We start from the raw sequence: 57526 nt of genomic DNA, 5'->3' as shown, positions 1-57526 counted from the left end.
CGCCCGCGCCGCCCGCCCGGCCCAAGCCGCGGGTGACGCCGAGCGCCGCGCCGACGGTCTCCGCACCGCCGCGCCGGGCCGGAGACGCCTGCCCGCCGGCGGACCTCGTGCTCGGCCTGCAAGGGCAGCAGGAGGTCTACGCGGGCGGCCTGCGGCCGAGGTTCACGCTCACCCTGGTGAACACCGGGCGGCTCATGTGCACGGCGGACGTCGGGCCGCGGGCGCTGGAGATCCGCATCACCTCCGGCCAGGATCGCATCTGGTCCTCGGCCGACTGCATCAGCGGCGACGGCGTCGAGATCCGCCGCCTCCAGCGCGGCATCCCCTACGTGGCGCCGTTCGAGTGGGACCGGCACCGGTCGGCCAGCTCCTGTGGCGCGACGCGCGCGGACGCCCGGCCGGGCACCTATGTCGCGACGGTCCGCACCGGCCACCTGCGCAGCCCGAAAGCGGTCTTCCACCTGCGCTGACCCCGTCAGACGAAGCACTCCGGGCCGCGTTGAACCCGTCAGACGCAGTCACTCCGGGCCGCGTTGAACCCGTCAGACGTAGCGCTCCAGGATGGAGGACTCGGCCAGCCGGGACAGGCCCTCGCGGACGCTGCGGGCGCGAGCCTCGCCGACCCCGCCCACCTCCTGGAGGTCGTCGGTGCTGGCCGCCAGCAGCTTCTGCAGGCCGCCGAAATGGCCCACCAGCCGATCGACGACCGTGCCGGGCAACCTGGGCACCTTGGCCAGCAGCCGGTAGCCACGGGGGCTCACCGGGGCGTCCAGGGCGTCGGCGCCGGAGAAGCCCAGCACGTGGGCCACCACGGACAGGTCGAGCAGGTCGCCGGGTGACATCTCGTCCAGGTCGTGCAACGCCTCGGCCGGCTTGCGGCCCCGCCGTACGGCTCCCGCCGGCAGGTAGTCGCGGACGATCAGCTCGCGGTCCGGCTCCACCCCGGCCACCAGCTCGTCGAGCTGCAACGTGAGCAGCCGGCCGTCGGTGCCCAGCTCCACCACGTAACCCTCGATCTCGCCGGCGATCCTGCGCACCATCTCCAGCCGCTGGGCCACCACCGCGACGTCGCGCACCGTGACGAGGTCCTCGATCTCCAGCGCGGACAGGGTGCCGGACACCTCGTCCAGCCGGAGCTTGTAACGCTCCAGCGTGGCGAGGGCCTGGTTGGCCTTGGACAGGATCGCCGCCGACTCCTCCAGCACGTAACGCACGCCGTCGAGGTAGATGGCGATGATCCGCATCGACTTGCTGATCGAGATGACCGGGAAACCGGTCTGCCTGGCCACCCGCTGCGCGGTGCGGTGCCGGGTGCCGGACTCGTCGGTTTTGACGGACGGGTCGGGCACCAGGTGCACGGCGGCGCGCACGATGCGGTGGTCGTCGCGGCGCAGCACGATCGCGCCGTCCATCTTGGCCAGCTCGCGCAGCCGCGTCGCGGAGAACTCGATGTCCAGCTCGAAGCCGCCGCTGCACAGCTCCTCGACCGTGCCGTCGTAGCCGAGGACGATCAGGCCGCCGGTGTGGCCACGGAGAATGCGCTCCAGGCCGTCGCGGAGATCGGTCCCCGGCGCGACCTCGGCAAGGGTGGCTCGCCGGCCCTCATCGAGCCCCCTGTCGTTCGTTGCCACATGACCCCCGGTGGTCGCCTATCACATTCACCTTACCGGCGCATCCTGTCGCCGGTGGCGGGTCGGACCGGATGGGACGGCTCATGTCACATGAGTCAGCGCGTCCCAGACGTTTTCCGCCTCGGTGACGTCGAAACCGGGCGCGAGGCTCGTGGTGCGGGACTCGACCGGGACCAGGGAGCGCTGCGCGCCGCGCGGCGCGGTGTCCACGTCGAGCGAGCCCGCGGGGACCAGCGCCCGGGTGAACCCCAGGCGCGACGCCTCGGCCAGCCGCCGGCGCACGTCGCGCACCGGCCGCAGCTCACCGGCCAGCCCCACCTCGCCGAGCACGACCAGCCCGGACGGCAGCGCCTTGTCCCCGGCGGCGCTGGCCACGGCCAGCATCAGCGCGAGGTCCACCGAGGGGTCGGCGAGCCTGATCCCGCCGACGGTGGCGGTGAACACGTCGCACCCGCTCAGCCGGGCGTTGAGGCGGCGCTCCAGCACGGCGAGCACCATCGTCACCCGGAACGGGTCGAGGCCGGAGGAGGTGCGCCGCGGCTGCTGCGCCTCGGTCCTGGCGACCAGCGCCTGCACCTCGGCGGGCAGCGGGCGGGTGCCCTCGACGGTGACGGTGACGCAGGTGCCGGGGACGGGGTCGCCGCGGCGGGACAGGAACAGCCCGCTCGGGTCGGTCAGCCCCTCGATGCCGCGCTCGTGCAGGTCGAAGCAGCCGACCTCGTCGGTGGGGCCGAAGCGGTTCTTCACCGCGCGGACCATGCGCAGCCGGGAGTGGCGGTCGCCCTCGAACTGGAGCACGACGTCGACGAGGTGCTCAAGGACCCGGGGACCGGCGATCGAGCCGTCCTTGGTGACGTGGCCGACGAGGACGGTGGACATGCCGCGGTCCTTGGCCAGCCGCACGAGGTTGCCGGCGACCTCGCGGACCTGGGTGACGCCGCCGGGGACCCCGGTGCCCTGCGCGGAGCCGATGGTCTGCACCGAGTCGACGATCAGGACGCCCGGCTGGACCTTCTCCACATGGGTCACCAGGGCGGACAGGTCGGTCTCGGCCGCGAGGTAGAGCCGGTCCTGGACGGCGCCGATGCGGTCGGCGCGCATCCGCACCTGGGCGGCGGACTCCTCGCCCGTGACGTAGAGCACGGTCTCCTGGGCGGCGATGCGCGCGGCGGCCTCCAGCAGCAGCGTGGACTTGCCGATGCCGGGCTCGCCGGCCAGCAGCACGACCGCGCCCGGCACCAGGCCGCCGCCGAGCACCCGGTCGAGCTCGCTCACCCCCGTGCCCCTGGCGTGCGCGATCTCGGCCTTGACCTGGCCGATCGGCACGGCCGGTGCGGTGACCGCGCCGGGGGTCGCCACGTGCACCCCGGCCCGCACGCCCTCCTCGTCGACGGTGCCCCACGCCTGGCACTCGCCGCACCGGCCGACCCACTTGGTGGTCCGCCACCCGCACTCGGCGCAGCGGTAACCCGCGCGCTGGGCTGCCTTGCTCATGCCAGGCACGCTATCGTCCCCGGCCGACATTCCGGCGCGGGCGCGGGGCCGGGATCAGAAATGCCCGGCGAGATCGGACAGCAGGAGGCGCTTGGGCTTGGCGCCCACGATCTGCCGGACGGGCTCGCCGTCGCGGAACAGGATGAGGGTGGGGAAGCCCATCACGCCGTAGCGGGTGACGATCTCGGTGTGCTCGTCGCCGTCCAGCTTGCCGACGGTCAGCCGGTCGCCGTGCTCGCTCTCGATCTCTTCGAGGATCGGCGCGATCATCTTGCACGGCGGGCACCAGTCGGCCCAGAAGTCCACCAGGACCGGCTTGTCGCTGCGCAGCACCTGCTCGGCGAAGTTGTCGGCGGTCAGTGTGATCACGATCATGTTCCCTTCAGCACGCAACCTGTGCACGCCCCGGCCAGGCGCGCGGCCACGTCGGCCCGCCTGGCCTCCAGCGTGCGGATCTGGTCGTCGAGCTCGGCCAGCTTGCGCCGGTAGACCTCGACGGACTCGGGACAGGAGTCGCCGGAGGGGTTCCCCGAGCGCAGGCACTCGACGAACGGCCGGGCGTCCTCCAGGTTGAACCCGGAGGTCAGCCGGGACCGGATCTCGGCGATGAGCTGGAGGTCGGACTCGTCGTACTCGCGGTAGCCGTTCACGTCGCGGCGTGCCCGGATGAGCCCCTGCTGCTCGTAGTAGCGCAGCGCCCGGGTGCTCACTCCGGCTCGTCTGGCCATCTCCCCGATCCGCATGTGTCCCCTTTCCCTCTCGCACGGTAAGCGTTGACGCCGGTGTCAAGGTCAAGCGTCGAAGTGACGCCAGCGCAGCACGTTGGGATAGTCGAGCCGCACGCCCGTGGTCTCGGCGATGGCCCGCTCGGCCACCGCGGGGGCGAACTCGATGCGCAGCACGGCCTCCAGGTCGGCCCGGCGGTCGAAGACCATGCTGAGGTCGAGGTCCTGCCGCTGCCAGCCCTGCCTGGCCCAGAACGCCTCCACGGCGGGCGCGGAGTAGGCGGGGACCGTCTCGCCGAACCAGCGGCCGAAGGCGCCGCGCGAGGCGTCGAGGTCGAGCACGAAGGCGGTGCCGCCGCGCCGCAGCACCCGGGACAGCTCGCGCAGGCCGGGCTCGCAGCCGGGGCCGAAGAAGTAAGCCCAGCGGGCCACCGCGACGTCCACGGACGCGTCGGGCAGCGGGAGCGCCTGCGCGGCGGCGGCGTGCACGGTGACGGTGGGCAGGGCGGCGCAGCGGCGGGCCGCGGCGGCGGCGAGGTCGCCGTGCGGCTCGACGCCGATCACCCGGGCGGCGGTGGCGGCGTAGCCGGGCAGGTGGTAGCCGGTGCCGCAGCCGATGTCGAGGACGACGGCGCCGGCCAGCGGGCGGATCGCCTCCATCGCGGCGTCGGCCCGCCGCTCCGGGTCGACCGCGCGGTTCTCCAGCTCGTAGACCTGCGGGGTGTGCCAGATGTTCGGACTGGGGATGGCGCCCCGCACGATCCGTGCCATGCCCACAAAGCTAACCTCCGGGACAGGGCATCCTTGCCAGAAGAAGGAACGGCCGGGCGTTCCCAGATGTTCAGTGATAGGGCGGCGCGAGAGCGCCGACACGCCACCGGCCGACATACCGGCTTAGGCTGGCAGCATCAGCAGTGAATACCTAATGAGGTCGCGAAAGTGAGTGACGTGGTCCGTGTGCCCAACGCGAAGATCGCGCTTTCGACCGCCTCCGTCTACCCGGAGCGCACTCCGGACGCCTTCGAGCTGGCGGCGCGCCTCGGATACGACGGTGTGGAGATCATGGTCGGGGCCGATCCGGTCAGCCAGGACGTCGATGTGCTGGAGCGGCTGTCCGATCACTACCATGTGCCGATCCTCGCCGTGCACGCTCCGTGCCTGCTCGTGACGCAGCGGGTGTGGGGCCGGGATCCGTGGGCGAAGCTGCTGCGCGCGCAGCAGGCGGCCGAGCGGCTCGGCGCGCGCACCGTGGTGGTGCACCCGCCCTTCCGCTGGCAGCGCGATTATGCCAGGGACTTCGAGACCGGCCTGGCCCGGATGCGCGAGGAGACCGACGTGGTCTTCGCGGTCGAGAACATGTTCCCGTTGCGCGCCCGTGGCAACCAGGTCGTGCCGTACTCCCCGGACTGGAACCCGGTGGAGTACGACTTCCCCCAGGTCACCCTGGACCTCTCGCACACCGCGGTGTCCGGGTCCGACGCCATGGAGATGGCGGTGAAGCTGGGCGACCGGCTGGCCCACCTGCACCTCGCCGACGGGCTCGGCGTCTCCAACAAGGACGAGCACCTGGTGCCCGGCCGGGGCAACCAGCCGTGCGCGCAGATCCTGGAGCGGCTGGCCGGCAACGGGTACGACGGGCTGGTCGTGCTGGAGATCAACACGCGCAGGGCGGCGAGCAGGACCGAGCGGATCGACGATCTCGCCGAGGCGCTGGCCTTCGCCCGGCTGCACCTCGCCGCCTCCTCCGCGGCGGACGCGTGAGCGCTGGGGAGACCGAGACCGGCAGACGGCGTCCCGGTCGCAGGCCGGGCGCCGCCGACACCAGGGGCCAGATCCTCGCCGCGGCCCGGAAGATCTTCGCCGAGAAGGGCTTCGACAAGGCGACGATCCGCGGCATCGCCCGGGAGGCGGCCGTCGACCCGGCCCTGGTGCACCACTACTTCGACAGCAAGGACGGCGTGTTCGTCGCGGCCATGCGGTTGCCGATGGATCCGTCGGTGGCGATCCCGCGGCTGATCGCGGAGGGGCCGCGCGAGGAGGTGGGCCGCCGCCTGGCGAGGTTCATCCTCACCATCACGGCCGACCCGCAGGCCCGCGAGCCGGTGCTCGGCCTGGTCCGCACGGCGATGACCAACGAGCAGGCCGTCGGCATGATCCGCGAGTTCATCACCAAGGCGATCCTGGGCAGGGTGGTGGAGTCGCTGGGGGTGCCGCCGCTGCGGATGGAGGTGGCGTTCGCCCAGTTGTTCGGCGTGGTCGCGATGCGGCACGTCGTCCGGCTGGAGCCGCTCGCGACCGCCGACATCGAGGAGATCGTGGACATCGTCGGGCCCACGCTCCAGCGTTACATCGACGGCCCCTGACACCCGTGGTGCGAAACCGCAGAGCATTGTTCTAGCCTGGGAGTGACCGCGGTTCGCCCGGTGTGTCCGTCGGCGAGAAGTTACTCGCCGGTAGCATGGTGGGCGACTCATCGTCATCGTGGTTGACCTGCGTGGTCGTACGCTGGCAGCCAACGCCGTCTGTGGGAGGACCCGTGCTCCTTGTAGCGATCGTCGGGCTCGTGATGACCGCCGTCGCGGTAGCGCTGGTGGTGCGCCGCGTGCTGTGGCTCTACCGGCTGGCCACCGTGGGCCAGCCCGCGCCCGAACGAGTGGAGTACGCCAGGGCCAACGTCGGCACCGAGGTCAAGGCCCAGCTCGTCGAGGTGTTCGGCCAGAAGAAGCTGCTCAAGTGGACGCCGTCGGGCACCGCGCACTTCTTCGTCATGTGGGCGTTCTTCATCCTGATCACGGTGTATCTGGAGGCGTACGGCTCCCTGATCCAGGGGATGATCACCGGCACGCCCGACTTCCACATCCCGTTGATCGGCACCTGGCCGGTCCTCGGCTTCCTCCAGGACTTCATCGCGGTCGCGGCGCTGCTCGGCCTGATCGCGTTCGCGGTGATCCGGGTGCGCAACTCGCCGAAGACGCTGGGCCGGGCCTCCCGGTTCTCCGGCTCGCACCTCGGCGGCGCGTGGCTCGTGCTGTTCATGATCTTCAACGTGATCTGGACGATGTTCCTGTTCCGCGGCGCGGCGCTGAACACCGGCAATCTGCCCTACGCCAGCGGGGCGTTCGCCTCCGAGGCCGCGGCGGCGGTGCTGCGCCCGCTGGGCGAGCCGGCCAACGAGGTCGTCGAGCACGTCGGCCTGCTGCTGCACATCGGCGTCATGCTGGTCTTCTCGGTCATCGTGGTGAACTCCAAGCACCTGCACATCTTCACCGCGCCGCTCAACGTGCTCTTCTCCCGCCGTCCCGACGGGCTCGGCGCGGCGCAGGAGATGCGCAGCGGGGGCAAGCCGCTCGACTTCGAGGAGGCCGACCCGGACACCGACGTCTTCGGCCGGGGCAAGATCGAGGACACCACCTGGAAGGGCTTCCTCGACTTCTACACCTGCACCGAGTGCGGGCGTTGCCAGTCGCAGTGCCCGGCGTGGAACACCGACAAGCCGCTGTCCCCCAAGATGCTCATCCTGGACCAGCGCGACCACGCCTTCGCGGTGGCGCCCTACCTGCGGGCGTCGGAGGAGGAGCGGGCCGGGTTCCACGAGGACGTGCTGGCCCTGCTGGACAAGCCGCTGGTCGGCGAGGACGGCGTGATCCACCCCGACGTGCTGTGGTCGTGCACCAACTGCGGCGCCTGCGTCGAGCAGTGCCCGGTGGACATCGAGCACATCGATCACATCCTGGACATGCGCCGCTACCAGGTCATGATCGAGTCGTCGTTCCCGTCCGAGGCCGGGGTGATGCTCAAGAACCTGGAGAACAAGGGCAACCCGTGGGGCATGTCCGAGATGAAGCGGGCCGAGTGGATCGAGGAGCTCGACTTCGAGGTCGAGATCGTCGACGAGAAGATGCCGCAGGACACCGAATACCTGTTCTGGGTGGGCTGCGCGGGCGCCCTTGAGGACCGCGCCCGCAAGACCACCAAGGCGGTGGCCGAGCTGCTGCACATCGCGGGCGTGAAGTTCGCGGTGCTCGGCCCGATGGAGGCGTGCACCGGCGACCCGGCGCGGCGGCTGGGCATGGAGTTCCTGTTCAACATGCTCGCCCAGCAGAACATCGAGACGCTCAACGAGGCCGGGGTCAAGAAGATCGTGGCCACCTGCCCGCACTGCTTCAACACCCTGGCCAACGAGTACCCGCAGCTCGGCGGCACCTACGAGGTCGTGCACCACACGCAGTTGCTGGACCGGCTGATCGAGGAGGGCAGGCTCACCCCGATCACCCCGATCGAGGAGAAGATCACCTACCACGACCCGTGCTTCCTTGGCCGGCACAACAAGGTCTACGCCCAGCCGCGCGACATCATGGCCAGGGTGCCCGGCGTGCAGACCCAGGAGATGCACCGGTGCAAGGACCGGGGGTTCTGCTGCGGCGCGGGCGGCGCGCGGATGTGGATGGAGGAGCGCATCGGCAAGCGCATCAACACCGAGCGGGTGGACGAGGCGCTGACCACCGATCCGGACCGCGTTTCCACCGCCTGCCCATTCTGTCTCGTCATGCTCGGCGACGCGATCAACGAGAAGAAGAACTCCGGTGCCGCCAAGGAGTCCCTGGAGGTCGTGGACGTCGCCCAGTTGCTGATCCGTTCGGTCAAGGGCGAGCCGACTCACGCTTCCTGACAATTCTTACAATTACCGTGGAATCTTCGGCCAGGCCGGGCGCCATCGGCTCTCCAGTCGAATGGAGTCCGGCCAAGCCGAAAACCTTTCTCCACATAACGGGAAAATCACGGTAACCTCAACGACGCGTGGCTCATTTCGACGGGGAGGGGGCTGGCGGTGCGCGTCGTCGTCATCGATGCGGAGGTCACCATGGCCGACGTCCTCGCCTTACGCCTCTCGATCGACGAACCGCTCCCCGAAGGCGCCGAACTGATCCTGCGCCACCGCGCCGGCGACTTCGAGCGGCGCGTTCCGCTCGGCACCTCGGGCGCCGGAGTGCGCGACGCCACGTTCGCCGTCTCGCTGGACCCGCTCGGCCTCGACCCGGGCCGCTGGGACGCCTACCTCGCCCAGGGCGGGCGCCGGTCCAGGCTCAAGAGCGTGGACCCCGGGTTCTCCCTCGACCACCTCGACGCCTACGCGCTGGCCAGGCGCACGGTGGCCTACCGCGCCTACCGCACCAGGGGCGGCCACCTGTCGCTGCGGATCACCGAGGCCCGCCCGGTCGCCGAGGTGCGCGCCGTGTGGTTCCGCGAGGGCCGGTTCGAGGTGACCGGGCTGCTCGCCTACACCGGCCTGGACGACGACGACGCCCGCCACGAGGCCCGGCTCGCCCTGCGCAACCACGGCCCGGACGCCCAGCTCACCTCGGTGGCCACCGTCCAGGGGGTGCGCTTCCACGCGGCGCTCTCGTTGTGCGACGTCGTGGACGCCACCCCCGAGGCCACCGGCACCTGGGAGCCGTCGCTGGAGGTGGAGGGCGTGGCGACCCCGCTGAGCCTCGGCGCCAGGCTCGACGACGTGGACGGCAAACGGCGCAGAATCCACTATCCCGCCGCCAGGATCGACGGCGTCCCGGTGCGCCCCTCCTATACGGCTGACGACGAGTTGCGGCTTGAGGTGGGCGGGTGAAGATCTGTCTGGTGGTCCCCTCGGCGTACGGCATGCGGGGTGACGTGCGGTCGGTCGTCAACCTCGCGGGCGAGCTGGCCGAGCGGCACGAGGTCGAGATCCTCAGTGTGAAGCGGCACAAGGACGCGCCGTTCTTCGCGGTGGACCCCCGGGTGCGGCTGAGCTGGCTGATCGACGCCAGGCCCGGCGTGCGGCACCTGCTGCCGCGCGGTCAGATGCGGGCCGAGGTCGCCCTGTGGCGGCGGCTGCGCGTCCTTTCGGCCGACGTGCTGGTCACCACCCGGCCGGCGCTCAGCGTGCAGGCGGCCAGGCACACGCCGCGTGAGGTGATCCGGCTGGCCCGCGAGTGGGGCCGGCCGCCCGTCCCCGGGCCGATCAGGCGCTTCTACCCCCGGCTGGACGCGGTGGTGCCGGCCACCGAGACCGGCCGCGACGAGTGGACCCGGCTGCTGGGGGAGGAGGGGCCCGCCGTGCACGCGATCCCCGACGCCCTGCCGCCCGGGCCGTGGCCGCGTTCCCGGATGGACAACCGGATCGTCGCGACGGGCGGCCGGTGGGTGGCCGCGAAGGCGTACGACCGGCTGCTGAGGGCGTTCGCGATCGTGGCGGACAAGCGGCCGGACTGGCGGCTGCGGCTCTACGGCGGCGGGCCGGAGGAGAAACGGCTGCGCGCCCTGGTGGCCGAGCTCAACCTGCACAACCACGTCTACTTCATGGGCATGACCCCCGACCTCACCGGCGAGTTCGCCAAGGCGTCCATCGTGGCGATGAGCTCGCGTGCCGAGGTGCTCGGCATGACGATCGTCGAGGCGCTCGGCTGCGGGGTGCCGGTGGTCGGCTTCGACAGCCCGCGCGGGCCGGGCGAGTTCGTGATCCCCGGCCGCAACGGGCTGCTGGTCCCCGAAGGGGAGGACGAGGTCGAGGCGTACGCGTGCGCGCTGCTCACGCTGATCGACGACGAGCGCCGCCGCCGCGGGCTGGCCGCGGGCGCCCTGGAGAGCGCGGCCGTGCACCAGGCGTCCTCGGTCGCGGCCCGCTGGGAAGAACTTTTCGGCGCGCTCCGATGACCGCCCCGGATACGGGTAACGGGTACCGTTGAGGGCATGCATGGGTACAGCGCCGACAAGCAGGCCTATCTGACCCGGCTCCGGCGAATCGAGGGCCAGGTGCGCGGGCTGCAGCGCATGGTCGAGGACGACGCTTACTGCATCGACGTCCTCACGCAGGTCTCGGCGGTGACCCGGGCGCTCCAGGCGGTGGCGCTGGGCCTGCTCGAAGACCACATCGGGCACTGCGTCGCCGACGCGATCAGCAGCGGGGGCCCCGAGGCCGAGGAGAAGGTCAAGGAGGCGTCCGCGGCGATCGCCCGGCTCGTGAAGTCGTAGTACGACCCTGGTAGGAGATGGTCACCAGACAGGACTAGTCATCGGTGACCGGGCGGACTATTCACAACCGTAGTCCCGGCCCCTGAAAGGAGTCGGGACTCGGTTTGTCATGATGGGACCTCAGCACGTCGCCGAAGTCCGCAATCCGAGCGCGTTGTCCAGCTCTTCCAAGGTCAGCCGTCGCTCGCTGATGGCCACGGCACTGAGCACCTCGGCATAGAGCGCGATCTCGTCCAACGCGACACGGTCGTGGACCCGAGAGTCCAGGTCGTCGTGCCCCACCGCGTCGTCCTTCCTTCCGCAGCCCACACCCACAAAGAGGTTACGACCGAGGGCCTTAGGGCGACATGGCCCATCGTGACCATTCCTCAGACGCCTCCTGATCACCAGGAGGACCGTTATCCGATCGCGAGATCACGATTCAGTGAAACCCCTGGTGAGTGGGGTATTCGAGCGATATAGGAGAGGTAAGGGAAACGTTGCCGCATTTGTGGTTTAAGTGGATTCCAGGGTGCTCGCCGGGAATTGATCGTCACGCTGGTGCGTGAGCCGGTGGACGGTCGCGGAGGCGGTCACGAAGCCCCGCGCCGGCACCTCCACCCCGGCCAGGCGGGACCACGCGAGCCCGGTGGCGTAGGCGGCGCCGAGCAGGGTCGCGGCGGTGCCGCGGTCCGGCGGGTGGAGCGCCCGGGGCAGCTCGCCGCCGGCGGGCCAGCAGCGGCGCAGGACGTGCCCGGGATCGTTCAGCGCGCTGTGCACCGCGTGCCGCAACTCGGGGTCCAGCCAGGGGTAGAGCTGCCTGGCCGACTTCGGCGCGAGCGCCGCGACGTCGGCGGCCAGCAGCGCCGCGGCGACCGGCCGCGGATCGGCCCGCCGCCGCGCCAGATAGCCCAGCGCCTCGGTCAGGTCGTACATCGTGTGCCTGAAGTGCTCGCCGGGCGCGGTCTCCTTGAGCAGCGCGCGGGCCAGGCCGGGCGGGCAGCGGGCCAGCCACGTCTGCCGTACGGCCTGGTCGCCCCTGCGGGCCGCCTGCCGGTCGAGCTCGGGGTCGCGCAGCGCGGGTTCGAGCATGGCGAGCAGCGCCGCCGCGCGCGGCCGGAACCGGTCGTCCTCAAGGACGGCGTCGGCCGCGTTGGCCATGACGGCGGTGAGCCGCAGGCCGGCCCTGGCCTCGCCCGCCCTGATCCGCTCGCCGTACAGCCGGATCAGGTCGTTCAGCGACACCGGGCGCAGCCAGCGCACCCACTCGTCGCCGGGCAGCGCGCGCCGCAGGAACTCGCCGAACATCGACAGCAGCACCTCGTTGCCGTCGAAGGCGGGCGCGTACGCGCACCACATCAGCGTGCCCCAGACCGCGGCGACCGTGCTCGGCACGTCCGAGGCGAAGATCGACCCGAACGGCTCCGCGGTGATCGGGAAATCCTCGGGCCGCGCCCGCCGGGTGGTCAGCAGCACCCGCAGCCGCTCGGTGATCGCCCGTGGCACGTCGGGGCCGACGAAGCCCTGGGTGGAGCCGTGGTCGTAGGTGAAGTCGGGGCCGCCGGGCACGAGGTGCGGGACCAGCGTCGCGGTGTGCCTGACCACGTGCGCCGCCGCCCTGAGCTGACCGTCCAGCGGCGGCGCGGACAGGTGCCAGCGGCCGTCGGCGGGATCCTGCCGGTACCACCGCGCGTGCGCGCCGAACAGCCACCTGCCGCCGTCCGGGGTCACCAGGGAGCGGGCGGCGACGGCCTGGGCCTTGGCCGGCTCCGGCAGCTGTGACCAGCGCGGATCGGTGACCATCGCGCGCATGTCGCCTTCGATGGCCGCGAACCCGTCCCACTGTTGCACGGCCGTCATGTTAGACGCCCTTCCGATCAGCACGCCCCCGCTCGACCACTCGCCCTTCGCGTCCGCGCCCCGGCCCGGGGGTCAGAGCGGGCGGGCGGCGCGGTGGCGCTCGGCCTTCTTGAGGTAGCCGTCCACGGTGCCCGCGAAGGCGGCGCGGTCGGCGTCGGACAGCTCACGGACGACCCTGGCGGGTACGCCGGCGGCCAGCACGCCGGGTGGGATCTTCTTGCCGGGCGGGACCAGCGCCCCCGCCGCGACCAGCGCGCCCGCCCCGATCCGGGCGCCGTTCAGCACGCTGGCGCCGATGCCGACCAGGCTTCCCGTCTCGACGTAGGCGCCGTGCACCGTCGCCCGGTGGCCCACGCTGACCCTCGGCTCCAGGACGGCGGGCAGCCCGGGATCGGCGTGGAAACAGCTGAGATCCTGGAGGTTGCACTCCTCGCCGATCTCGACGACCTCGTCCTCGCCGCGCAGCACCGCGTTGTACCAGACGTTGACCGCCCGGCCCAGCCGCACCTTGCCGACCACGACCGCGCCGGGGGCGACGTAGGCTTCTGGGTGGATGTCGGGGGTGGCGTCGGCGAGGCCGGCGATGTAGGGCCGATCGTTCATGGACTCATGGTAGTAAGTGCGATATTTCCCCAGCAGGTGGCGTGTTCCGGTTGCGGACTTGGGCAGTTGGCAGGAAAGTCGTGTGTTGACGTGACCCCCCGCCTCCGTACGACCGGTGATCTTTCCCCATCGCAGACCCCCAGGGCAGTGCAATGACAAACCAGCACGAAAGCTTCCCCGACCTCATGCATGACGACTCCTTCGAGGTCGTCATGCGTGGTTACAGCCGCCGCCAGGTGCACGACTACATGAGCAGGACCCGCAACCAGATCCGTGATCTGGAGGAGCGGCTGGCGCGGGCGATCGACCAGGCGGAGCAGGGCCGCATCGAGCTGGCTGACGCGCGCAGACGGATGGTGGAGGCGCCACAGAACTACGAGGACCTGAGTCCACGGCTGGCGCAGATCCTCAAGCTGGGCGAGGAGGAGGCGGCGGCCAAGCGGCAGGACGCCGACACCGAGGCCACCAAGGTGCGGGAGAACGCCGCGGCCGAGGCCGAGAGCCTGGTCAGCTCCGCGCGGGAGCAGGCCGACCGGGTGCTGTCCTCGGCCCAGGCGGAGGCGGAGCGCCGGGTGTCGGAGGCGACGGCGGCGGCGGAGCGGATGCTGGCGCAGGCGGGGTCGGAGGCGGAGGAGACGATCGGGAGCGCCCGCGCGGAGGCGGACGACACGGTGCGCAAGGCCCGCGCCGAGGCCGAGCGGACGCTCGGTTCGGCCCGGCAGGAGTCGGAGCAGACGATCGGCAGCGCCCGCGCGGAGGCGGAGGCCACGCTGACCTCCGCGCGCGAGGAGGCGGAGGCGACCGTGACGGCCGCCCGCGAGGAGGCGGAGGCGACCGTGACGGCCGCCCGCGAGGAGGCACAGGCGACCGTGACGGCCGCGCGCGCCGAGGCCGAGGCCACCCTCGGCTCCGCCCAGCGCCGGGCCGCCGCGCTCGACGAGCACACCGGCCGCCGGGTCTCCTACCTCACCGACACGCACGGCGAGGTCATGCGCCGTCTCAACGAGATCGGCTCGGTCCTCGGCGACCTGCTGCACCAGGAGGGCGTGGCGGGTCCGCTGGTGGACGAGGCGGCCGTGCTGCCCCCGCCGCCGCTGGACCGCGACGTGGAGCCGGTGCGAGAGGCCGTCGTGGACCGGGAGGCCGCGTTCGAACAGGACGCCGAGTACCTCGCGGACGAGCCCGCCCCGGCCCGGCCGGACGCCTACGAGCGGGACGACCTTTCCGAGCAGGACGCCGTGGTGGAGTGGGACGCGCGCGACGCCGTGGTCGCCTCGGAGACGGCCGGCCCGCGGGCCGGCGCCGGGGACGACGCCGGGGACGACGAGCCCGACATCGAGGCGGTCCGGGTGATCGTGGACGACGACCACACCCGCAGGGTGCCGCGGATCGTGGAGGAGGAGCCGCCCGCCGGCGCCGTCGGGGCCCGCGAGGGCGAGGAGGCGGACGACACCGCCGAGGGTCCCGCGCCGGCCGACGCCGACCCGCGCAGCCCCTTCACCCCGGTTCACAAGTAATGGCCTGTGACCTGCTGATTCTTGTTGAACACCGTTAGGAGCGGCCGCCGAACGGGGTAGGACTCCCCTCGGGACGGACCGAGCAGCGGCCGCCCCATTGAGGTAGAGGTTGTTGTGGGGCGGGCGTCGGCGGTGCCCGTTCGTGAGGAGTCGTATGAGGGGGAGGCGGGCGCCACATGGCGCCCGCCTGTGAGACAGGGGGTAAGAGTTCACGCGGGACGGACCAGGTGTCCGCCCGCGTGAACTCCAAGCGGAAACCCCCGCCCCCGATAGGGTCGGAGGCTTCCGCGCTGGTGCCCGGCGCCGAGGCCGCCTGAACGCTGGACCCGGCACCGGGCGGCTGGAGGGCCCGGGGAAGGCACGCCCCCGGGCGTGGCGCGTTCCACGGGACGTCGGGCGCGGTTTACGGATCGGGGCCCACCGAGGCGGCCCGCTCACGCTGGTCGGTGAGCTGCTCGCGCAGCTCACCGGGCGTGTCGGCGTCGATGGTCATGGCGCATCCGGCCTCTCGCTCGGCGACCGACAGCGGGTGGTGCCTGGTGGCCCACCAGCGGCCGGCGTCGCTCCTCCAGATCGTCCAATCCGGGTACTCCCGGGCGATTTCCGCGAGATGCCGATCAAAGGACATCTGTTCACCCTTCCCGGGGCCCGGTATGCAACCTTTCATCTCTGAAGGTGAGGCACATCTCTAGAGAAATCTATGATCTCGGGGGTCAGGTCAACCTATCGCTTGACGTCTTTCCTTGACTTAGGCGTCGAAGTCGTACTGGAGTACATACGACGCGGCGTCCAGGATCATCTCGTTCAGCTCCACAGGCGTCCCGCCGGCCGTGAACGCGGTCCGTAAGATGATGATCACCGGTGTCCCCGCGGGCAGGTCCAGCGCCTTCGCCTCCGGGGGATGCGGCATCCGCGCCTGCACCTCCTCGGTGAAGTGCACGGGCGCGTGGCCCAGCTCGCCCAGTCGCGCGTAGACGCCGCCGGGGCCGGTGTCCGGCAGCACGATGGGCGTCCCGTCCACCAGGTCGGCGGGGAAGGCCGACGTGGCGAACTGCACCGGCCGCCCGTCCACCGAGTAGCGCCTGCGGCGCACCCACACCTCGCCGCCGCCGAACACCCGCGAGGCGTTCTCCCCCGCGCGCTCCCGCGCGATCTCCACCGCGTCCACCGTGTACGGCCGGCCCCGCGCGTCCGCCTCCCAGATGGCCTTCCCGCCGCCCCACTGGTCGCGGGAGAGGCGGCGGGAGCCGTGCCGCCTGATCGGCTTGAACCTGCGGACGTACACGCCTGAGCCCCGTTTGGGCACCGCCAGCCCTTCGTTGATCAGCACGGCCAGGGCCTGCCTGGCCGTGGCGCGCGCTATTCCATGCTCCGCCATGAGGGCGTTTTCGCCTGGCAGTCGATCCCCGTCACGTAGCTCGCCGGACAGGATCGCCGCGCGAAGCCCATCGGCGATACGCCGATAGATCGGCGGCTCGTTGGATACCGGGGATTCCGACACGTGTGATCACCCTCTGTCACCAACCGGGTTTGGCGTCTCCAGAGAACTTGCCCCGTCTTGTCCACGATCGCACAGATACTCAGGATGGTCCCGTGCTTCTTTGGAGTGGATCGTGCCCATGTGGTGATCTACGGGGGTTTTCGCGGTCCGTTACCGTGGAACGGTCCTGGCCGGTATGCGTATGATCCACCACGCACGGCTAATACCCGCTCGGGGCACAGTTTCCTACTGAGTTGAGCCGGATGTCGTCGACAAGGGAAGCCGTCCACGTTGGAGGGCATATCGCGGAAGTTCGACGGTGAGTGACGACGCCCCGCTCAGCAGCATGATCGTGGCGAAAAGGGCGCGGCGGCCGTGCCCCGCGGGCCGTGGCCGCCGCGCCTCCTCACGGCTCAGGTAACAGGAAGGTGGCGTTCGAGAAAGGTCACGGCGAGCTCCCAGGCGACCGGCGCGGCCTTCGCATCGTAGAAGCCGGGGGCCACGTGGTTGTGGAAGGCGTGTCCCGCCTCCTCCAGCACGTGGACCTCCATGCCGGGCCTCCCCGCCGCCGCCCGCTCCACCTTGGCGACGTCCTCGCGCGGGATGTAGGGGTCCGAGCCGCCGAAGACGAAGAGCGCCGGGGCGGTGATCCGGTCCATCAGGTCGAGGGTGCCGGGCACCTGGGAGCCGTAGAACGACACGAGGGCGTCGAGGTCGGTCCGCGCGGCGAGCGTGTAGGCGAGCGAGCCGCCGAGGCAGAAGCCCAGCGCGCCGGTCCGCCCGGTCACCTCGGGCAGCCCGCGCAGGTGCCGCAGGGCCAGCTCGCAGTCCGCCACCCCCGTCTCGAAGTCGAACCGCGAGGCCAGGTCTATCGACGCCGGCACCGGGTCGTCGCCCTCCTCCGCCCGCCAGTGCGCGCGCAGCCGCCAGAACAGTTCGGGGGCCGCCACGACGTAGCCCAGCGCGGCGAGGTCCTCGGCGACCTTCCGGATGTAGGGGCCCACGCCGAAGATCTCCTGGACCAGCAGAATGCCCGGGCCCCTCCCGGCCGGGGGCAGCCACAGGGGGACGTCGAAGTCGCCGTCCCCGGTGCTCACCAATGCGTTTCGGGTTTCCATGAGATCAAACGATGGCATCTCCCCGCCTTTCCCGCCTCCTGCCCCAAGGCGGACCCGGCGCCCGCCCACCACCGCCCCACCGGGGCGGAGCGCCTGGATTGCCTGGGTTCGCGGGTTCCACCGCCTCCGCCGGGGTGGAGGCCGGGATTGCGTGGGGTCGCGGGCGGCGGGAGAGTGATCGGTATGCAGGACGAGTGGGCACAGGCCGTGGATCTGCGGGGCAGCGCGGCGACACGGTCGCCGACAACGCCTCCGCCGGCGCCTTCGTGCTCGGCAACACGCCCATCCCGCTCGCCGGGCTGGACCTGCGGCTGGCCGGGATGACCATGACCAGGCGCGGCCAGGAGGTCTCCACCGGGGCGGGCGCGGCCTGCCTCGGCCACCCGCTGAACGCCGCCGTGTGGCTGGCCAACACGCTGCGCGAGACGGACTATCCGCTGGCGGCGGGGGACATCGTCCTCACGGGCGCGCTCGGGCCGATCGTCCCGGTCGAGCCCGGCGACGCGTTCGAGGCGCGGATCGACGGCCTGGGCTCGGTCCGGGCGGTGTTCGTCTAGGACGGGGCCGGGCGGCGCGCGGGGTGGGCAAGGCCGGGTCGGGGGGAGTTGGGAGGATGTCCGGGTGACGATATCGCGCGCCGACTGCGCCGCCCTCGACGAACAGGATCCGCTCAGGGACTTCCGGGACGAGTTCGTCCTGCCGGAGGGCGTCGTCTACCTGGTCGGCAACTCGCTGGGCGCGCCGCCCAAGGGGGCCGCGGCGCGGGTGGCGCGCACGGTCGAGCGGGAGTGGGGGCACGACCTCGTCGGCGGGTGGAACGCGGCGGGGTGGTGGGAGCAGCCGCTGCGGGCGGGCGACCGGATCGCGCCGCTGATCGGCGCGGGTCCCGGCGAGGTCGTCGCAGGCAACACCACGTCGATCGCGATCTTCCAGACCGTCGCGGCGGCCGTGCGGCTGCGGCCCGGCCGCCGGGTCATCGTCGCCGACCTGACCGACTTCCCCACCGACGGCTACATCGTGCAGAACCTCGCCGAGGTCTTCGGCCACGAGGTGCGCGACATCGGGGACATCGGGAACATCGGGAACATTGGGGACACGGGTGCTTTGGAAGCGTTGGACCAGGACGTCGCCGTCGTGCTGTTGTCGGAGGTGAACTACCGGACCGGCGCCCGCCTCGACGTCGGGCGGGTGACCGCGGCGGCGCACGCGGCGGGCGCGCTGATGGTCTGGGATTTGTGCCACAGCGCCGGGGCCTACCAGGTGGACGTGTCGGCGGCGGACTTCGCGGTCGGCTGCACGTACAAGTACCTCAACGGCGGGCCGGGCGCCCCGGCGTTCCTCTATGTCAACCCGCGCCACCACGGGAGCGCGCGGAACGTCCTGTCCGGCTGGTACGCGCACGCCGAGCCGTTCGCCTTCGAGCCCGGCTTCCGCCCGGCCGACGGCGTCCGCCGGTTCGGCGTCAGCACCCCGCACGTGCTGTCCTTCGCCGGGCTCGACGCCGCCCTCGACATCTGGGACCGGGTGGACCTCGCCGCCGTGCGGGCCAAGAGCGTGGCCCTGACCTCGCTCTTCATCGAGCTCGTGGAGTCCTCCGGCGCCCCCGGGCTGCGGCTCGCGACCCCGCGCGACCCGGCGGAGCGGGGCAGCCAGGTGAGCTTCCACCACGCCGACGGCTATCCGGTCATGCGCGCCCTGATCGACCGGGGCGTACACGGCGACTTCCGGGCGCCGGACATCCTCCGCTTCGGCTTCGCCCCGCTCTATCTGCGTTACGTGGACGTCTTCGACGCCGCCGCCACCTTCGCCGAGGTCCTGCACCGCGGGCTCTGGGACGCTCCCCGGTACCGCAGCCGCCTGACGGTCACCTGAGCACGCGCCACAACGGCCCAGGACGGGTCGCAGCCGTCCTGGGCCGTTCGTGGCGGGTAAGGGGAACCCCGCCCGGGTCAGACCGGCCTGGGAGCCTCATGCGGCGGTCTGGGCGGGCGGGGTCATCTTCAGGCGGCGCGATGCTGAGGGTGGCGCGGGGGAGTGGGGTCGGGGGTGCGGCCGGCGCGGTCCGCGGCGACGTCCGCGGCCGTTTCGAGGGGGAGGCGGAGCACGAGGCGGGCTCCCTTGCCGTCGAGCGGGTCCTCGATGTCCAGGCGGCCGTGGTGGGCGACCGCGATGTCCCTGGCGATCGGCAGGCCGAGGCCGGTTCCGCCGTTGCCGCGGCTGCGCGCGCTGTCCAGGCGGGTGAAGCGCTGGAAGACGCGTTCCCGGTCGGCGATGGCGATGCCGACGCCGTCGTCCCTGACTTCCAGCCTGGCCTGTCCGCCGACCGAGCCGACGGAGATCTCGATGCGGCTCTCCGCGTGCCGGTCGGCGTTGGCGAGCAGGTTGGTGACCAGCCGGGTGAGCTGTGTCGTGTCGCCCTGTACGGCGACGCCGGGGGAGATGTCGGCCTGCACGGGGACCCGCTTGCAGAGGTTCTTGAGCAGCGACTGGACCAGCAGGGCCAGGTCGACGTGCTCCTCGCGCGGGCGCAGACCGGAGTCCAGGCGGGAGAGCATGAGGAGGTCGTTGGTGATCTGGGAGAGGCGCTCGGAGTCCTTGAGGGCGGCCCGGAGGGTCTCCCAGGGGTCGCTGTCCGTGGGGTCGGCCAGCGCGACCTCGATCCTGGCGCGCATCCCGGTCAGCGGGGTGCGCAGCTCGTGCGAGGCGTCGGAGGCGAACTGGCGCTCGTGCTGCACGGCGCGCTCCAGCCGGTCGAGCGTCTGGTTGACGGTGGCGGCGAGCCTGGCGATCTCGTCGTTGTCGTCGTCCACCGGCATCCGCCTGCTGAGGTCGTAGGCGGTGATCTCGGCGATCTCCGCCCTGATGCGGTCGATCGGGCGCAGCGTGCGGCCCACCGACCACCACGTACTCCAGCCGACCAGGGCGAGCAGCACCAGCGAGAGCGCGACGAGCGCCACCTCCAGGCTGTGCCCGGCGAGCACGTCAGGCCGTCTTTCCGCCTGCCGCACTATGGTGTAGGTGGCCAGCATGCTGACCGCCAAGAACAGCGTGAATATGATCAATGCTGTGAATGTCACCCGCGCACGGATCGTTCGGATCCTCCGCGGCAGACCGGCTCCCATGAGTCCCCCGGCGTCCGATATTTCGTCATTGGATCCTGTATAGGCCATTGAAGCTCACGGAACGGCAAAATGATTGCTTGCTTCTGCTCATGGCTGGCCGTGGAGAGGGTTAAGACCGGTGTCATGCGGTCACAACGGTGCCGCGTGTGCCCCTCCGGATCAACGCGGACGGGCGGCTGGCAGACTGCGAGCGGCCCCTTCCCCCCCGTAAGAGGAGGTTCGCATGACCCCCGTTCCCTACGCCGTCTGGGCGCGTGACGCCGCCGAGCCGCGGTTCAGCGAGTGGCTGCGGCAGAGCGCCGGCGCGGACTGGGACGCGGTGGTCGCCCACCCCTTCGCCGCGGCCATCACCACCGGCGAGGCGGACATGCGGCGCTACCTGGAGCAGGACTTCCAGTTCGTCGACTCCTTCACCGCCCTGCTCGGCGCGGCGGTGGCGAGCGCGGACACCTTCGAGGCGCGGGTGCCGTTCGGCAGGTTCCTCGGCCAGACGGCCACGGCGCAGGAGAAGACCTACTTCCACCGAGCCCTGGAGGCCCTCGGCGTGCCGCCGGGCGAGCCGGCCGCGCCGGAACCGGTCACCGCCGACTTCCGCGCCCTCATGGACGAGGCCAGGACCGGTCAGGACTACCCGGTGATCGTCGCGGTGCTCTGCGTGGCCGAGTGGTGCTACCTGGGCTGGGCGAGCCGCGCGGCCGGGCCGCCGCCGGCGAGCTTCGTGCACAGGGAGTGGATCGAGTTGCACGAAGGGCCGGAGTTCCGCGCGTGGGTGGAGTTCCTGCGCACCGAGCTGGACCGGCTCGGCCCCGGCCTCGGCGCGGACGCGCAGGAACGCGTCAGGGACGTCTTCGCCAGGGCGGTCCGGCTGGAATATCTCTTCTTCGAAATGGCGGCGGCCTGACTCCATCCGGTGAGCACGCGCCTCTTTCGGGTAGTGGACCATCCGAGGAGAGGAGGAGGCATGTCATCCTTGGTGGACAGAGTCCGGCGTTATCTGAACACCCCGCAGGGTCATGAGACCGTGGAGAAGGCCAAGCGGATGGCGAAGGACCCGCGCAACCGGGACAAGGTTCGCGGGCTGCTCGCCAGGTTCCGTGCCCGCGGCCACTAGAGCGTGTGACCTGACGACCCCCGGTGCCCGTGAGGGCCGCCTCGGGGGTCGTCTCGTTCTTCACCCCCGTGCGGCGAGCCTGGTCGCGGTCACCTCTTCGAGCAGCGCGTCCCACTGCGCGCCGATCTCGTCGAGGTCGTACTGCGCGGCGGTCCGCACGGCGTTCTCCCCCATCTTGGCGCGCAGCTCCGCGTCCTCGATCACCCGCAGTACGGCCTCGCCGAACACCGCCGCCCGCTTGGACCGGACCAGCAGCCCGTCGCTCTCGTGGGTGATGATCTCGCGGGGGCCGTGCGGGCAGTCGAAGCTCACCACCGGCACCCCCTTGCTCATCGCCTCCAGGATCGTCATGCCGAACCCCTCGTAGCGTGACCCGACCAGGTAGATCGAGGACTGCGCGAGGGCGAGGCCCACGTCGGGGGTGCTGCCCATCAGCAGGATCCTGTCCGACAGGCCGGCGTCCGCGATCCGGGTGCGCAGCCGTTCCTCCCGCTCGGGGGTGCCGGCGCCGTAGATGCGGAGCACCCAGTCGGGGTGCTCGACGGCCACCTGCTTCCACGCGTTCACCAGCCGGTCGAAGCCCTTGGCGTGCACCACCCGGCCGATCGCGATCGCGACCTTCTCCTCCAGCGTGGACACGTCCCCGGCGAGCGGCGGGACCGCGTTCGGGATGCGCAGCAGGTGCGCCGGCCTGGCCCGCTTCAGCATCTGCTTGTACTGACGCAGGTCAGCGCGGGTCAGCGTGACGAAGGCGTCGAGCCTGCCGTACCTGCGCTTCATCCTGGCCTGCATCTCGGGCGCGTGCGACTCCAGGGTGACGTGCTCCTGGGCGATGGTGATCACCTCGGGCGGTGCGAACAGCGCGACGTTCAGCGCGAACGCGGGACGCGTGGCGATCACCACGCCGGTGCGCAGCGAGCGCAGGTAACGGACGAGACGCAGGTCGGTGTAGAGCGTGAAGGTGCGGTAGGCGTTCTCCTGCTCGGGCACCAGGCGGCTGGGATAGCGGGACAGCAGCTTGGCGAGCCGCCCGGGGGGCACGGTCCTGTCGTCCAGGAAGGACACCCGGACCCCCGGCGGCAGCGGGAAGAACGGTTCCTCGTTGGTCCGCACCGCGCTGACGATCTCCACGTCCCGCGTCCTGGCGAGGTATCCCGCCAGGTTGAACACGGTCCTGATGGTGCCGCCCATGCCGTAGGCGTGCAGCAGGAGGATGCGCACCGTCCCGGTGTCCGGTGCGGGCGCCCGCCGCGCCCGCCGCCGGTTGACCGCCTCAAGCGTCCGGTACGCCAGGCGGGCCGGCGCCGACCGCGCCCACCGCATCGCCCGGGACGGCACCCTGCGCACCCACCCCAGCGCACCGGCGAAGAGCGTACTCTCCCGCCCCACCCTGGCAGTACCGATCAAGAGCATGCGAAAACCCCCGCCTAACTGGAAACGAACCTGCACCGCCGCCGCGTGTGGCCCCGTCGCGGCGGCGTGGACACCCGGGCGGAGGAGCCGTCCCCCCGGGCAAAGGCGCACGGCCAGTGGCTCTGTCCGTGATCTCTGTTATTTCCTAGACGCTCCGTGTACCCGGTTACGTTGCCTTATTTCATGAAAAATTTAGATTTTCCGGGTTGAGGGGAAGCGCGGGGTCTGTTCCGCATTGTGCGGAGGGCTCTGTTTTCGGCTGGCCATATGTCACACGTGACGCCTGGGTGTCATGGGGGCGGGCGTGGCCGGTGTGACTGGCTGTGATCGGCAGTGACCGATGTCGGGGCGGCCGGTGGTTCGGCGTGGTTCGGCGTGGTCCCGCGTGGTCCGGCGTGGTCCGGCGTGGTCCGGCGTGGCGGGTGGCGGCGGAAGGTGTGGTCTGCGCGCGTCCGTCGCGTGCGTTCCCCCGCGTCACCTTCCCGGCTCGCCCTAGGGAGTCCGGTGCAGGGTGGGTGGGCGGTCTTGCCGGGGAGTTGTTTCGCAAATCGGATATGTCGCCAAAAGCAGACATATTCCAATATCTCCACCCGGACTATCCGATTGACCGCCCGGCTTTTCCCGGACTTGATTGAGTAATTGACAGCCGAATGGCGTGGACGCATAATTGGGCCTGTCCTGGAAAGCGGTAAGCCCCTCGAAGATTCGCTCGCTCGTGAAATGAGTCGATCGTCCCCCGGGCAGGGGCGGCCGGCATGCCCGCGCGTGCTCCGCCTTCGCTCGTTGTTGTACAGGTCACCTTCGATGGCCGGCGTCCGGCCATGTTCTCTTTCGCGCCTCCCCTCCGGCGCGGACGAATATCCGCGCCCACTCTCGGGCGTGTGACCCGTTTACCGTTACGCGATTCACCGCGCGGCTTTTTCGCATGTGCCCGTGCGGATACAAGGAGAAGGGTGTTCGTCATGTCGGAGTCGTTTGTTTCTGGTGTTGAGGGTGGTTCGGCGTTGAGTCTGGGTACGTCGGCGGCGCGGAATCTGGCGACGACGACGAAGACGGTTCCTCAGATGCAGGGGGTGTCGTCGAGGTGGTTGTTGCGGGTGTTGCCGTGGGTTCAGGTTTCGGGTGGTACGTATCGGGTGAACCGGCGGTTGTCGTATGCGGTGGGTGATGGTCGGGTGAGTTTTGATGTGGTGGGTGGTGAGGTTCGGGTTGTTCCGGTGGAGTTGGGGGAGTTGGCGGTGTTGCGGGGGTTTGGTGATGAGGAGGTGTTGGGGGGGTTGGCGGGGCGGTTCCGTCAGCGTGAGTTTGAGGTTGGGGATGTGTTGGTGGAGGAGGGGCGGCCGGTTGATGGGGTGGTGTTGCTTGCGCATGGCAAGGTGAACAAGGTGGGTTCGGGGTTGTATGGGGATCGTGCGGTGTTGGGGGTGTTGGCGGATGGTGATTATTTCGGTGATGTGGAGGTGGTGGAGGGGGTTGAGGAGTGGGATTACTCGGTGGTGGCGGTGACGTCGGGGGTGTTGTTGTCGTTGTCTCGGGGTGATTTCGAGGCGGTGGTGGCGGGTTCTGATGGGTTGCGGGAGCATGTTCGGCGTTTTGTGGAGGGGGGTCATCTGCCGCAGAACCGTTATGGGGAGTCGGCGATCGAGGTGGCGTCGGGGCATGTGGGTGAGCCGGAGTTGCCTGGGACGTTCGTTGATTACGAGGTGGCGCCGCGGGAGTATGAGTTGAGTGTGGCGCAGACGGTGTTGCGGGTGCATTCTCGGGTTGCGGATTTGTACAACGATCCGATGGATCAGGTTGAGCAGCAGTTGCGGTTGACGATTGAGGCGTTGCGGGAGCGGCAGGAAGATGAGTTGGTGAACAATCGGGAGTTCGGGTTGTTGCACAACGCGGATTTCCGGCAGCGGATCCACACGCGTAGCGGACCGCCCACCCCCGACGACCTCGACGAACTGCTGGCCACCGTCTGGAAGAGCCCGTCCGTCCTGCTGGCCCACCCCAAGGCCATCGCCGCCTTCGGCCGCGAGTGCAACAGCCGCGGCCTCTACCCCCCGAGCGTCGAGCTCAACGGCCATGCCGTCCCGTCCTGGCGTGGCGTCCCGCTGCTGCCCTGCAACAAGATCCCGATCAGCAAGGCCCGCACCAGCTCGGTCATCGTCATGCGCACCGGAGAGGAGAGCCAGGGTGTGGTGGGCCTGCACCAGACCGGCATTCCCGACGAATATCAGCCGGGCCTTTCGGTGCGTTTCATGGGCCTGAACGAGCGTGCGGTCCTTTCCTATCTGGTGAGCGCCTATTACTCGGCGGCCGTGCTCGTCCCCGACGCCCTCGGCGTTCTGGAGAACGTCGAGATCGGCCACTAGCCGGAAAAGCCGGCCGGCGCCGGCCGGTCTCGTGGGGCGCCCGTGCGGGCGCCCCGCCCCTCAGCCGTACGTCCCCTCGCGCGGGCGGGGTGTTTTCCGTGCGCCACCGGTGGGCGGCGGAACGTCATGAAAAGCATGTCCAACGGAATTCGGATCTCTGAACAGAAGGGTGTTCGTTATGTCGGAGTCGTTTGTTTCTGGTGTTGAGGGTGGTTCGGCGTTGAGTCTGGGTACGTCGGCGGCGCGGAATCTGGCGACGACGACGAAGACGGTTCCTCAGATGCAGGGGGTGTCGTCGAGGTGGTTGTTGCGGGTGTTGCCGTGGGTTCAGGTTTCGGGTGGTACGTATCGGGTGAACCGGCGGTTGTCGTATGCGGTGGGTGATGGTCGGGTGAGTTTTGATGTGGTGGGTGGTGAGGTTCGGGTTATTCCGGTGGAGTTGGGGGAGTTGGCGGTGTTGCGGGGGTTTGGTGATGAGGAGGTGTTGGGGGCGTTGGCGGGGCGGTTCCGTCAGCGTGAGTTTGAGGTTGGGGATGTGTTGGTGGAGGAGGGGCGTCCGGTTGATGGGGTGGTGTTGCTTGCGCATGGCAAGGTGAACAAGGTGGGTTCGGGGTTGTATGGGGATCGTGCGGTGTTGGGGGTGTTGGCGGATGGTGATTATTTCGGTGATGTGGAGGTGGTGGAGGGGGTTGAGGAGTGGGATTACTCGGTGGTGGCGGTGACGTCGGGGGTGTTGTTGTCGTTGTCTCGGGGTGATTTCGAGGCGGTGGTGGCGGGTTCTGATGGGTTGCGGGAGCATGTTCGGCGTTTTGTGGAGGGGGGTCATCTGCCGCAGAACCGTTATGGGGAGTCGGCGATCGAGGTGGCGTCGGGGCATGTGGGTGAGCCGGAGTTGCCTGGGACGTTCGTTGATTACGAGGTGGCGCCGCGGGAGTATGAGTTGAGTGTGGCGCAGACGGTGTTGCGGGTGCATTCTCGGGTTGCGGATTTGTACAACGATCCGATGGATCAGGTTGAGCAGCAGTTGCGGTTGACGATTGAGGCGTTGCGGGAGCGGCAGGAAGATGAGTTGGTGAACAATCGGGAGTTCGGGTTGTTGCACAACGCGGATTTCCGGCAGCGGATCCACACGCGTAGCGGACCGCCCACCCCCGACGACCTCGACGAGCTCGTCTCACGGCGCAGGAAGACCCAGGTCCTCCTCGCCCATCCGCGTACCATCGCCGCTTTCGGCCGCGAGTGCAACAGCCGGGGCGTCTACCCCGACAACGTGACGCTCGACGGCACCGCGGTGCGGGCGTGGCGGGGCATCCCGCTGCTGCCCTGCAACAAGATCCCGATCAGCAAGGCGGGCACCAGCTCGATCATCGCCATGCGGATGGGTGAGGACAACCAGGGTGTGGTGGGCCTGCACCAGACCGGCATCCCGGACGAGTACCAGCCGAGCCTCTCGGTGCGCTTCATGGGCATCAGCGAGCGCGCGGTGATCTCGTATCTGGTCAGCGCCTACTACTCGGCGGCCGTGCTCGTCCCCGACGCCCTCGGAGTTCTGGAAAACATCGAAATCGGCCGCTGAGGGGGAGGTCCCCGGACATGACAGTTCCAGAGGCGATGATCGAGGGTCGTCCGGCCCACGAGGTGCTGGCGTGGAGCCGCGACCTGCTCGACGCGGCCATGCGCCCGGCGGTGGACACGCTCCCCTCGTCCATGCGGCACATCGCCGGCTACCACTTCGGCTGGTGGGACGAGAAGGGGCAGCCGGTCGAGGCCGACCCCGGCAAGGCGCTGCGCCCCGCCCTGGTGCTGCTCATGGCCGAGGCCGCCCACGGCGCCGCCAGTATGGCGGCGCCCGCCGCGGGTATGGCGGCGCCCGCCGCGGCGGCGGTCGAGCTCGTGCACAACTTCTCGCTGCTGCACGACGACGTGATCGACCGCGACGAGACCCGCCGGCACCGCCCCACCGCCTGGAGCGTGTTCGGCGACACCGCCGCCATCCTGGCCGGGGACGCCCTGCTCACGCTCGCCTTCGACGTGCTCGCGCGCAGCGGGCACCCGGCCGCCGTCCAGGGCGCCGCCACGCTCGGCGCCGCCGTACTCGACCTGACCGAGGGGCAGCACTCCGACGTGTGCTTCGAGGGGCGCGGCGACGTCGGGCTGGCCGAATGCCTGGGCATGGCGGAGAAGAAGACCGGCGCCCTGCTCGGCTGCGCCTGCGCGCTGGGCGGCCTCTTCGGCGGGGCCGGACCCGAGCAGGTCGAGCACATGCGCCTCTTCGGCGACCGGATGGGACTCGCCTTCCAGATCGCGGACGACCTTCTCGGCATCTGGGGCGATCCCGAGGTCACCGGCAAACCCGTCTTCTCCGACCTGCGCAACCGCAAGAAGTCCCTGCCCGTGGTCGCGGCCCTCACCTCCGGCACCGACGCCGGCCGGGAGCTGGCCGAGGTCTACGCCGAGGACCGGCCGCTGTCCGGCGACGACCTCGTGCGCACCGCGGCGCTGATCGAGAGCGCGGGCGGGCTGGCCTGGAGCCGGGCGCAGGCGGACGACCTGCTGGCCCAAGCGCTGGGGCACCTGCGGTCGGCCGGTGTCACGGCACGTGCCGCCGCCGAGCTGAGCGCGCTGGCCCGGATGGCCACCCGGCGTGACCACTGAAGGAGGCAGGCAGATGCCACACCCGCACACCGCGGACCCCCTGACGAACGCCACCCCCCGTCGCGACCTCGCCGGTTCGGTGCTCGTCGCCGACGAACTGCTCGGTCCGGACGGCTCGACGACCCCGTGCCCCGCGGCCGAACTGGTCGCCGGTGAGTTACGCCGCCGGGGGGTGACCACCGTGCGCGGCCCGCTGGGCATGGACGACGAGCCCGGTGCGGAGTCCGGCCTGGCCGTGCTGGTGGACACCGGCGGGCGGCGGACCGGGCTGGGCGTGGCCGCGGGCGGCGACGACTCCGGCGCCTGGCCGGCGGCCCGCGCCACCATGGCCGCCTGGCTGGCGGTCGCCCAGCCGAGGACGGTGCTGCTGGCCTCGCCGAGGTCGTTCTGCGCCGGGGTCGAACGGGCGATCGACGTTGTGGCCCACCTGCTGGACCGCAGGGGCGGCCCCATCTACGTGCGCAAGCAGATCGTGCACAACACGCACGTCGTGTCCGACCTGGAAAGCCGCGGCGCGGTCTTCGTGGAGGAGCTCGACGAGGTTCCGGTGGGGGCCACCGTGGTGTTCTCCGCGCACGGCGTCTCGCCCGCCGTACACGAGGAGGCCGCGCGCCGCGAGCTCGCGGTCGTCGACGCGACCTGCCCGCTGGTCGCCAAGGTGCACGCGGAGGCGCGCCGGTTCGCCGGGCGCGGGGACACCGTGATCCTGATCGGCCACGCCGGGCACGAGGAGGTCGAGGGCACCCTCGGCGAGGCCCCGGCGAGCACCGTCCTGGTCGAGGACGCCGCCGACGTCGCGGACCTGCGGATCGACGACCCCGGCCGGGTGTCGTATCTGACCCAGACCACACTGGCCGTGGACGAGACCGCCGCCGTGGTCACCGCCTTGCAGGACAAGTTCCCCAGGCTGCGCGGCCCCGCCTCCGACGACATCTGCTACGCCACCACCAACCGGCAGAACGCCCTGAAGGCGATCGCCGAGGAGTCCGACCTCGTGCTGGTCGTCGGCTCCGCCAACTCCTCCAACTCGGTCCGCCTCGTGGAACTCGCCGAGCGCGAGGGCACGCCCGCGCACCTCATCGACGACGCCGGCGACATCCGCCCGGAATGGCTCGCCGGGGCCGGCGTCATCGGCCTCACGGCCGGCGCCTCCGCGCCGCCCCGCCTGGTCGAAGCGGTGATCGCGGCACTCGCCGGCCTCGGCCGGGTCACCAGGGTCGAACGCGAGATCACCCAGGAGGACATCCGCTTCACCCTGCCCTCGGCGGCCAGGTGACCCGCTCCGGAACCGCCCGCGTCCCCCGAGCACGCGGGCGGCCTCCCCGCCGTCAGGACTGCCTCCCCACCTCCTGGTAGCCGCTGGCGATCCACTTCACGCCGGACCGGCCGCCGAACTTGACCCGCCAGAAACGCGGAACGGGCACCCCCGAACTCGTCAGGGTGAAGTCGCCGCTGTCACGGGTGGTCGCGGACCCGGGGTGATCGCGCCACGTGCCGCTCTTCGTCTTCCGGTTCTGTGCGCCGATCTTCAGGTTCGCGGCCCTGCGCCAGCCGCCGGAGCTCGCCTGGATCCACAGCGTCCCCTTGTGCGTGATGCTGCCGCCCTGACCCACCGTCCTGGGCCGGACCGAGTAAGAGGTGATCTTCGACTTCCTGGTGGGTTCCGGCGGGGCGGGGGGCGGCGGCACGGGGGGCGCCAGCACCAGCACGCTCGCGCTCCTGGCGCCGGACTCCGCCTTCGCCGCGAAACCGTCGTCGTCCTCGTCGGTGAACTGCGCCCGCCAGTGGCCGGTGTCCTCGGCCTCGGCGACGAAGACGAAGGCGCCGGCGCGGTCGGTCTCGGTCACGGCCGCCTCCTCCCAGGAGAACGCGTCCTGCCGCTGGAAGACCAGCGAGATCGGCCGCCCGGCCAGCCCTTCCGTCCCCTCGCCGCGCACCACGCCGAGGCGTCCCGTGAAGGTCACCGGCGACCCGGCCCACACCCTCCTGGGCCGCGCGTCGAACCCGGTGAAGAGGGTGCGGTCACGTTCACCGGCGCCCAGGACCGCGAAGTCGATCTCGTCCACCGTCCCGGCCACCCGCACCAGGAGCAGCCAGCGCCCGGCCGGGCCGTCCGCCGGGATCTCGTGCCGGGCCCGCCAGGAGACCTCCTCGGCCTTGGTCGCCTCCCGCTCCGGCCGCAGCTCCGTCTCCTTCCCCACCGGATCGCGCAGCAGGGCGTACGGCTCCGCCCCGCCGCTGACAGCCAGGTCGATCACGACGGTGACCGGCCCGGCCGGGTCGAGGATCACCGGGTAGGGGGCGAACTCCACGTTCTCCAGGGCCGGTGACCGGTCCTCCGCGGGTGGTTCGGATTCGGGTGGTTCGGATTCGGGTGGTTCGGAGTTGTGTGGTGCGGAGTCGTATGGCTCGGACATTCAGCACACCTTTCGGGGGTTCACTTCCGGGATGAGGAGCCGCCAGCCGGCGGGCGTGAGGGACGTGCCGGCGCGGGCGCAGACGGCCGCCGCGGCGCGCTCGGGATCGAACGGGAGGCTGTCCAGGGTGCCCTTCGCACCGAGGCGGTAGAGGACGCCGCCGGGTCCGAAGCCGAGGGCCCGGACGCCGCCGTGTCCGAGGAAGGGCCGCCCGAGCGGGGCGAGCCCGGCCACGTCCCACAGCCGGACCTTGCCGTCCGCCCCGCCGGCCGCGAGGACGCGGTCGTCGGGGGAGAAGGCGAGCGTGACCACGTCGTCCTCCTCCCCGGCCGGCACGAGATGACCGGTCCTGCGCAGGGAGCGCGCGTCCCACAGGTCCACGCCCCCTTCGCGGATCGCGGTGGCGATGGTCGTGCCGTCGGAGCTGAACGTCACGGCGCGCACCCCGTCGAAGCCCGGGTCGAAGGGGCCGCGCACGATCGGGCCGCCGGCCGGGTCGATGAGGGCGTTCTCCGTCCCGCCGACGGCGAGCGCCCCGCCGTCCGGGCGGAAGGCGAGCGCGGTGCCGCCGGGATGGCCGAGCGTGCGGGTCCTGGCGCACCGGGCGGTGTCCCAGAGTTGCACGCCGCCGTGGTTCTCCGCGAACGGCGCGACGGCGAGCGTGCGACCGTCCGGGCCGAACGCCAGCCCGGCCACGGAGGTCCAGCCGGTGAGGGTGAGCAGGCACGTCCGCGTCCCGCGCACCAGGTCCCACAGGGTCACCACGGCAGGCGGGCCGCCCGACCGGGTCGCGCCGATCGCCAGGGTTCGCCCGTCCCGGCTGACGGCGAGCGCCTCGGCGGCGCCCGGGTGGTCCGGCGGGGGGAGCGGGCGTCGGCGGGCGGCGTCCCACAGTTCGACGCGGCCGTCCGCGCGGCGCACGGCGAGGACGCCGGTGGCCGAGGCGAGCACGCCGCCGCTCACCTCGCCGGTCAGCACCGGGGGGCGGGTGTGGGCCGAGACGTCCAGTGTGGCCACGTTGCCGCCGTACCAGCGCTGGTAGCGGAGGGTGCGGTTGTCGGCGCTGAGCCGCAGGGTGGGCGCGCGCGGCGTGTCGTCCAGGGGGTGGCGCAGCAGTTCCTCGCCCGCCGCCGACCACAGCACGGCGGCGGTCCCGTCGAGGAGCAGCACGAACCCGCCGTCCGCGCTGTAGGTCAGCCACCGCACGTCGGTGCCGCGCAGCGTGACGCCCGCGCGCCAGGCGCCCGACCCGACGTCCCAGAACCGCACCCCGTCGCCGCCGCTCACCGCGAGCGTGCGGCCGTCCGGGGAGAAGGCCGCCGCCATGGACCTGCCGCCGGGCGCGCGGCCGGCCGGCTCGCCGGTGCGCACGTCGTACAACGCCAGCCGCCCGCCGTCGTACAGCACCGCGGCCATCCGGTCGTCGCCGGACAGCACGACGCCGACGGCCTCGGCGTCGTCCGGGCGGCGCATGAGCGGGGTGAGCGTGGCCCGGGACCGGTCGACGACCACGACCTGGGTGAGCCCGCCGGAGGTGGCCGCGGCGAGCAGCCGTCCCGTACCGCCGAACGTCAGCAGCCAGGCGTCCCGCGCGAACCCCTCACCGATCGGCCGCCCCGCCACGAGGTCCCACACCTGGGTACGCCGTCCCGGCCCGCCCACCGCGAGCAGCGTGTCATCCGGGCTCAGCGCGATCACCCCGGCCGGGCCGACGCCGTCCACCGTCGTGATCACCCGGTTCCGGGTGACGTCCCACAGCACGGCCCGGCCCTGGTCCACGACGGCCAGCGTGCCGCCGTCGGCGCCGGACGCGAACGCCGCGGCGGCCGTGACGGGCGGCGCCGGGGTCACGCTCAGCTCGCGCTGGGCCAGGGAGCTGTACAGGGCGGCGCGTGCCTCGTCCACCTCGGCCAGCCGCCAGGCCGCCACGCTGAGCAGCATCGCCTTCGCCGGGTCCCTGGCCCGCAGCGCGTCGGCCGCGGCGGCGGTGCGCCGGGCCACGGCGGTGTCCCGTTCCCGTTCGACGGCGGCGGTCTGCCGGACGGCGACCCCGCCCGCGACGAGGGCGATCACGAGGAGGACGGCGAGGGAGGCGGCCAGCCGGGTGAGCAGGCGGGCCCTGCGGCGTGCGGCCTCGCGTTCGGCCTCCTCCTGGCGGGTGGCGGCGGTGAGGAAGCCGGCGGCCAGCGCGGGCACGGGGTGACCGGCGGACCAGTCGCGGGCGAGGGTGAGGCGGGTGCCGCGGTAGAGGGCCGAGGGGTCGCGGCCTTCGTGGTCCCAGGTGGTGGCGGCGTCGATGAGGTGTTGTTCGATGAGGAGTCCGGTGCGGTCGGTGTCGATCCAGGAGCGGAGGGTGGGCCAGGCGTGCAGGAGGGCTTCGTGGGTGATCTCGACGGTGTCGTCGTCGATGGTGATGAGGCGTTGGGTGGCGAAGGCGTGCAGGACGGTGTCCGGTCCGTCGTTGTTGTCTGGTGTGCTGGTGGGGAGTTCGGAGAGCAGGCGGGTGCGGTTCACCCGGCGGCGGGTGTCCTGGGTGCCTTCGCCGATGTGGACGAGGCGGCGTAGCAGGGTGCGGGCGGTGTGCCGGTCGGGTTCGGGCAGGCCGGCGAGTACGGCGTCGGCGGTGGTGGCGAGGGCGCCGTGGATGCCGCCGGTGGCTCGGTAGCCTTCGACGGTCATGGTGTGGCCTGTCCGGCGTTGCCAGGTGGCGAGCAGGGCGTGGGAGAGCAGGGGGAGCCGGCCGGGTTCGTGGCCGGGTGGGCGGGTGCCGCCGAGGTCGGCGAGGAGCAGGTCGGTCAGGCCGGGTTCCAGGGTGAGGCCGGCGAGGGCGGCGGGGCGTTCCACGGCGGCGCGGAGTTCGGTGGTGTTCATGGGGCCGATGACGATGTGGCGTTCCTGCATGGTGGCGGCGAGTGCGGGGTGGGTGGCGCATCGGCCGTAGAAGTCGGCGCGGACGCCGAGTACGACCAGGGCGGATGCCTGGGTGGCGGCGTGGTGCAGGCGGGTGATGAAGTGTTCGCGTTCTTGGTGGTCGTCGCATTCGGTGTAGATCTCTTCGAACTGGTCGACCACGATCACGGTGCGTTGGGCGGGGTGGGTGGTGGGGGGTATGGCGTCGAGGGCGTCGGTGAGGGCGGTGAGGGGGTGGGCGGTGGGGGTGAGGAGGGTTGTGGGCCAGGTGGCCGAGCCGGGGATGTGGAGTGTTCCTGTGCTGATGGCGGGGATGAGGCCGGCGCGTAGCAGGGAGGATTTGCCCGAGCCGGAGGGGCCGGTGACGAACAGCGGGCGGGGGTCGTCGTAGCGTTCGGCGAGGCGGGTGATCAGGGTGGAGGTGAGCCGTTCGCGGCCGAAGAACCATCTGCTGTCCTCGGCTTCGAAGGCGGCCAGTCCTTTGTAGGGGCAGGTGTCGTGTGGTGTGGGGTGGGCGGGGCCGGCCGGCGGGTGCGCGGGTGTGGGTGTGGGGGTGGGGTGGGCGGGGTTGGTGGCCAGGATGAGGTCGCCTGCTGTGCCGGCGGAGCGGCAGCGGGGGCGTGGGAAGCCGGCGGCGGGCAGGGCGCGGGCGAGGTGGCGGTGTATGGCGTGCAGGGTGAGGTCGGCCGGGGCGGTGGGATCGCCGTGGTCGAGCAGGCGCAGCAGTGCTCCGCCGAAAGCGGTGTGTCGTTGTCCGGGTGGTGCCAGGGCGAGTTCGTTGCGTCCGGCGGCGGTGAGGACGAAGGCGCCGTCGATCTCCGCGAGGTTGGCCACCTCGTCCTGCGGTCCGCCCAGTCCGGATACCGCTCGTCCGGCGAAGCAGCAGTCGAGCATGACGATCACCGGGCCGGCTGTGCTGTCGAGTAGGTAGCGGCGCAGGGTGGCGTAGGGGAGGGCGCGGTGTTCGAGCCGGGGTCCGCGTGTGTCGGTGGATTGGGTGGCCAGGTAGAGGGTGCCGTCCCGGCTGAGCAGGCCGTGTCCGGCGAAGTAGACGAGTAGCGGTCCGGTGGCGTCCTCGGTCACCGAGGTGATCACGTCGCCGAGTTCCATGGGTGTGGGCAGGTCGGTCGCCACCCGGATCGCCTCGGCGGGCAGCCCGCACCGCCGTTCCAGCGTGTCGGCGAGGTCGGCGAGTGTGGTCGCCACGGCGGGGATGTCCGGCAGCCCGGTATAGGACGCGGTCCCGACGAGCAGGGCCCGCGCCCCGGTCAGCCCACCGAAACGCGCCACGCTCTCATCAAGCCGGTGAAAGCGTGATTTGTCAGCAGGTTTTGGTTGTCCCGGACCGGACTTTCCGGCGGCGCGGGCGTCTCAGGCGGTTCCGGTGCTGCCGAGCTTGTAGGCGGCCCGGCGGGCGGCCTTGGCGGTGCGCTTGTCGGGGGCGTGGGTGCCGATCGCGGTGAGGATGGCCGGAGCCGCCGGGTGGCCGGCCCGCCAGATGATGTCGATCACCTGCGCGCTCTCGGCGCCGAGGTGGGCGAGGCTCTCCGCGATCTCGTCGCGGAGGTCACGGGCGGCCAGCGAACCCCACGTGTCGAGCAGGGTCCACAGCTCGGCCATCCGCTCCACGCCGTCGGGCTCGGCGAGGTCCACGCCGAGCTGGGGGAGGATCCTGCGCGCCCAGCCGGCCAAAGTGGGATGGGTGAGGTGCTCGCGCCACAGCGGCACCGTCTTCTGGCCGAGGCCGGAGACGAGCTGGACGGCCAGCGTGCGGATGAGGAAGTCCGGCGGCTCCTGGACGGCGGCGAGCAGCTCACCGGCGCCGGCGAGCACGTCGCGGCCGGCCAGCCAGTCGTCGCGGAGCGGGTCCAGATCGGCGTCGCGCGCGCCGGTCAGAGCCTCCAGCAGCTCGCGCGCCGTGGTGCGCTCGGTGACGGACACGACGTCCACCCGCTGCCCGACACGCTCCAGGTGCCGGGCGACGGCGTGGTCGGCGAGCGGGGTGGTGGCCGCGTGCTCGCCGTCCAGCCGGAGCGCGCCGTAGGCGGCGAGCCGCTTCAGCGCCCCGGAGAGCTCCTCGCCGGAGGCGGCGGGCAGCCGCTGCGCCAGCTCGCCCCGGCTCAGCGGCACGCCGGTGACGAACAGCGTGGTCAGCAGGAGTGCGGCCGTCGCGTCCCGGGAGGAGGGCAGGGCGTCGGACCAGACGCGGACCGCGGCCTCGTCGTCGCCGCCCGGCCAGGCGGTCAGCGCGGGGCCGGGCAGGACGTGGGTGTAGGACAGCCGCAGGAACCCGGCGTCCACCGCCGTGCCGAAGCGGCGGGCCAGCTCCGGCGGGGTGACGCCCAGCTCCGCGGCGGCGGCCGAGGCGTCCTCCGCGGTGAGGCCGTCGTGGCCGGCGGGCAGCGCCCGTCCCTCGCCGGTCCACAGGGCCAGCTCCCGCGCCGCGTCGAGCGGCGGGCAGACCCGGGCGGCGGGCGCCAGCTCGTCGAGCGGCGCCAGCCGTACGGCGGGCAGGGGGAGCGGCCGGGGGCGGGACAGCGGCTCCTCGGGGTGGTCGCCGGCCTGGAGGCGCAGCCCGGCCAGCATGCCCGGGTTCTTGGCGGCCCGGCCCAGCCAGGCGGTCAGCGCGGCGTCGTCGTCCAGGTCGACGCCGTGCCGGGCGGCGGCGTCGAGCAGGGAACGGGTGAGGGCGTAGCCGCCCGGGTCGCCCGCGAAGCGGCTGATGCCGGGCGCGCACTCCTCGATGGCGGTGCGCACCGGGCGCGGCGCGCCGCAGGCCCAGCTCCCGGTCTCGACCGTGTAGTCGCACCAGGTGAGCCAGGTGGCGACGAGCAGCTCGGCCGCCTCGGGGGAGCCGGTGCGCGGGGCGAGGACCTCGGCGACGAGCTCGACATCCGCGGGAGTCCACCGGGCGGGGTCGGACTCGTGGCACTCGTCATGATGGGTCCGGAGCAGCAGCGCCAGTGTGTCCGGGTCCATCCGGCGGTCGCCGGCCGCCGCCCAGGCGCCGCATGCGGCGATCTCGTCCGCGAAGTCTCGCATACCGTGACCATAGCGTCACGCTGAGCGTCTTGCTTACGATATCGCGGCGCGAAGCCGCGGCGGGGCCGGGGCCGTCCTCACCGGGTCATCGCGGGGGTGGGCGCGGTCAGCCTGCCGTACGCGGTGAGCACCCGGAGGGCCTGCACCGTCACGACGCTGCGGTAGTCGGTGGTGGCGGCGGCGCTCGGCGGTCGCCAGGTGAGCGCCCAGCCGCCGTCCGCCGCCTGGCCGGTGAGGAGGTGGTCGAGGTGGCCCTCGATCGCGTCGTCGGAGAAGAGCCGGCGCCAGGGGCTGCCGGGCTCGGGGGCGAAGTGCAACGGGGTGACCCCGTACTCCGGGTCGCCGGGGTCGGGCTGGAAGTAGGCCAGGTCGGCGAGGCGTTCCCGTACTCCCGCCGCGACGCGTCCGGCCCGTTCGCGGTCGGGGACGTGTTCCAGGAACGTGAGGACCCCGGCCATGGCGTGCGCGTCAACCGGCAGTTCCCTCTCCAGCGCCGACCAGCACCAGCCGGTGGCCAGGGCGAGCCACGGGTGGCCGGCTCCCATCCGGTGGAGCAGCCCGGCCAGGTCGGCGGTCGGGTTCAGCCCCGGGACGAAGGTCCAGTCGGACAGGTGCTCGGCCCGGGGATGGGCCGCCATGACCGGCAGCGCGACCGGCACCGCCCCGCCGGGCGCGGCCACCGACGCGAGCCAGTCGCACGCGTCGCCTACCAGCGGCCCGGCGTCCGGCGGGCCCGCCGCCACCAGCGTCTGGAACGCGAACTGCACATCGACCGGCAGGCTGTCCGGGCACCGCTTGTCGGGTTCGAGACCGTGCCCGAAGCCGCCGTCGGGGTTGCGGAAGCCGCGCAGGGCGTCCACCACGCCGGCCGCGGGCGCCCCCTGGAACAGTGTGGCGAAGAGGCGGCGTTCCAGCAGGCGTCCCTCGCGGACGAGGAAATCCCGGGCGCCGTCGAAGATGTCGCTGGTCATGCGGCACATTGTGGTGGGCGCCGGACCGGCTGTCTTGCAGGAATCAGACGTCATGCCGCCGTGGAGAGCCGTGGCCGGCGCGGGAGGAGGAAGACCGCGGCGAAGGCGACCACCATGAGGCCGGCCGAGGCGGTGAACGCCATGCCGTACCCGTCGGAGGTGGTGGCGCCGGCGGCGGCCACGGTGGCGAGGGCGGCGAGGCCGAGCGAGCCGCCCACCTGGCGGGCGGTGTTGAGCAGGCCGGACAGCAGCCCCGCCTCGCCGTCGCGCGCGCCGGACGTGGTGAGCAGGGCGACGGGGGTGAAGTTGAGCGCCATGCCGAGGCACATGAGCAGGCCGGGGAGCAGCACGCCGGGCACGTAGCCGGGGTCCATCCGGCCCTGCCAGACGAACCCGGCGGCGGCGACCAGGGAGCCGATCCCGATCAGGCGGCGCTCGCCCACCAGGGGGATGAGCCGGGTGCACAGCCGGGCGCCGACGATGAGCGTCAACGTGTGCGGGATGAAGGCGAGACCGGTCTGCACCGGGCTGTAGCCCAGGTTCTCCTGCATGTGCAGCGACAGGAAGTACCACATCGCGATGGAGGCGGCTCCCATGAGGGCCATCACGAGGTTGCCGCCGCTGACCGCGCGGGACCTGAAGAGCCGCAGCGGCACCAGCGGGGCGCGGCTGACCCGCGCCTCGACGAGCACGAACGCGGCCAGCGCGACGACGCCCAGCGCGATCGGGATGAGGGCCTGCGGCGAGTCCCAGCCGTGGCCGGGGCTCTGCACGGTGCCGTAGGCGAGGGTGGAGATGCCCCCGGTCACCAGCAGCGTGCCCGCCACGTCGAGGCCGGCGCCGCGCCGGCCGTGGCTTCGGGCGCTCTCGGTGAGGAAGGCCGCGGCGGCGGCGACGAGGGCGATGCCGACCGGCACGTTGATCAGCAGGATCCACCGCCAGGACAGCTGCTCGGTGAGCAGCCCGCCGAGCAGGCCGCCGACCGCGCCGCCCACCGCGCCGACCGCGCTCCAGGAGGCGATGGCCTTGGCCCGCCGCGGTCCTTCGGTGAACGTGGTGGTCAGGATGGTCAGCGTGGCGGGGGCGAGCACGGCGGCCCCGACACCCTGGACGGCACGCGCGGCGATCAGGAGTCCCGGCGTGGAGGCGAGCCCGCCGAGCAGGCTCGCCCCGGTGAACAGGACGACTCCGGCGATGAAGATCCGTTTGTGCCCGTAGAGGTCGGCGATCCGCCCGCCGAGCAGGAGCAGCCCGGCGAAGGTGAGCGCGTAGGCGCTGACCACCCACTGGAGTGTGGCCTGGGTGAAGCCGAGGTCCTGGCTGATCGAGGGGAGCGCGACGTTCACGATCGAGACGTCGAGGACGACCATGAACTGACCGAGACAGGCGAGGACGACGATCAGAAGGTGGGCACGGTGCTCGGTAAGTGGCGGCCGCGTTCGCGACTGCTCGGCGGCCTCGCTCATGGGGCAATTCTAGAGAGGTGGATCCGACTGTTCACCCCATGGCGGGGAAAACGGTATGAAAACGGGATAACTGCATCAGAAGCGTTATCCGGTGCCTTCATGCACGTGCGCGGCGCATGCTCACCGCCAGCCAGGCGCAGCCGGCCGCGACCAGCACGCCGTGCGCGATCCTGAGCCGAGGTGAGATCCATGTCTACTTATTAGAGCGCAAGTTAACTTCGAGAGCACCGCTCTCGAAGCAGCATAAGCATCCGCCGCCGGGGTGTCCCACGTCAAGAGCAGTGCTCACAAGAGTGTCGGCCGCTCTCAGCTGGCTCGTCCAGGCCCGCCTGCCGAGCCTTTTCGAACGCGACCGGCGGGCGACCGAGAAGCAGTGTCCCGAGTGCCTCAGCGACATCCCGGTGGCGGCCCGCCGCTGCGCCTTCTGCACGGCCAGGCTCGACCCCGTCCCGGCCGAGGAACGCCCCCCGGCCTGACCGCGATCAGCTCCACGCCACCGGGAGTCGCGCCGGGCCGCTGATGGCGTGCCCGGCCTTGCGCGGGACCTCCTCCGCCGGTACGGCGAGCCGCAGGCGCGGCAGCTCCGCGGTGAGCAGGCCGAGCGCCACCACCACCTCCGCGTTGCCGACGTGCCTGCCGATGCAGTGGTGCGGCCCGTGGCCGAAGGACAGGTGCCGGTTGGGCGTGCGGGCGAAGTCCATCCGATGCGGGTCGGGGAAGACCCGCGGGTCGTGGTTCGCGGCGTCGTGCGAGGGGATCACGACCTCGCCGGGACGCAGCACCGCCCCGCTCGGCAGCGTCACCTCGCGCGTCACCCGGCGCGGCATGGCGTCCGCCGCCGAGGTGGAGAACATCCGCTCCAGCTCGCGCACCGCCCCGGGGATCTCCCCGGGATGGTCCGCCAGGTAGGCGTAGCCGGTCGGGTGCCCGCCGTACGGATGGGTGAGGAGCACCTGGACGAAGGTGCCGACGGAGGCGGCCACGGTCTCCCAGCCGCCCACCAGCAGCGCGATCGGCAGCTTGACCAGCCGGTCGATCGGCAGGTGCCCGCCGCCGGCCGCGATCCGCGACAGCAGGTCTCCGGTCGGCTCCGTACGCCGCCGCTCGATCAGCTCCCACAGGTAGAGGCCCATCGCCTGCGCGTTCGCCTCGGCGTCGGCCCTGGTCAGGGCGGTGGTGCCGAGGAACGCCTCGCCCCAGGCGCGGAACCGCGGCCGGTCCTGCGGCGGCACGCCCAGCAGGTCGCAGATCGTCCCGAGCGCGAACGGGATCGCGAAGTCCCCGACCAGGTCGGCCGGTTCCCCCCGGCCGGTCATCGCCGCCAGCGCCGCCGCGGCCCGCTCCTCGACGGCGCCGCGCAGCAGCTCCGCCGCCCGTACGGTGAACCGGTCCCTGACCACGTCGCGGACCCGGGCGTGGGCGTCGGCGTCCAGACCGAGGAGGGTGCCCTCCAGATCGACGTCGTCCGCGTCGAGGGCGGCCTCCCGGGAGAACGTCTCCTGATCCCGCAGCACCCGGAGGACATCGTCATAACGGGTGACCAGCCGGGCCGGACGGCCGCCGGGACGGATGACATCCGCGACACCGGTCCCCGTCTCCCGTATTTCATGATATTTCACATTTTTGTATAGGCCGGGCCGGTTGACCCCGTCCGCGTCCTGGTCCAGCGGGTGTGCGATCGGGCACGAGCTTTCCACAGCGGCGATACGGCCCACCTGGCAGACCCCTTCGTCGGCTAAACGCTCTTTTTCTGGATTATTAGCCTTGAAGGAATCTTCGACAATATGTCAAGGGAACTTGTCGCTTGCAGGCGACGTTTCAAGATCTGCAAGCGTGCTGAAGGGGCCGCGCAAGGGGGTGCGTGTCTCATGGGCGGCGGAGCGGGAGATCGGCCCGCTCCCCTGCGGACGGGGACTCCGGAGGGCTCCGGGCGTACGGCTCCCGTCGAGGGGGCGGGAGCCGTGCGCGGCGCCCGGGAGGTCAGGAGTGCAGGATCTTGGCGACCACGTCGGCCTTGTAGCGGTACGCCTCGGCGAGGGTGCTGCCGTCGCGCAGGGCGACCACCACGTTCTCCTCGGCGTCGGCGTACGCGCAGGCGTCGTTCAGCACGTCGGTGGAGCGGGGCAGGGCGACGACGCCGTTCCAGTCCATGACGATGTGGGTGCCGTCGTGCACGGTGACGCCGGCGATCTCGACGGGTTCGCCGATCGCGGCCACGTGCACGTCGGGACCGGGGCCCACGGTGGCCTCGTACAACGCCCAGACGGGGAGCTCCAGGTCGCGGAAGGCGTCCGTGTCCCGTACGCCGCCCTCGACCAGCACGCCGAACGCGCCGCTGGCCAGCGCCGCGCGGGTGAGGATCTCACCCCAGGAGGCGCCCGCCGCGTGCTGGGCGCCGGCGAGCACGATGATCCGGCCGTCCAGATCCTCGTCCAGCAGGCGGTGCAGCGGTTTCATGCCGTCCTCGCCGGGACCGCTCGCCAGCCGGACCGTGGTGGCGGCGCCGAGCACCGCCTGCGCGCGGTAGATCGGGCGCAACGGAGGGCTCAGCCAGCCGCGCTCCCCGCGAAGCTGGAGAACGTCTGCGATCGCGGTGGTCGGAGGGACCACACAAATCACCCCTTATGGAGAAATTTACGGATCTGCTTACAGACGTGCGTGGCAGTGCCCGCACCACCTCAGGTCACACCGGCCGCTCACGCCACGGCCGGGGCCGTGCCGTCCGGACGCCCCGGGACGGCCGCAGGTCCGTCCCCGTCCGCCGGAGCCGCAGAGCAGCTCAGTTTGCAGGAAGCGGACGGGGACGGAGCTCTTCGGCACCGCCGGGGACGTGCCGGGCACGGTCCCCGCGGTGATCGTGGTCACTGGCGCATCAGGTGGCACCTGTGACATAGCCCAGGAGGGCAGCATAAACGGCGACGCCGCGCGCCCGGTCACCGGGCCGGGGACCGCATCGGCCGGCACGGCGCCGGTCAGGACGCCTCCGATGCGGGCGGCACGCCGCCCGTCAGTCTCCCGGCCCACCGGATCAGGCCCCGTGCACCGCGTCGCGCAGCCGCGCCACGAGCTCGCGCGGCTTCTCCGACCCCCACACGTTACGCCCGAACGCGACACCCGCGCCGCCGGCCTCGACGACGCCCCTGGCCACCGCCACCACGTCGTCCTCGGTCTTCATCTTCGGACCGCCGAGCGCCACCACCGGCACCGGGCAGGACTCGGCCACCTTCGCGAACTCCTCGGGCGGGCCGGGGCACACGGTCTTGATGATGTCCGCGCCCAGCTCGACGCCGATCCGGGCGGCGCGGGCGACGTTCTCGGTCGTCCACGGCACGGCCTGGCCCCAGCCGCCGGGGATCATCTCGGCCATCACGGGAAGGCCGAGCAGCTCGCACTCGGAGGCCACCCTGGCCAGGCGGGTCAGCGACTTGTCCTCGTCCGGGGCGCCGGGGAAGGCCAGCACCACCACGCAGTCGGCGCCGATGGTCAGCGCCTCCTCCGCCCGGTGCAGGATCGTGTTGAGGTCACTGGTCGCGCGCTCGCCCAGTTCCGAGGAACCGCCGTCCACCCGCAGCACCAGGCCGGCATCGGCGAACACGTCGGCGTAGGCGCGGGCCAGGTGCCAGGTCGCCAGGACGGCGTCGGGCCGCCCGGCCGCGATCTCACGCATGGGCTCGCCCAGCGGCGGACCCTCGCCCATGTAGGCGGCGTGGTCGATCGCCACGAAGACGCTGCGACCGTCCGCGCCGAACATGCGGCGCATCCGGCGAAGCTTGCCCGCCCCGACGGCGGAGGGATACTGCACGGTGTTTCCTTTCTCGTGCCGAGCGAAGCCGCTCAGCGGGCGATCTGGCGCTCGAAGTCGGCGCCGTCCCAGTAGTCGACCCGATGCGCGACCAGGTCACCCGCCACCAGGAAGCGGAAGACGCCACGGATGAGGACCGGTGCCCCGTCATACAGGAAGGTCATCCGGTACGGCACGGCGGCCCGGTCTCCCTCGACGATCACGTCCTCGATCTCGTAGCTCAGGCCGGCGAACTCCGCCAGGAAGCCCACCAGCCGGTCACGGTACGCCTCCCGGCCGCGCAGGCTGCGCCCGGCCGCGGAGGTGTGCTCGTTGTGGAAGTCGGGCGTCACACAGGCGGCGATCTCGTCGGGATCGTGCCGATTGAGCGCGTTGACGTAGCGGATCACCGCTCGCCGGGTCACTGCCCCCAAAGGGTGCGGACCTCCTCGAAGACCTTCTGGTTGTGCGAGATCTCCACCACGTTGCCGTCGGGGTCCTTCAGCGCGCAGATGTAGCCGACCGGGTCGGGCATGTCCTGCGGCTCCCAGTGCAGGCAGCCCAGTTCGCGGCCCTTGTCCGCGATCCTGTCCACGTCCTCGCGGTTCGGCACCTCCATGCCGAGGTGGGCGAACGGCGTGAGCTGCGGCTGCTTCTTGCCCTTGTCCTTGGCGAACTCCACCAAGACCAGGACGAACGGGGTCTCCGCCTGCTTGTCGTTGGACAGCCAGACGTTGCGGCCGTCGGCGTCCTCATGGGTCGAGACGACGACGAGCGGGGTCAGCGTGGTGTAGAACGCGATCGCCGCGTCGAGGTCGGAGCTGGGCAGCGCGACGTGGGTCCAGCGCGCTTCGGTGAGCTTCTTGCCGAGCACCGGGCTCTCCTTCGATTCCTAGGTGTTTCGGTTGTTCGACGGCGACGGGGCCGTCGAACTCGTCCGGGTCGGGCGGCGTGGCCCTCCTGACGGATGAGGCGCATCATGTGCCGCGTCCTCTCACCATGATGAGCCGTGACGCCGAGGGCAGCGGACTCAGGTTCGGGTGGACGCGGGTTCGGGTGGACGCGGTCGTAGGCTCGTACCGTCCTGTCGTCTTCGAGCACGAGCCTGCCTCCCGTCCTGCCTACGTCAACGTGTCGGACGTTATGTCCGGGTTCCAGGTGCTCTCCATGTGCCCCCAGCCCAAAGATCCGGGGATCGCACTGCCCCCGGACCACATCGGTAGGCCGAGAGCGCACGTGGGAGGCTCAGGTAACGTGAACCACCGAACTCTCGGCCGTACCGGAATACCGGTCAGCCCGCTCACCCTCGGCACCCTCATGTTCGGCGCCTGGGGCAACACCGACCACGACGAATGCGTCCGCATCGTGCACGCCGCGCTCGACGCGGGCATCACCACGATCGACACCGCGGACGTGTACTCCTTCGGGGAGAGCGAGGAGATCGTCGGCAGGGCCCTCAAGGGGCGCAGGGACGAAGTCGTGCTCGCCACGAAGTTCGGCAGCCCGATGGACGACTCCCCGCACCGCAGGGGCAACTCCCGGCGCTGGATCGTGCGCGCCGTCGAGGACAGCCTGCGCCGCCTGGACACCGACTACATCGACCTCTACCAGGTGCACCGGCCCGACCCGGACACCGACGTGGACGAGACCCTGGGCGCCCTGTCGGACCTGGTCCGCCAGGGCAAGGTGCGGGCCGTCGGCACCTCGAACTTCCCCGCCGAGGAGCTCGTCGAGGCGCAGTGGGCCGCGGAGCGCCGGGGGCGTGAGCGGTTCGGCAGCGAGCAGCCGTCGTACTCGATCATGGCCAGGCACGCCGAGGCGGCCGTGCTGCCCGTCGCCGAGCGCTACGACCTGGGCGTCATGGTGTGGAGCCCGCTCAACGGCGGCTGGCTGACCGGCAAGTACCGCAGGGACGCGCCCCCGCCGGCCGACTCGCGGGCCACCCGCAACGCCGAGCACTTCGACTACCGCGCGGAGCACGTGCGGGCCACGAAGTTCGACCTGACCGAGAAGCTGACCGCCCTCGCCGACGAGGCCGGCCTGCCGCTCATGCACCTGGCCCTCGGCTTCGTGCTCTCCCACCGGGCCGTCTCCTCCGCCGTGATCGGCCCGCGCACCCTCGAACAGCTCGCCGGCCACCTCGGCGCCGAGCGGGTACGGCTCACGCCCGACCTGCTCGACGCCATCGACGAACTCGTGCCCCCCGGCACGAACGTGGGAGGCCCCGCCGAGATCGGCCACGTCCCGCACGTCCTCACCGACGCGGCCCTGCGCCGCCGCTAGTCCTCCCGGGAGGGCTGCCACCACAGCACGATCTGGTTCCCCCAGGGGTCCAGGAAGGACGCGTGGTGGCCGTCGAACTCCTCCCAGTAGGTCTGCTCCCACAGGGCGGTGGCCCCGAGGATCACCGCCCTGTTCAGGTACTCGCCGGGCGGGCCGTCCACCGCGATGTAGGTGCGCGGCTGGAGGCCGGAACGCGGCTGGAGCGAGCGCGGCGACGGGTCGGGGACCTGCTCCCGCTCGCTCCACAGGCCCAGGGGCACGCCTTCCCCTATCACCTTGTGGAAGACGCCCTCCGGCCGGCCGTTGATGGTCCAGCCGAAAAGCTCCTTGTAGAACGCCGACGCCGCCTCGACGTCGCGCGTCGGCAGATCGACGAAGACAAGCGTGTTCGCCACGGTCCAACTCCTGATCATTCGTAGTACGCGCCCTTGCCGCGGGGCCGGGCGGATGCTTCGCCGTTTACGCCATGGGGGAGCCGAGGCGGCTCTCGGCGGCGTCGCCGAGGTCGAGGAAGCGCCGGTAGCCGTCCCGGTAGGCCGCGCGGGGGTTCGGCTCGACGAGCGTCGCGGCCGGCCTCGGCCACGACCCGCCGGGCGCGTCCCCGGGCAGGGGCCACCAGCCGGCTCCCGCGCCCGCCGCCAGCGCCGCGCCGTACGCGGCGAGGCCGGTCTCCTCGGGCACCTCGACCGGCACCTCCAGGACGTCGGCCTTGATCTGGCACCACAGCGGGCTCAGCGCGGGCGACCCGGCGCACACCAGCACGTCCAACGGCACCGGCAGCGACGCGGCGATGTGCCGCAGGCCGTAGGCGGCGCCCTCCAGCGCGGCCCGGGCCAGGTGGCCGGGGCCGTGCCCGGAGCCCAGCCCGGAGATCTCCCCGCGCAGTTCGCGGCGCCACCGCGGGGCCCGCTCGCCCTCCAGGTAGGGCAGCAGGGTGACGCCGTCGGCGCCCTCCGGCACCGACTCGGCGAGCTTCAGCAGCTCGGGCACCGGCCTGCCGGTCAGCTCGGCCAGCCACTCCAGGGTGAGGCCGTGCCCGGCGACCGGGCCGCCGACGATGTCCACCCCGCGGGCCGGGCTGCGCAGCGTGTACAGGTCGGCGGACGCGCCGGCCGTGGCCATGGCGACCGCGAGGCCGCCGGTTCGCCCGCCCGGGTCCAGGCCGCGGCCGGGGGAGTCCAGGCCGCCCGCCCAGAAGGCCAGGTAGGCGTCCTGCGCTCCGGCGACCAGCGCGACGTCCTTGGGCAGGCCGAGGGCCCCGTCCGTGTAGCCGATGATCTCGCCGGTCTCGGCGCGCGGGCCGTACCCGTCCATGGTGGGGTCGCCGGGCCAGCGGGACTGCGCGTTGCGGGCGCCGAGCCTCGCCATCAGCCAGTCGTAGAGCTGCCGCACGGTGACCTGCGGGTTCTCCTCGCGGAGCACGCCGCGCTGGGCCTGGTGCTGCTCGTCGGGGGCGCCGGTGACGCCCGCCGGATGGCGTACCGTCACCGCGAGGCCGCCGTCCAGCGGGACCGTCGTGGGGCTCTGCCCGCCGACGCAGATGGCCTCGGGCCGCAGGCCGAGCGACGTCACCGCCCCGGCCAGCCCGGTCAGCCAGCTCACCGGGTCGGCCCGGCCGGCGGGCCAGCGCGTGGCGCCGGGATAGGTGCCGTGCGCCGAGGCCACCACGTTCCCGTCCGGGTCGAGCGCGACGGCGCGCGCCGAGTTCGAGCCGACGTCGATGCCCAGGACGGCGGGCACGTCCCGCGGAGCCGTCATCGGCCCCCCACCAGGACCCGGTAGACCGGCGTGGTGGAGGCGAGCTTCAGCGCCTCCGCCACCTCGGCCAGGCCGAAGCGCGCCGTCACCAGGGCGTCCAGGTCGGCGGCGAGGGCGCCGGAGGCGATCAGGGCGGCGGCGGTGCGCCAGTCCTCGGGCTCGTGGCTGTAGGCGCCGACGATGGACAGCTCGTGGTGGTGGATCGCGTCCGGGCTCACCCCGACCGACAGCTCCTTCGGGAACGCGCCGTACAGCACGACCGTGCCGCCGTCGTCGCACAGGCTCACCGCGGTCTCCAGCGCGCCGGGCGCGCCCGCGGTGACGAACACCAGGTCCTGCTTGCCGCCGAGCGCGAGGGCCTCGTCCGGGACGGCGGTCCAGGCGGCGCCCGCCCCGCGGGCCTCGGCCAGCCGGTCGGCGCTCACGTCGATCAACCCGACCGAGGCCGCGCCCGCGTGCCGGGCCAGCGCCAGGTGCAGCCGGCCCATGTAGCCCGCGCCGATCACCGCCACCCGGTCGCCCGCCCGCAGTCCGCCGAGACGCAGCGAATGCGCCACACAGGCGACCGGCTCACCCATCGCCGCATGCTCGATCGGCGCCGTGCCCGTCGGGTAAGCCTGGGTCGCCTTCACCACCACGCCCTCGGACAGGCCGGCCCCGAAGGAGACCGTGCCGTCGCTCAACGCGCCGCCCTGGGGGCGCTTGCACAACGCGCTGCGCCCGCGCCGGCAGGCCGAGCACGTGCCGCACCGGGTGAGCAGGTCCACGGTCACGGTGTCCCCGACCCGCGGCGAACCCGGCAGGTCGGCCACCGCGGAACCCACCTCCGCCACCCGTCCCGCCACCTCGTGACCGGGCGCCACCGGGTAGAACCGCTTCTCCCCGGTGAACAGCCGGCGTTCCATGGTGCACAACCCGCACGCGCCGACCTCGACGAACACCTCGTCGGGTGCGACCTTCGGGCTGGGCTCCTCGCGCAGTTCCACGGCCTCGGGGGCGGTGACAACGGCGACTTTCATCAATGACTCCTCAGATACGGCCAGGAATGTCGTACGGTGATGCCGGCCCGCTGGAGCAGGGCGGCGGAGGACGCGGTGGCCTGCGCGCGCAGGTCCTGCTCGTCGACGGTCACACAGCGGCCGTTCCGTACGACCTGCCGCCCGCCGACGAGGACGTCGCGGACCGAGCGGCCGTCGGTGGACCAGACGAGTTGCTGGGCGATGTCGCCGCGCGGGGTCCACTGGGGACCGGTGGCGTCGTGGATCACCAGATCGGCGAGCTTGCCCTCCTCGATGGACCCTATCCGGTCGGCCATCCCGATCGCCTCGGCCCCGTAGACGGTGGCCATCTCCAGCGCCTCGCAGGCGCCGAGCGATGTGGGGTCCAGCGCGGTGTCCTTGGCCAGCCCGGCGGCGAGCGCCGCCACCCGCAGGATGTCGGCGGAGTCCCCGGCGTTCCCCGAGTCGCAGCCGAGCGCGACCCGGCCGTACCGGGCGAAGATCTCCGCGTGCCGTCCCGTCCTCGTGACGCCCTGCCCGAGCCGCAGGTAGGCCCACGGGCAGTACGCGACCGCCGTACGGCTGGCCAGCAGGGCGCTCACCTCGGCGTCGTCCAGCCAGACGGCGTGCGCCAGCAGCAGGTGCGGGCCGAGCACGCCGAGGTCGGCGAGGTGCAGCAGCGGGCGGCGCCCGCATCGTTCCAGGTAGTGCTCGACGTCGGCGCTGCCGGGAGACATGTGCATGGTCATCCCGGCGCCGGTCTTCCGGGCCAGCTCGGCGGCGCCGGCGAGCAGGTCGTCGCTGGCCAGGCCGTGTCCCACCAGGGTGACCCGGCCTTCCACCATGCCGCCGGCCGGATAGGTCTCGACGAGCGCGCGCAGCCGGTCCAGCACCTCGTCCGCGGGGGCGGCGTGCGGCGCGCCCTCCACGTCCCAGCCCCAGGTGCCGATGGTGCCGCGCACGCCCGCCGCGGTCATCCCCGCCGCCACCCGGTCCGGATGGGCGACGGTCCCGGCCTCCACGATCGTGGTGACGCCGTTGCGCAGGCTCTCCACGCAGGCCAGCAGGGCGGACAGCTCCTCGTCGTCGCCGGTGTGCGCCTCGTGCAGCGGGATCGCCCACCCGTTGATCGCCTCGCCGGGGGCGGCGTCGTCCGGGATGCAGGCGCGGGCCAGCGGATCCCCGGTCAGGTGCTGGTGGGCGTTCACCAGGCCGGGGGTGACGACGCACCCCGAGGCGTCCAGCTCGGCGACGCCCGGCCAGCGCGCGCGCAGCGCACCGGTCGCGCCGACCGCGACGATCCTGTCACCGGCGACCGCGACCGTGCCGCCGACGAGGACCTCGCGGTGGGAGTTCATGGTCACGATGTCGCCGCCGGTGATCAGAAGATCCGGAGGATTGAGCGCCATGGCATCGAACGCTAGGTCGACCGCCTGCTCAGGTCATCCGACCCGGAGCACAACAACTACGGCGTACTCCATGCCAGGGACACAATGCCGGTGCCCGTGGTTGCCGGGAGGCTGACCCCATGCGTTACGACCCGGCATGGCTCGATGCCGATCCGCTGCCCCAGCTCATCGACGGTCGCGAGTCCCGGCAGGGCGAGATCCGCCCGATCCTCGACCCCTCCACCGGGGAGGCGCCCGCCGCCTACGCCGAGGCCACGCCGGCGGAGGTCGACGCCGCCCTCGCGGCGGCCAGGCGCAGCCACGACGGCGGCGAGTGGCGGCGGACGCCCGGTGCGGTGAAGGCCCAGTTGCTGGAGGCGGTCGCGGCCGAGATCCGGGCCGACGCGCGCCGGCTGGCCACCCTGGAGGCGCTCGACACCGGCAAGGCGGTCGGCGGCGCCCTCACCAACGACGTGTACGAGGCCGCGAACGCCTTCTCCTACGCGGCGGCGCTCGCCCGCACCCTGCACGGCGACGTGCGGCGCAGCAACTTCCCGCCCGAGCTGCTCCCGGGCGGCGGCCCCGACCTGCTGACCATGCGGATGAAGGAGCCTGCGGGCGTCGTCGCCGAGCTGCTGCCGTGGAACGGCCCGCTGATGACCGGCAGCCAGCGGATCGCGATGGCGCTGGCGGCCGGCTGCTCGATCGTGGCCAAGCCGCCGGAGGAGGCCGTGGTCACCCTGGTCGAGCTGGGCAGGATCCTCACCCGGGCCGGCCTGCCCGCGGGCGTGCTCAACATCGTCCTCGGCGCCGGGGAGACCGTCGGCGAACAGCTCGTCACCGACCGGCGGGTGGACCTGATCAGCCTCACCGGCGGCACCGACACGGGCCGCCGCGTCATGGAACTCGCCGCGCGCAACCTGACCCCCACCCACCTCGAACTCGGCGGCAAGTCCCCCGTGATCGTCTTCGCCGACGCGGACCTGGACCAGGCCGTCGGCTGGGCGATGATGGCGGCCTTCGTCAACATGGGCGAGGTCTGCGTCGCGGGCAGCAGGCTCCTCGTGGACGAACGCGTCTACGAGGACGTCGTCAAGGGCGTGGCCGCCGCCGCCGAGAGCCTGCCGATCGGCGACGCCCTCGACCCGGACACGTTCATCGGCCCGCTCATCACCGAGCAGCACGCCGACCGGGTGCGCGGTTTCGTCTCCCGCGCCCTTGCCGCCGGCGACGCCACGGTGGCGGGCACCCCGTCCGTGGCGAGCGGCAGCCGCGCCACCTACGTCCCGCCGACCGTCCTGTCCGGAGTACGGCAGGGCAGCGAGATCGAGCAGCAGGAGGTCTTCGGGCCGGTCCTGGCCGCGATGTCCTTCTCCACCGAGGAGGAGGCCCTGGCCCTGGCCAACGGCACCTCCTACGGCCTCAACGGCACCGTGTTCACCCGCGACCTGGAACGAGCCTTCCGGGTCGCCGACGCGCTCGACTGCGGCGAGGTCAACGTCAACTGCCACTTCGCCCCCGACATGAACGGCGGCCGCGGCGAACCCCGCCGGTCGAGCGGCCACGCCCGCACCGGCATCGACGCCTACACCAGGCTCAAGGCGGTCAACATCCAGATCCGCTCCTGAACCGGGCCGGCCACCATCCCGGGCCGGCTCCCGCAAAAGGCGACATCTCTAGAGCGATATAAATCCGGCCATACGAGTTCGTGAGAATACCGATATCGCGTGCGCGGCCCGATGGAATCTGATGTGTAATGGTGATCCGGTCGGCGGCTTCCCGGTTCGAAGCCCCGGCCGGGCCCTGCCGTGGACGCCATGAAGGTGGGATCCACAATGCGGAAGAGGTTGCCGCTCCGGGCTGACCCGGAGTTACCCCGGCGGGAAGACGAGGCGTTCCTCGGTCCCGCGCACTATCTCCAGCTCATGACCGTCGATTTCACCGGGATCTATTCCGTGTATCTCGCGGCCAAAGACGAACGGCTGAAAATGACCAGGCTCTCCATGAGCCTGCTGTCCGCGCCTTTCGCGGCGGCCGTCGCCCTGGCCGGCGCCAGGGTCGTCGATCCCGCCTCGCTCACCTCGTGGTCCACCGTGCCGTGGTACATCTTCGCCTTGGTCGCGGCGTTCGGCCTGCTCAGCATTCTGCCGTTCCTGCGGCTGATCGAGGCGGTCAGCGCGCATATGCGGGCCGCCCGGGCCATCAACAACTTCCGGCTGCTCTACACCGCCCGGCTGAAAGACCAGTTCGAGGAGATGAACTGGACGCCCAACCTGCCGGTCGACCCGAGATATCCGGAAACCTACGCGCCATTGGCCTGGCCCGGTGTCAACGTGATGATGCTGGCCGTCGTCAACGGCGTGTACATCGCTCTCGGACTGCTCGGTCTCAGCGGTACCGAACCGAGCGCCTCCCTGTTGTCCGTCGTCATCGGCCTGATCGCGCTCGTGCACTATCTCATGTACTACGTGCGCGCCAACGTCTCACGGCGGCGCAGGCTCCCGAGTAATCCCTACCAATTCCCGAATGTGGAGACGTGATGCCCTACCCCGACATTGATGCGGGGATTCGACGGTTGAAGTCTTGTGGGGAGGCGTGGGCCTGGCTGATGGCACACGTCTGGGCTACCGGAATGCCCGCCGAGGACGACAGAGGAGCGGTGATCGAGGCCGCCCCCGTCCTCTTCGAGATCGACGACGTGCGCGGGGACGACCCGCTGCTCGCGGTGCACGGCGACGCGCGGCAGGTGCCGCTCTACGCGAGCAAGTTCACCACGCAGCGGGTGGTGGCGCCGTTCAAGTACAGCTACGGCGCGCGGCTGCGAGGGCACCAGGGCGTGGACCAGCTGGCCTGGGTGGTGGACCTGCTGCGGACGCGTCCTTACAGCAAGAGCGGGTGGATCTCGCTGACGGCGCCGGGGGAGGTGCCCGACGCCGTGCCGTGCCTGACCGGGCTCGCCTTCCGGTTGCGCGGCGGCCACCTCGTCATGACGGCCGCCTTCCGCTCGCAGAACGCGTACACCAGCTACCTCAACTACCTCCCGCTGCGGGACGTCCAGCGGGAGGTGGCCCGCGACCTGCGCACGGCCTGCGGGCCGATGCGGGTCTTCGTGGACGTCCCGCACGTCTACGTGGCGGACGCGGCGAAGGTGGCGACCATCCTGCACGCGATGCCACACGTGGCGTGATCGGGATTTTCCCGGCGGCAGGCATATAAGCCGTCACGAGGGTATGTGTCCGGTCAGGAGGAGGAACGATCGCGGCGGCCCCGCGAGCGACGGTGCACCGTATGGGCGTGCGGGACCGTCAGACGCGGGGCCGGCCGTGGTCGCACCGCCGCCGTCACGCGGAGGGCGGGGGCACATGCGCATCACCCAGGAACGCATTCCCGCGCCGGGCGCGGCGCTCGCGGCCGACGTGGCCGTGCCGCCCGGCGCTTGCGGCGTCGTGCTGTTCGCGCACGGCAGCGGCAGCAGCCGGCACAGCCCGCGCAACCGGTACGTGGCCGGTGAGCTGCGCGCGGCCGGGCTCGGCACCGTGCTCGCCGACCTGCTCACCCACCCCGAGGAGCGCCTCGACGACATGACCGGCGAGCTGAGGTTCGACATCGACCTGCTCGCCACCCGGGTCGCCGCGCTCACCGACTGGGCGATGGCCGACCCGCGCACCACGGGGCTCGGCATCGGGCTGTTCGGCGCCAGCACCGGCGCCGCGGCCGCGCTCGTCGCCGCCGCCAGGCGCCCGCGCTACGTGCGCGCCGTGGTCTCCCGGGGCGGTCGCCCCGACCTCGCGGGCGACGCCCTGACGGCCGTGCACCGGCCGACCCTGCTCATCGTCGGCGGCGACGACCACGCCGTGATCGAGCTGAACCGGCGGGCGGCCGCGCGGCTGGCCGGGGAGAGCCGGCTGGAGATCGTGCCGGGCGCCTCGCACCTGTTCGAGGAACCGGGCACCCTGACCCAGGTGGCGCACCTGACCGCCGCCTGGTTCACCCGCCACCTGCCGCACCAGGCGGAGGCCCCCTGATCAGGGCACGAGCAGGATCTTGCCGAACGTCTCCCCGCTCTCCAGCCGGCGGTGCGCCTGGGCGGCCTCGGCGAGCGGGAACACCGAGTCGATCACCGGCTCGCAGCCGGCCGACCAGTACCACGCCACCATGTCGGCGAAGGTCGGATGGTCGTGGGACTCGGAGCCGATGAGGGTCAGCCCGCGGTGGTAGGCGCCCACCAGGCTGAAGGTGGCGGTCGGGCCGGTGGTGTCACCGCAGAAGACCAGCCGGCCACGGGTCCGCAACGACGCCAGCGACGCCTGGAACAGCGCCGGGCCGACGTGGTCGAGCACGATGTCGGCCCCGAGCCCGCCGGTCACCTCGCGCACCTGGGCGGCGAGGTCGCCCTTGCCGTGGTCGATCGTGACATCCGCGCCGAGCTTGGCCATCTTGGCCAGCTTCTCCTCGGAGGCGGAGGTCACGATCACCCTGGCGCCGTGCCGCCTGGCGATCTGCACGGCGGCGATCGTGATGCCGCTGCCCGCGCCGTGCACGAGCAGCGTCTCCCCGGCGCGCAGCCGGCCGCGCACCATCAGCGCCTGCCAGGCCATCGAGTACACGGCGGGGATGCCGGCCGCCTCCTCGAAGCCGATGTGGTCGGGCACCAGGTGGGTGTGCGTCTCCGGCACCGCGATCAGCTCGGCGTAGCCGCCCTGCCGGGAGGCGCCGACGACGCGCATCCCCGGACAGAACGCGGTGTGGCCCGCGGCGCACTGCTCGCAGGTGCCGCAGTGCAGCGAAGGGTCGACCAGCACCCGGTCGCCGGTCGAGCGGGTGGTGACATCCGGACCGGCGCCGACCACGACGCCGGCCACGTCCGTGCCCGGCACGTGCGGCAGGGCGAAGCCGGGCAGCAGGCCGGGACCCCGCCGCTGGAGCACGTCGATCCGGTTGACCGACGCGGCGCGTACCGAGACCAGGACCTCCCCAGGGCCGCAGACCGGGTCGGGCATCGACACCGGTCGCAGCACCTCGGGGGCGCCGTGGGTCTCGTGGTGTGTCGCTCTCACGTGATACCTCTGACGAAGGGGGCGCCGAGCGCGGCGGGGCCGCGGTGGCTCTTGGCGAAAAAGATCATGGCGATCAGGGCGAGCAGGTACGGCGAGGCGATCAGCAACTCGGGGTTGAGCTCGAAGCCCAGGGCCGGCAGCGCCAGCCGGGTGGCGTCGGCGGCGCCGAAGAGCAGGCAGCCCGCGATCGTGCCGCGCAGCGTCCAGCCACCGAAGATCACCGCCGCGATCACGATGTAGCCGCGGCCCGCGGTCATGTTCGAGTTGAACGTGCCGACCGCGGCCACCGACAGGTAAGCCCCGCCGAGACCGGCGAGCGCGCCGCAGATCAGCAGCGCCTGACGGCGGCGCTTGTTCACGTCGATGCCGGTGACGTCGGCCGACTGGGGATTCTCCCCGGCCGCCCGCGCCTCCAGGCCCCACCGGCTGCGGTGCACCAGCCACCACCCGAGCGGGATCAGGCCGAACAGCAGGTAGGCGGGCCAGCGCTGGTCGAACAGCGCGGGACCGAGGATCGGGATGTCGGACAGGTAGGGGATCGTCAGCTTGTCCACCTGCCGCGACTCGGTCTTCACCAGCAGGAAGCTGGTCAGGCCGAGCACGAGCACGTTGAGGGTGAGGCCGACGACGTAGGTGTTGACGGTGAGCCGGTGGCTGAAGCAGGCGTGGACGAACGCGATCAGCGCCCCGGCGGCCACGCCGCACACCACCCCGGCGCTCGCCGAACCGGTGGCCGCGGCGCCCATGACGGCGGTGAACGCGCCGCCCAGCATCATGGCCTCGACCGAGATGTTCAGGGTGCCCGCCCGTTCGGCGATCCACTCGCCGAGGGCGGCGAAGGCGAGCGGCATGGCCAGCCGTACCGCGCTGGCCGTGATCAGTTCGATGTCGTTGATGACGCTCACGCTGTCGCTCCCGCGGGGGCCGTTGCGGGCCTGCGGCGCTTGCGGACCTCGGCGTACGCGGCGGGGAAGACCGCGGCGAGTACGAGCAGGGCCGTCACGACCGAGACCAGATAACGCGGCACGCCGGTGGAGGCGAGGAAACCGCCGCCCGCCCGCAGCATGCCGAAGAACACCGCGATCGGGATCGCGGCGAGCGGATGGTTGCGCGCGACGAGCGCCACGAGCAGGCCATCCCAGCCGACGTTGTCGGAGATCCCCGGCTGGAACCGGAAGGACGTGCTGGTCAGGATCACCCCACCGGCCAGGCCGGCGCCGGCGCCGGACAGCAGCAGCGCCCCGCCGCCGAAGACGACGGCCCGCACGCCCGCGCGGCGGGCCGCGACCGGGTTGTTGCCCAGCATCCGCAGCCGGAACCCCCACCGGGTGTACTTGAGCAGCACGGCCAGCACCACGGTCACCGCCAGCGCGATGAACACGCCGTAGCCGAAGGTGAGGTCCGGGTACTCGCCCAGCCTGGGCAACTGCACGGCGTCCGGCAGCAGGTCCGACTGCGGCGAGGCGACCTGCCCCTTCTCCACGGTCTCCTGGAGCAGGCTGGGGGTGTTGATGGCGTACGACGCGACCTGCTGGGCGAGGAAGACCATCAGCAGCGTGCTGATGACCACGTCCACCTTGCGCCAGTAGAACAGCACGGCCGGGATGCCGGCCCACAGCGCGCCGCCCACCGCCGCGCCCACCAGCGTCAGCGGCAGCACCAGCCAGGCGGGCCCCGGCACGAACAGGCCGACGGCCGCGCCCGCCATGGCGCCGATGAGCAGCTGGCCCTCCTGGCCGATGTTGAACAGGCCGGCCATGGCGCAGACGATGGCGCCGACCGCGACGAGCAGCAGCGGGGTCGCCTCGTCGAGGCTCTGCCCGATCGACGCGCCGCCGTCCAGGCTGCCCTGGTAGAGCGCGAGGAGGGTGTCGGACATGGAGTGGCCGGTGACCGTGACCAGCGCGGTCGCGAGTACCAGCGCCACCACGAAGGACACCGCGTAGAGCAGCAGGGCGGACAGCCGGGCGGGGGTGAACACGGCGGGCAGCCTGGTGGTCGGTGCGCTCATGCCGCCTGGCCTCCCATCATCAGGCCGAGCCGTTCCAGGTCCACCTCGGCGCGGTCCATCTCACCGACGATCGCGCCGCGGTGGATCACCGCGACCCGGTGCGCCAGGGTGAGGATCTCCTCCAGCTCGGTGGAGATGAGCAGCACCGCGATCCCGGACCTGGCGGCCTCGTAGATCCGCTCCGTCATGTACTCGATCGCCCCGACGTCGAGGCCGCGGGTCGGCTGGGCCACCACGAGCACCTTCGGTCCCGCGGCGAGTTCCCTGGCCAGCACCACTTTCTGCTGGTTGCCGCCGGACAGCAGCCGCATCGGGGTGTCCGGCGTGGGCACGCTGATGTCGAACTCCTCGATGAGGCGCTCGGCGCGTTCCCGCATCCGGCGCGGGCTCAGGAAACCGCTTGCCGAGACGTCGCCGAGATCGGCCATGACGAGGTTCTCGGCCACGCTCATGTCGAGCACGCATCCCGACACGTGCCGGTCCTCCGGCACCACCCCGACCCCGGCGGCGTGCATCGCACCCGGCCGCCCCGCCCGTACGGCGGAGCCGCACACCTCCACGGCGCCCCGGTCGAGGTCGAGCAGGCTGGACAGCAGGTCGCCGATCGCGGCCTGCCCGTTGCCCTCGACCCCGGCGATGCCGAGGATCTCCCCGGCCCGCACCTCAAGGGACAGGCCACGGAGCAACGGCCGCCCGTCGGAAGAGGTCGCATGCGCGTCCGCGATCCGCAACCGCACCTCCCCCTCCGCAGGCCCGCCCACCACAACCGCGGCACCCTCCCCGGCCACGCCCTCCTCCGAGACCTCTTCCGAAGCCTCTTCCGCGCTCTCGGCCTTTTCGGGGGTGTCCTCTGCCTTCTCGGGGGTGTCTTCCGTGGCGTCGGTCTTTTCGGGAGTGTCTTCCGCCTTCTCCGGGGTTTCCTCCGTGGCTTCGACGACGGCGTCCGCCGTGTCCTCGGCGGCCTTGTCGGCGCCGGCCTCGGTGTCCTCCTGGGCCTTCTCCGCGTCCTGGACGGTGTCCGGGGCGGTGCTCTCCTCGGCCTTCTCCTCGGCCTTCTCCTCGGTCTCCGGCGGAGTGTCCTCGGAGGCGGTCTGCTCGGGGGTGGTCTCGGTTTCCTCGGCGTCGGCCTTCTCCGGAGTCTCCGAGGATTCGGCGTCGGCGTCGGCGGTCTCGGTTTCCTCCGAGGTCCGCTCAGCGTCCTCGGCCTTTTCCGAATTCTCCGTGCCGGGCTGTTCGACGGTGGTTTCGATGACCTCCGCCTCGGCCTTCTCCGGGGTCTCGGCGTTGACGTCTTCGGCGGTGGTTTCGATGACCTCCGCCTCGGCCTTCTCCGGGGTCTCGGCGTTGACGTCTTCGGCGGTGGTT

At 71.8% G+C, this 57526-nt stretch carries 53 protein-coding genes (1 of these 53 cut by a window edge); 22 read left to right on the top strand and 31 right to left on the bottom strand.

Annotated features, from left to right (window positions below):
* On the top strand, positions 1–470 hold the 3' portion of the coding sequence (locus QSK26_RS20665) for a hypothetical protein (RefSeq protein ID WP_285776825.1). It extends 229 nt beyond the left edge of the window; only the last 470 of its 699 coding nucleotides appear in the window; the start codon falls outside the window, past its left edge; the stop codon is at positions 468–470.
* A 72-nt stretch (positions 471–542) separates the two neighbouring features.
* Here the strand turns inward: QSK26_RS20665 and disA are convergent, their stop codons facing one another.
* The 5 genes from disA to QSK26_RS20640 all read right to left on the bottom strand — a co-directional run bounded on the left by disA (position 543) and on the right by QSK26_RS20640 (position 4621).
* The gene (gene disA, locus QSK26_RS20660) at positions 543–1631 is read right to left on the bottom strand and encodes a DNA integrity scanning diadenylate cyclase DisA (RefSeq protein WP_285776824.1); all 1089 of its coding nucleotides are present in this window, start codon (positions 1629–1631) and stop codon (positions 543–545) included.
* An 81-nt stretch (positions 1632–1712) separates the two neighbouring features.
* Complete coding sequence (gene radA, locus QSK26_RS20655) at positions 1713–3125, bottom strand: DNA repair protein RadA (protein WP_285776823.1); 1413 nt, start codon at positions 3123–3125, stop codon at positions 1713–1715.
* A 54-nt stretch (positions 3126–3179) separates the two neighbouring features.
* Positions 3180–3500, bottom strand: coding sequence for a thioredoxin (gene trxA, locus QSK26_RS20650; RefSeq protein ID WP_285776822.1), 321 nt, complete (start codon positions 3498–3500; stop codon positions 3180–3182).
* The gene (locus QSK26_RS20645) at positions 3497–3868 is read right to left on the bottom strand and encodes a MerR family transcriptional regulator (protein WP_285776821.1); all 372 of its coding nucleotides are present in this window, start codon (positions 3866–3868) and stop codon (positions 3497–3499) included. The genes trxA and QSK26_RS20645 overlap by 4 nt, the downstream gene beginning before the upstream one ends.
* Before the next feature lie 48 nt (positions 3869–3916).
* Positions 3917–4621 carry a class I SAM-dependent methyltransferase gene (locus QSK26_RS20640; RefSeq protein WP_285776820.1) on the bottom strand — a complete coding sequence of 235 codons (705 nt, stop codon included), beginning with the start codon at positions 4619–4621 and terminating at the stop codon, positions 3917–3919.
* Between the two features lie 168 nt (positions 4622–4789).
* Here QSK26_RS20640 and QSK26_RS20635 point away from each other — a divergent pair, with 168 nt between their 5' ends.
* From QSK26_RS20635 to QSK26_RS20610, 6 genes are all read left to right on the top strand, one after another.
* Positions 4790–5611, top strand: coding sequence for a sugar phosphate isomerase/epimerase family protein (locus QSK26_RS20635; RefSeq protein WP_285776819.1), 822 nt, complete (start codon positions 4790–4792; stop codon positions 5609–5611).
* Positions 5608–6213, top strand: coding sequence for a TetR/AcrR family transcriptional regulator (locus QSK26_RS20630; RefSeq protein WP_285776818.1), 606 nt, complete (start codon positions 5608–5610; stop codon positions 6211–6213). Before QSK26_RS20635 ends, QSK26_RS20630 begins: the two co-directional genes overlap by 4 nt.
* Before the next feature lie 173 nt (positions 6214–6386).
* The gene (locus QSK26_RS20625) at positions 6387–8519 is read left to right on the top strand and encodes a (Fe-S)-binding protein (RefSeq protein ID WP_285776817.1); all 2133 of its coding nucleotides are present in this window, start codon (positions 6387–6389) and stop codon (positions 8517–8519) included.
* A gap of 159 nt (positions 8520–8678) precedes the next feature.
* Entirely contained in the window at positions 8679–9473 is a 795-nt protein-coding gene (locus tag QSK26_RS20620; RefSeq protein ID WP_285776816.1) for a hypothetical protein, read from the top strand.
* Positions 9470–10540 carry a glycosyltransferase gene (locus QSK26_RS20615; RefSeq protein ID WP_285776815.1) on the top strand — a complete coding sequence of 357 codons (1071 nt, stop codon included), beginning with the start codon at positions 9470–9472 and terminating at the stop codon, positions 10538–10540. Before QSK26_RS20620 ends, QSK26_RS20615 begins: the two co-directional genes overlap by 4 nt.
* Before the next feature lie 36 nt (positions 10541–10576).
* The gene (locus QSK26_RS20610) at positions 10577–10858 is read left to right on the top strand and encodes a metal-sensitive transcriptional regulator (protein ID WP_285776814.1); all 282 of its coding nucleotides are present in this window, start codon (positions 10577–10579) and stop codon (positions 10856–10858) included.
* A gap of 120 nt (positions 10859–10978) precedes the next feature.
* Here the strand turns inward: QSK26_RS20610 and QSK26_RS20605 are convergent, their stop codons facing one another.
* The 3 genes from QSK26_RS20605 to QSK26_RS20595 form a co-directional block, all read right to left on the bottom strand.
* A complete protein-coding gene (locus QSK26_RS20605) occupies positions 10979–11167 on the bottom strand; it encodes a hypothetical protein (protein WP_285776852.1) in 189 nt (62 codons plus the stop codon).
* A 186-nt stretch (positions 11168–11353) separates the two neighbouring features.
* On the bottom strand, positions 11354–12697 hold the full coding sequence (locus tag QSK26_RS20600; RefSeq protein WP_285776813.1) for a hypothetical protein: 1344 nt from the start codon (positions 12695–12697) through the stop codon (positions 11354–11356).
* A gap of 72 nt (positions 12698–12769) precedes the next feature.
* Complete coding sequence (locus tag QSK26_RS20595) at positions 12770–13300, bottom strand: gamma carbonic anhydrase family protein (RefSeq protein ID WP_285776812.1); 531 nt, start codon at positions 13298–13300, stop codon at positions 12770–12772.
* A 152-nt stretch (positions 13301–13452) separates the two neighbouring features.
* Here QSK26_RS20595 and QSK26_RS20590 point away from each other — a divergent pair, with 152 nt between their 5' ends.
* Entirely contained in the window at positions 13453–14817 is a 1365-nt protein-coding gene (locus QSK26_RS20590) for a polarized growth protein Scy-related protein (protein WP_285776811.1), read from the top strand.
* A 403-nt stretch (positions 14818–15220) separates the two neighbouring features.
* Here QSK26_RS20590 and QSK26_RS20585 read toward each other — a convergent pair whose 3' ends face one another.
* The 3 genes from QSK26_RS20585 to QSK26_RS20575 form a co-directional block, all read right to left on the bottom strand.
* Positions 15221–15445, bottom strand: coding sequence for a hypothetical protein (locus QSK26_RS20585; RefSeq protein ID WP_285776810.1), 225 nt, complete (start codon positions 15443–15445; stop codon positions 15221–15223).
* Positions 15446–15565: 120 nt separating this feature from the next.
* The gene (locus QSK26_RS20580; protein WP_285776809.1) at positions 15566–16318 is read right to left on the bottom strand and encodes a GntR family transcriptional regulator; all 753 of its coding nucleotides are present in this window, start codon (positions 16316–16318) and stop codon (positions 15566–15568) included.
* Between the two features lie 392 nt (positions 16319–16710).
* A complete protein-coding gene (locus tag QSK26_RS20575) occupies positions 16711–17415 on the bottom strand; it encodes a dienelactone hydrolase family protein (RefSeq protein WP_285776808.1) in 705 nt (234 codons plus the stop codon).
* A 194-nt stretch (positions 17416–17609) separates the two neighbouring features.
* Here QSK26_RS20575 and QSK26_RS20570 point away from each other — a divergent pair, with 194 nt between their 5' ends.
* Both QSK26_RS20570 and kynU read left to right on the top strand, forming a co-directional pair.
* Positions 17610–17972, top strand: a complete 363-nt coding sequence (locus QSK26_RS20570) for a 2-keto-4-pentenoate hydratase (RefSeq protein WP_285776807.1) — start codon at positions 17610–17612, stop codon at positions 17970–17972.
* 64 nt (positions 17973–18036) lie between these two features.
* Positions 18037–19287 carry a kynureninase gene (gene kynU / locus QSK26_RS20565; RefSeq protein WP_285776806.1) on the top strand — a complete coding sequence of 417 codons (1251 nt, stop codon included), beginning with the start codon at positions 18037–18039 and terminating at the stop codon, positions 19285–19287.
* Between the two features lie 128 nt (positions 19288–19415).
* Here kynU and QSK26_RS20560 read toward each other — a convergent pair whose 3' ends face one another.
* Positions 19416–20477 carry a sensor histidine kinase gene (locus tag QSK26_RS20560; RefSeq protein WP_285776805.1) on the bottom strand — a complete coding sequence of 354 codons (1062 nt, stop codon included), beginning with the start codon at positions 20475–20477 and terminating at the stop codon, positions 19416–19418.
* Positions 20478–20760: 283 nt separating this feature from the next.
* On the opposite strand from QSK26_RS20560, the gene QSK26_RS20555 reads away from it, so the two are divergent.
* A complete protein-coding gene (locus QSK26_RS20555; RefSeq protein ID WP_285776804.1) occupies positions 20761–21438 on the top strand; it encodes a TenA family protein in 678 nt (225 codons plus the stop codon).
* 60 nt (positions 21439–21498) lie between these two features.
* Complete coding sequence (locus tag QSK26_RS20550) at positions 21499–21648, top strand: hypothetical protein (RefSeq protein WP_285776803.1); 150 nt, start codon at positions 21499–21501, stop codon at positions 21646–21648.
* Between the two features lie 60 nt (positions 21649–21708).
* Here the strand turns inward: QSK26_RS20550 and QSK26_RS20545 are convergent, their stop codons facing one another.
* Complete coding sequence (locus tag QSK26_RS20545) at positions 21709–23061, bottom strand: glycosyltransferase family 4 protein (RefSeq protein WP_285776802.1); 1353 nt, start codon at positions 23059–23061, stop codon at positions 21709–21711.
* 962 nt (positions 23062–24023) lie between these two features.
* Between QSK26_RS20545 and QSK26_RS20540 the strand changes: the two genes are divergently transcribed.
* From QSK26_RS20540 to ispH, 4 genes are all read left to right on the top strand, one after another.
* Positions 24024–25424, top strand: a complete 1401-nt coding sequence (locus tag QSK26_RS20540; RefSeq protein ID WP_285776851.1) for a family 2B encapsulin nanocompartment shell protein — start codon at positions 24024–24026, stop codon at positions 25422–25424.
* Positions 25425–25602: 178 nt separating this feature from the next.
* Entirely contained in the window at positions 25603–27000 is a 1398-nt protein-coding gene (locus QSK26_RS20535; protein ID WP_285776801.1) for a family 2B encapsulin nanocompartment shell protein, read from the top strand.
* A 17-nt stretch (positions 27001–27017) separates the two neighbouring features.
* Positions 27018–28079, top strand: coding sequence for a family 2 encapsulin nanocompartment cargo protein polyprenyl transferase (locus tag QSK26_RS20530; protein ID WP_285776800.1), 1062 nt, complete (start codon positions 27018–27020; stop codon positions 28077–28079).
* A 13-nt stretch (positions 28080–28092) separates the two neighbouring features.
* Complete coding sequence (gene ispH, locus QSK26_RS20525) at positions 28093–29355, top strand: 4-hydroxy-3-methylbut-2-enyl diphosphate reductase (protein WP_285776799.1); 1263 nt, start codon at positions 28093–28095, stop codon at positions 29353–29355.
* A 52-nt stretch (positions 29356–29407) separates the two neighbouring features.
* Here ispH and QSK26_RS20520 read toward each other — a convergent pair whose 3' ends face one another.
* The 5 genes from QSK26_RS20520 to QSK26_RS20500 form a co-directional block, all read right to left on the bottom strand.
* Positions 29408–30496 carry a hypothetical protein gene (locus QSK26_RS20520; protein ID WP_285776798.1) on the bottom strand — a complete coding sequence of 363 codons (1089 nt, stop codon included), beginning with the start codon at positions 30494–30496 and terminating at the stop codon, positions 29408–29410.
* Positions 30497–34696 (bottom strand): caspase, EACC1-associated type, encoded by a 4200-nt coding sequence (locus tag QSK26_RS20515; RefSeq protein WP_285776797.1) that lies wholly within the window; start codon positions 34694–34696, stop codon positions 30497–30499.
* 81 nt (positions 34697–34777) lie between these two features.
* The gene (locus QSK26_RS20510; protein WP_285776796.1) at positions 34778–36448 is read right to left on the bottom strand and encodes a hypothetical protein; all 1671 of its coding nucleotides are present in this window, start codon (positions 36446–36448) and stop codon (positions 34778–34780) included.
* Positions 36449–36525: 77 nt separating this feature from the next.
* Entirely contained in the window at positions 36526–37419 is an 894-nt protein-coding gene (locus tag QSK26_RS20505) for a hypothetical protein (protein ID WP_285776795.1), read from the bottom strand.
* Positions 37420–37469: 50 nt separating this feature from the next.
* On the bottom strand, positions 37470–38885 hold the full coding sequence (locus QSK26_RS20500; protein ID WP_285776794.1) for an MFS transporter: 1416 nt from the start codon (positions 38883–38885) through the stop codon (positions 37470–37472).
* Positions 38886–39178: 293 nt separating this feature from the next.
* On the opposite strand from QSK26_RS20500, the gene QSK26_RS20495 reads away from it, so the two are divergent.
* Positions 39179–39361: a hypothetical protein gene (locus tag QSK26_RS20495; RefSeq protein WP_285776793.1), complete on the top strand. Its 183-nt coding sequence runs from the start codon at positions 39179–39181 to the stop codon at positions 39359–39361.
* Between the two features lie 6 nt (positions 39362–39367).
* Here the strand turns inward: QSK26_RS20495 and QSK26_RS20490 are convergent, their stop codons facing one another.
* From QSK26_RS20490 to QSK26_RS20470, 5 genes are all read right to left on the bottom strand, one after another.
* Positions 39368–40504 (bottom strand): cytochrome P450, encoded by a 1137-nt coding sequence (locus QSK26_RS20490; protein WP_285776792.1) that lies wholly within the window; start codon positions 40502–40504, stop codon positions 39368–39370.
* 361 nt (positions 40505–40865) lie between these two features.
* On the bottom strand, positions 40866–41495 hold the full coding sequence (locus tag QSK26_RS20485) for an RraA family protein (protein ID WP_285776791.1): 630 nt from the start codon (positions 41493–41495) through the stop codon (positions 40866–40868).
* A 418-nt stretch (positions 41496–41913) separates the two neighbouring features.
* A complete protein-coding gene (locus QSK26_RS20480; RefSeq protein WP_285776790.1) occupies positions 41914–42687 on the bottom strand; it encodes a class I fructose-bisphosphate aldolase in 774 nt (257 codons plus the stop codon).
* A 32-nt stretch (positions 42688–42719) separates the two neighbouring features.
* Complete coding sequence (locus QSK26_RS20475) at positions 42720–43091, bottom strand: nuclear transport factor 2 family protein (RefSeq protein ID WP_285776789.1); 372 nt, start codon at positions 43089–43091, stop codon at positions 42720–42722.
* Positions 43088–43540 carry a VOC family protein gene (locus tag QSK26_RS20470; protein WP_285776788.1) on the bottom strand — a complete coding sequence of 151 codons (453 nt, stop codon included), beginning with the start codon at positions 43538–43540 and terminating at the stop codon, positions 43088–43090. Before QSK26_RS20470 ends, QSK26_RS20475 begins: the two co-directional genes overlap by 4 nt.
* Before the next feature lie 380 nt (positions 43541–43920).
* On the opposite strand from QSK26_RS20470, the gene QSK26_RS20465 reads away from it, so the two are divergent.
* Entirely contained in the window at positions 43921–44949 is a 1029-nt protein-coding gene (locus QSK26_RS20465; RefSeq protein WP_285776787.1) for an aldo/keto reductase, read from the top strand.
* Here QSK26_RS20465 and QSK26_RS20460 read toward each other — a convergent pair.
* From QSK26_RS20460 to QSK26_RS20445, 4 genes are all read right to left on the bottom strand, one after another.
* Positions 44946–45344 carry a VOC family protein gene (locus QSK26_RS20460; protein WP_285776786.1) on the bottom strand — a complete coding sequence of 133 codons (399 nt, stop codon included), beginning with the start codon at positions 45342–45344 and terminating at the stop codon, positions 44946–44948. The two genes, QSK26_RS20465 and QSK26_RS20460, sit on opposite strands and share 4 nt — an antisense overlap.
* A 64-nt stretch (positions 45345–45408) precedes the next feature.
* Entirely contained in the window at positions 45409–46707 is a 1299-nt protein-coding gene (locus QSK26_RS20455) for a xylulokinase (protein WP_285776785.1), read from the bottom strand.
* Positions 46704–47726, bottom strand: coding sequence for a zinc-dependent alcohol dehydrogenase (locus tag QSK26_RS20450; protein WP_285776784.1), 1023 nt, complete (start codon positions 47724–47726; stop codon positions 46704–46706). Before QSK26_RS20450 ends, QSK26_RS20455 begins: the two co-directional genes overlap by 4 nt.
* Positions 47726–49114, bottom strand: a complete 1389-nt coding sequence (locus QSK26_RS20445; RefSeq protein ID WP_285776783.1) for an amidohydrolase family protein — start codon at positions 49112–49114, stop codon at positions 47726–47728. The genes QSK26_RS20450 and QSK26_RS20445 overlap by 1 nt, the downstream gene beginning before the upstream one ends.
* Before the next feature lie 119 nt (positions 49115–49233).
* On the opposite strand from QSK26_RS20445, the gene QSK26_RS20440 reads away from it, so the two are divergent.
* From QSK26_RS20440 to QSK26_RS20425, 4 genes are all read left to right on the top strand, one after another.
* Positions 49234–50721 (top strand): aldehyde dehydrogenase family protein, encoded by a 1488-nt coding sequence (locus QSK26_RS20440; RefSeq protein ID WP_285776782.1) that lies wholly within the window; start codon positions 49234–49236, stop codon positions 50719–50721.
* A gap of 207 nt (positions 50722–50928) precedes the next feature.
* Positions 50929–51633 carry a hypothetical protein gene (locus QSK26_RS20435; RefSeq protein WP_285776781.1) on the top strand — a complete coding sequence of 235 codons (705 nt, stop codon included), beginning with the start codon at positions 50929–50931 and terminating at the stop codon, positions 51631–51633.
* 92 nt (positions 51634–51725) lie between these two features.
* On the top strand, positions 51726–52280 hold the full coding sequence (locus QSK26_RS20430) for a thymidylate synthase family protein (RefSeq protein ID WP_285776780.1): 555 nt from the start codon (positions 51726–51728) through the stop codon (positions 52278–52280).
* A 175-nt stretch (positions 52281–52455) separates the two neighbouring features.
* On the top strand, positions 52456–53118 hold the full coding sequence (locus tag QSK26_RS20425; RefSeq protein WP_285776779.1) for a dienelactone hydrolase family protein: 663 nt from the start codon (positions 52456–52458) through the stop codon (positions 53116–53118).
* Here QSK26_RS20425 and QSK26_RS20420 read toward each other — a convergent pair whose 3' ends face one another.
* The 4 genes from QSK26_RS20420 to QSK26_RS20405 form a co-directional block, all read right to left on the bottom strand.
* Positions 53119–54150 (bottom strand): zinc-binding dehydrogenase, encoded by a 1032-nt coding sequence (locus QSK26_RS20420; RefSeq protein WP_285776778.1) that lies wholly within the window; start codon positions 54148–54150, stop codon positions 53119–53121.
* Positions 54147–55055, bottom strand: a complete 909-nt coding sequence (locus QSK26_RS20415; protein ID WP_285776777.1) for an ABC transporter permease — start codon at positions 55053–55055, stop codon at positions 54147–54149. Before QSK26_RS20415 ends, QSK26_RS20420 begins: the two co-directional genes overlap by 4 nt.
* Positions 55052–56161, bottom strand: coding sequence for an ABC transporter permease (locus QSK26_RS20410; protein ID WP_285776776.1), 1110 nt, complete (start codon positions 56159–56161; stop codon positions 55052–55054). Before QSK26_RS20410 ends, QSK26_RS20415 begins: the two co-directional genes overlap by 4 nt.
* Positions 56158–57526 (bottom strand): ATP-binding cassette domain-containing protein (locus tag QSK26_RS20405; protein ID WP_285776775.1); only part of this gene is annotated, 1369 nt, incomplete at its 5' end. The genes QSK26_RS20410 and QSK26_RS20405, both read right to left, overlap by 4 nt.

Source organism: Microtetraspora sp. NBRC 13810, from assembly GCF_030268685.1.
GTDB lineage: Bacteria > Actinomycetota > Actinomycetes > Streptosporangiales > Streptosporangiaceae > BSRQ01.
Note: the sequence above shows the minus strand (reverse complement) of the source record. Positions and strands in the feature narration are given on the sequence as shown.

Bases quoted from the DNA above. Each gene is read 5' to 3' on its own strand.
- radA (WP_285776823.1), bottom strand. From the start codon at position 3,125: ATGAGCAAGGCAGCCCAGCGCGCGGGTTACCGCTGCGCCGAGTGCGGG.
- trxA (WP_285776822.1), bottom strand. From the start codon at position 3,500: ATGATCGTGATCACACTGACCGCCGACAACTTCGCCGAGCAGGTGCTG.
- QSK26_RS20645 (WP_285776821.1), bottom strand. From the start codon at position 3,868: ATGCGGATCGGGGAGATGGCCAGACGAGCCGGAGTGAGCACCCGGGCG.
- QSK26_RS20640 (WP_285776820.1), bottom strand. From the start codon at position 4,621: ATGGCACGGATCGTGCGGGGCGCCATCCCCAGTCCGAACATCTGGCAC.
- QSK26_RS20610 (WP_285776814.1), top strand. From the start codon at position 10,577: ATGCATGGGTACAGCGCCGACAAGCAGGCCTATCTGACCCGGCTCCGG.
- QSK26_RS20600 (WP_285776813.1), bottom strand. From the start codon at position 12,697: ATGACGGCCGTGCAACAGTGGGACGGGTTCGCGGCCATCGAAGGCGAC.
- QSK26_RS20595 (WP_285776812.1), bottom strand. From the start codon at position 13,300: ATGAACGATCGGCCCTACATCGCCGGCCTCGCCGACGCCACCCCCGAC.
- QSK26_RS20590 (WP_285776811.1), top strand. From the start codon at position 13,453: ATGACAAACCAGCACGAAAGCTTCCCCGACCTCATGCATGACGACTCC.
- QSK26_RS20585 (WP_285776810.1), bottom strand. From the start codon at position 15,445: ATGTCCTTTGATCGGCATCTCGCGGAAATCGCCCGGGAGTACCCGGAT.
- QSK26_RS20575 (WP_285776808.1), bottom strand. From the start codon at position 17,415: ATGGAAACCCGAAACGCATTGGTGAGCACCGGGGACGGCGACTTCGAC.
- QSK26_RS20555 (WP_285776804.1), top strand. From the start codon at position 20,761: ATGACCCCCGTTCCCTACGCCGTCTGGGCGCGTGACGCCGCCGAGCCG.
- QSK26_RS20550 (WP_285776803.1), top strand. From the start codon at position 21,499: ATGTCATCCTTGGTGGACAGAGTCCGGCGTTATCTGAACACCCCGCAG.
- QSK26_RS20545 (WP_285776802.1), bottom strand. From the start codon at position 23,061: ATGCTCTTGATCGGTACTGCCAGGGTGGGGCGGGAGAGTACGCTCTTC.
- QSK26_RS20540 (WP_285776851.1), top strand. From the start codon at position 24,024: ATGTCGGAGTCGTTTGTTTCTGGTGTTGAGGGTGGTTCGGCGTTGAGT.
- QSK26_RS20535 (WP_285776801.1), top strand. From the start codon at position 25,603: ATGTCGGAGTCGTTTGTTTCTGGTGTTGAGGGTGGTTCGGCGTTGAGT.
- QSK26_RS20530 (WP_285776800.1), top strand. From the start codon at position 27,018: ATGACAGTTCCAGAGGCGATGATCGAGGGTCGTCCGGCCCACGAGGTG.
- ispH (WP_285776799.1), top strand. From the start codon at position 28,093: ATGCCACACCCGCACACCGCGGACCCCCTGACGAACGCCACCCCCCGT.
- QSK26_RS20520 (WP_285776798.1), bottom strand. From the start codon at position 30,496: ATGTCCGAGCCATACGACTCCGCACCACACAACTCCGAACCACCCGAA.
- QSK26_RS20510 (WP_285776796.1), bottom strand. From the start codon at position 36,448: ATGCGAGACTTCGCGGACGAGATCGCCGCATGCGGCGCCTGGGCGGCG.
- QSK26_RS20505 (WP_285776795.1), bottom strand. From the start codon at position 37,419: ATGACCAGCGACATCTTCGACGGCGCCCGGGATTTCCTCGTCCGCGAG.
- QSK26_RS20500 (WP_285776794.1), bottom strand. From the start codon at position 38,885: ATGAGCGAGGCCGCCGAGCAGTCGCGAACGCGGCCGCCACTTACCGAG.
- QSK26_RS20455 (WP_285776785.1), bottom strand. From the start codon at position 46,707: ATGACGGCTCCGCGGGACGTGCCCGCCGTCCTGGGCATCGACGTCGGC.
- QSK26_RS20450 (WP_285776784.1), bottom strand. From the start codon at position 47,726: ATGAAAGTCGCCGTTGTCACCGCCCCCGAGGCCGTGGAACTGCGCGAG.
- QSK26_RS20445 (WP_285776783.1), bottom strand. From the start codon at position 49,114: ATGGCGCTCAATCCTCCGGATCTTCTGATCACCGGCGGCGACATCGTG.
- QSK26_RS20440 (WP_285776782.1), top strand. From the start codon at position 49,234: ATGCGTTACGACCCGGCATGGCTCGATGCCGATCCGCTGCCCCAGCTC.
- QSK26_RS20435 (WP_285776781.1), top strand. From the start codon at position 50,929: ATGCGGAAGAGGTTGCCGCTCCGGGCTGACCCGGAGTTACCCCGGCGG.
- QSK26_RS20430 (WP_285776780.1), top strand. From the start codon at position 51,726: ATGCCCGCCGAGGACGACAGAGGAGCGGTGATCGAGGCCGCCCCCGTC.
- QSK26_RS20425 (WP_285776779.1), top strand. From the start codon at position 52,456: ATGCGCATCACCCAGGAACGCATTCCCGCGCCGGGCGCGGCGCTCGCG.
- QSK26_RS20410 (WP_285776776.1), bottom strand. From the start codon at position 56,161: ATGAGCGCACCGACCACCAGGCTGCCCGCCGTGTTCACCCCCGCCCGG.